Annotated in this window: 49 protein-coding genes, 3 tRNA genes, 1 other RNA gene and 3 pseudogenes (1 of these 56 running past the window's edge); 9 read left to right on the top strand and 47 right to left on the bottom strand. The window is 39.9% G+C overall.

Going from position 1 to position 57,671, the window contains the following annotated elements; all coding sequences use genetic code 11:
• Positions 1 to 95: 95 nt before the first annotated feature.
• The 4 genes from HT699_RS09220 to HT699_RS09235 form a co-directional block, all read right to left on the bottom strand.
• Complete coding sequence (locus tag HT699_RS09220) at positions 96 to 2,399, bottom strand: DNA translocase FtsK (RefSeq protein ID WP_138706114.1); 2,304 nt, start codon at positions 2,397 to 2,399, stop codon at positions 96 to 98.
• Positions 2,400 to 2,487: 88 nt separating this feature from the next.
• Positions 2,488 to 4,440 carry a fructose-specific PTS transporter subunit EIIC gene (locus HT699_RS09225; protein ID WP_138702272.1) on the bottom strand — a complete coding sequence of 651 codons (1,953 nt, stop codon included), beginning with the start codon at positions 4,438 to 4,440 and terminating at the stop codon, positions 2,488 to 2,490.
• Entirely contained in the window at positions 4,437 to 5,348 is a 912-nt protein-coding gene (gene pfkB / locus HT699_RS09230; RefSeq protein WP_138702271.1) for a 1-phosphofructokinase, read from the bottom strand. The genes HT699_RS09225 and pfkB overlap by 4 nt, the downstream gene beginning before the upstream one ends.
• A complete protein-coding gene (locus HT699_RS09235; RefSeq protein ID WP_138702270.1) occupies positions 5,345 to 6,085 on the bottom strand; it encodes a DeoR/GlpR family DNA-binding transcription regulator in 741 nt (246 codons plus the stop codon). Before HT699_RS09235 ends, pfkB begins: the two co-directional genes overlap by 4 nt.
• A gap of 161 nt (positions 6,086 to 6,246) precedes the next feature.
• Between HT699_RS09235 and HT699_RS09240 the strand changes: the two genes are divergently transcribed.
• From HT699_RS09240 to HT699_RS09255, 4 genes are all read left to right on the top strand, one after another.
• Positions 6,247 to 6,334, top strand: a tRNA-Ser gene (locus HT699_RS09240).
• A 355-nt stretch (positions 6,335 to 6,689) separates the two neighbouring features.
• Positions 6,690 to 7,154, top strand: coding sequence for a TM2 domain-containing protein (locus HT699_RS09245; protein ID WP_023936165.1), 465 nt, complete (start codon positions 6,690 to 6,692; stop codon positions 7,152 to 7,154).
• 54 nt (positions 7,155 to 7,208) lie between these two features.
• Positions 7,209 to 7,679: a hypothetical protein gene (locus HT699_RS09250; RefSeq protein ID WP_023936167.1), complete on the top strand. Its 471-nt coding sequence runs from the start codon at positions 7,209 to 7,211 to the stop codon at positions 7,677 to 7,679.
• A 26-nt stretch (positions 7,680 to 7,705) separates the two neighbouring features.
• Positions 7,706 to 8,482 (top strand): DUF1828 domain-containing protein, encoded by a 777-nt coding sequence (locus HT699_RS09255; protein WP_050222948.1) that lies wholly within the window; start codon positions 7,706 to 7,708, stop codon positions 8,480 to 8,482.
• Positions 8,483 to 8,673: 191 nt separating this feature from the next.
• On the opposite strand, the gene ssrA is transcribed toward HT699_RS09255, so the two are convergent.
• Positions 8,674 to 9,021, bottom strand: a transfer-messenger RNA (tmRNA) gene (gene ssrA, locus HT699_RS09260).
• A 646-nt stretch (positions 9,022 to 9,667) separates the two neighbouring features.
• Positions 9,668 to 10,777, bottom strand: coding sequence for a cell elongation protein CozE (cozE, locus tag HT699_RS09265; RefSeq protein ID WP_138706116.1), 1,110 nt, complete (start codon positions 10,775 to 10,777; stop codon positions 9,668 to 9,670).
• Between the two features lie 102 nt (positions 10,778 to 10,879).
• On the opposite strand from cozE, the gene pbp3 reads away from it, so the two are divergent.
• The gene (gene pbp3 / locus HT699_RS09270) at positions 10,880 to 12,121 is read left to right on the top strand and encodes a D-alanyl-D-alanine carboxypeptidase PBP3 (protein WP_138706117.1); all 1,242 of its coding nucleotides are present in this window, start codon (positions 10,880 to 10,882) and stop codon (positions 12,119 to 12,121) included.
• Between the two features lie 226 nt (positions 12,122 to 12,347).
• On the opposite strand, the gene sufB is transcribed toward pbp3, so the two are convergent.
• The 23 genes and pseudogenes from sufB to parE all read right to left on the bottom strand — a co-directional run bounded on the left by sufB (position 12,348) and on the right by parE (position 36,463).
• On the bottom strand, positions 12,348 to 13,760 hold the full coding sequence (gene sufB, locus HT699_RS09275) for a Fe-S cluster assembly protein SufB (protein ID WP_000797052.1): 1,413 nt from the start codon (positions 13,758 to 13,760) through the stop codon (positions 12,348 to 12,350).
• A 57-nt stretch (positions 13,761 to 13,817) separates the two neighbouring features.
• Positions 13,818 to 14,258: a Fe-S cluster assembly sulfur transfer protein SufU gene (gene sufU, locus HT699_RS09280; protein WP_001218476.1), complete on the bottom strand. Its 441-nt coding sequence runs from the start codon at positions 14,256 to 14,258 to the stop codon at positions 13,818 to 13,820.
• The gene (locus HT699_RS09285; RefSeq protein ID WP_172934304.1) at positions 14,245 to 15,471 is read right to left on the bottom strand and encodes a cysteine desulfurase; all 1,227 of its coding nucleotides are present in this window, start codon (positions 15,469 to 15,471) and stop codon (positions 14,245 to 14,247) included. Before HT699_RS09285 ends, sufU begins: the two co-directional genes overlap by 14 nt.
• A gap of 10 nt (positions 15,472 to 15,481) precedes the next feature.
• Entirely contained in the window at positions 15,482 to 16,744 is a 1,263-nt protein-coding gene (gene sufD / locus HT699_RS09290) for a Fe-S cluster assembly protein SufD (protein ID WP_172934305.1), read from the bottom strand.
• 27 nt (positions 16,745 to 16,771) lie between these two features.
• Entirely contained in the window at positions 16,772 to 17,542 is a 771-nt protein-coding gene (gene sufC / locus HT699_RS09295) for a Fe-S cluster assembly ATPase SufC (RefSeq protein ID WP_000114489.1), read from the bottom strand.
• Between the two features lie 264 nt (positions 17,543 to 17,806).
• Positions 17,807 to 18,001 (bottom strand): DUF3272 domain-containing protein, encoded by a 195-nt coding sequence (locus HT699_RS09300; protein ID WP_001041547.1) that lies wholly within the window; start codon positions 17,999 to 18,001, stop codon positions 17,807 to 17,809.
• A 27-nt stretch (positions 18,002 to 18,028) separates the two neighbouring features.
• Positions 18,029 to 19,684, bottom strand: a complete 1,656-nt coding sequence (gene dnaX / locus HT699_RS09305) for a DNA polymerase III subunit gamma/tau (RefSeq protein WP_000283809.1) — start codon at positions 19,682 to 19,684, stop codon at positions 18,029 to 18,031.
• The gene (locus tag HT699_RS09310) at positions 19,684 to 20,181 is read right to left on the bottom strand and encodes a GAF domain-containing protein (protein WP_000920156.1); all 498 of its coding nucleotides are present in this window, start codon (positions 20,179 to 20,181) and stop codon (positions 19,684 to 19,686) included. The genes dnaX and HT699_RS09310 overlap by 1 nt, the downstream gene beginning before the upstream one ends.
• Positions 20,182 to 20,267: 86 nt before the next feature.
• Complete coding sequence (rpsA, locus tag HT699_RS09315; protein WP_001001629.1) at positions 20,268 to 21,470, bottom strand: 30S ribosomal protein S1; 1,203 nt, start codon at positions 21,468 to 21,470, stop codon at positions 20,268 to 20,270.
• Positions 21,471 to 21,632: 162 nt separating this feature from the next.
• Positions 21,633 to 21,704: transfer RNA gene (locus HT699_RS09320), tRNA-Gln, on the bottom strand.
• A 9-nt stretch (positions 21,705 to 21,713) separates the two neighbouring features.
• Positions 21,714 to 21,794: transfer RNA gene (locus HT699_RS09325), tRNA-Tyr, on the bottom strand.
• A 49-nt stretch (positions 21,795 to 21,843) separates the two neighbouring features.
• Positions 21,844 to 22,074, bottom strand: coding sequence for a DUF2969 domain-containing protein (locus HT699_RS09330; RefSeq protein WP_000037111.1), 231 nt, complete (start codon positions 22,072 to 22,074; stop codon positions 21,844 to 21,846).
• Positions 22,075 to 22,241: 167 nt separating this feature from the next.
• The gene (gene pcp, locus HT699_RS09335; RefSeq protein ID WP_000699369.1) at positions 22,242 to 22,886 is read right to left on the bottom strand and encodes a pyroglutamyl-peptidase I; all 645 of its coding nucleotides are present in this window, start codon (positions 22,884 to 22,886) and stop codon (positions 22,242 to 22,244) included.
• A 14-nt stretch (positions 22,887 to 22,900) separates the two neighbouring features.
• Positions 22,901 to 23,824 carry a DUF979 domain-containing protein gene (locus HT699_RS09340; protein WP_138702952.1) on the bottom strand — a complete coding sequence of 308 codons (924 nt, stop codon included), beginning with the start codon at positions 23,822 to 23,824 and terminating at the stop codon, positions 22,901 to 22,903.
• Positions 23,821 to 24,510, bottom strand: coding sequence for a DUF969 domain-containing protein (locus HT699_RS09345; RefSeq protein WP_057487179.1), 690 nt, complete (start codon positions 24,508 to 24,510; stop codon positions 23,821 to 23,823). The genes HT699_RS09340 and HT699_RS09345 overlap by 4 nt, the downstream gene beginning before the upstream one ends.
• Positions 24,511 to 24,574: 64 nt before the next feature.
• Positions 24,575 to 26,542 (bottom strand): annotated as a pseudogene (locus HT699_RS09350) (peptide ABC transporter substrate-binding protein).
• A 22-nt stretch (positions 26,543 to 26,564) separates the two neighbouring features.
• A complete protein-coding gene (locus HT699_RS09355) occupies positions 26,565 to 27,587 on the bottom strand; it encodes a branched-chain amino acid aminotransferase (protein ID WP_172934306.1) in 1,023 nt (340 codons plus the stop codon).
• Positions 27,588 to 27,721: 134 nt separating this feature from the next.
• Positions 27,722 to 30,193 (bottom strand): DNA topoisomerase IV subunit A, encoded by a 2,472-nt coding sequence (gene parC, locus HT699_RS09360; RefSeq protein WP_172934313.1) that lies wholly within the window; start codon positions 30,191 to 30,193, stop codon positions 27,722 to 27,724.
• 331 nt (positions 30,194 to 30,524) lie between these two features.
• Positions 30,525 to 31,343, bottom strand: a complete 819-nt coding sequence (locus tag HT699_RS09365) for an aminoglycoside 6-adenylyltransferase (RefSeq protein WP_172934307.1) — start codon at positions 31,341 to 31,343, stop codon at positions 30,525 to 30,527.
• Between the two features lie 16 nt (positions 31,344 to 31,359).
• Positions 31,360 to 31,687: pseudogene (locus HT699_RS09370) on the bottom strand (GNAT family N-acetyltransferase); the annotation flags it as partial.
• A 140-nt stretch (positions 31,688 to 31,827) separates the two neighbouring features.
• Positions 31,828 to 32,691 (bottom strand): DNA adenine methylase, encoded by an 864-nt coding sequence (locus HT699_RS09375; RefSeq protein WP_172934308.1) that lies wholly within the window; start codon positions 32,689 to 32,691, stop codon positions 31,828 to 31,830.
• A gap of 57 nt (positions 32,692 to 32,748) precedes the next feature.
• On the bottom strand, positions 32,749 to 34,479 hold the full coding sequence (locus tag HT699_RS09380) for an AAA family ATPase (RefSeq protein ID WP_240149893.1): 1,731 nt from the start codon (positions 34,477 to 34,479) through the stop codon (positions 32,749 to 32,751).
• A gap of 40 nt (positions 34,480 to 34,519) precedes the next feature.
• Entirely contained in the window at positions 34,520 to 36,463 is a 1,944-nt protein-coding gene (gene parE, locus HT699_RS09385; RefSeq protein WP_172921671.1) for a DNA topoisomerase IV subunit B, read from the bottom strand.
• A gap of 135 nt (positions 36,464 to 36,598) precedes the next feature.
• Between parE and plsY the strand changes: the two genes are divergently transcribed.
• Complete coding sequence (gene plsY, locus HT699_RS09390) at positions 36,599 to 37,240, top strand: glycerol-3-phosphate 1-O-acyltransferase PlsY (protein ID WP_172921672.1); 642 nt, start codon at positions 36,599 to 36,601, stop codon at positions 37,238 to 37,240.
• A 37-nt stretch (positions 37,241 to 37,277) separates the two neighbouring features.
• Here plsY and HT699_RS09395 read toward each other — a convergent pair whose 3' ends face one another.
• The 9 genes from HT699_RS09395 to HT699_RS09435 form a co-directional block, all read right to left on the bottom strand.
• The gene (locus HT699_RS09395; protein WP_172921673.1) at positions 37,278 to 38,234 is read right to left on the bottom strand and encodes an ABC transporter permease; all 957 of its coding nucleotides are present in this window, start codon (positions 38,232 to 38,234) and stop codon (positions 37,278 to 37,280) included.
• 2 nt (positions 38,235 to 38,236) lie between these two features.
• The gene (locus HT699_RS09400) at positions 38,237 to 39,295 is read right to left on the bottom strand and encodes an ABC transporter permease (protein WP_023940959.1); all 1,059 of its coding nucleotides are present in this window, start codon (positions 39,293 to 39,295) and stop codon (positions 38,237 to 38,239) included.
• Positions 39,288 to 40,823: an ABC transporter ATP-binding protein gene (locus tag HT699_RS09405; RefSeq protein ID WP_172921674.1), complete on the bottom strand. Its 1,536-nt coding sequence runs from the start codon at positions 40,821 to 40,823 to the stop codon at positions 39,288 to 39,290. The genes HT699_RS09400 and HT699_RS09405 overlap by 8 nt, the downstream gene beginning before the upstream one ends.
• A 143-nt stretch (positions 40,824 to 40,966) precedes the next feature.
• On the bottom strand, positions 40,967 to 42,019 hold the full coding sequence (locus HT699_RS09410) for a BMP family protein (protein WP_001036123.1): 1,053 nt from the start codon (positions 42,017 to 42,019) through the stop codon (positions 40,967 to 40,969).
• 89 nt (positions 42,020 to 42,108) lie between these two features.
• Positions 42,109 to 42,498, bottom strand: coding sequence for a cytidine deaminase (locus HT699_RS09415; protein WP_000246089.1), 390 nt, complete (start codon positions 42,496 to 42,498; stop codon positions 42,109 to 42,111).
• Positions 42,485 to 43,147 carry a deoxyribose-phosphate aldolase gene (gene deoC, locus HT699_RS09420; protein ID WP_023932823.1) on the bottom strand — a complete coding sequence of 221 codons (663 nt, stop codon included), beginning with the start codon at positions 43,145 to 43,147 and terminating at the stop codon, positions 42,485 to 42,487. The genes HT699_RS09415 and deoC overlap by 14 nt, the downstream gene beginning before the upstream one ends.
• Before the next feature lie 19 nt (positions 43,148 to 43,166).
• Positions 43,167 to 44,444 carry a pyrimidine-nucleoside phosphorylase gene (locus tag HT699_RS09425; RefSeq protein ID WP_138706124.1) on the bottom strand — a complete coding sequence of 426 codons (1,278 nt, stop codon included), beginning with the start codon at positions 44,442 to 44,444 and terminating at the stop codon, positions 43,167 to 43,169.
• Entirely contained in the window at positions 44,441 to 45,031 is a 591-nt protein-coding gene (locus HT699_RS09430; protein ID WP_078934288.1) for a class I SAM-dependent methyltransferase, read from the bottom strand. Before HT699_RS09430 ends, HT699_RS09425 begins: the two co-directional genes overlap by 4 nt.
• A 208-nt stretch (positions 45,032 to 45,239) precedes the next feature.
• The gene (locus tag HT699_RS09435; RefSeq protein WP_023932819.1) at positions 45,240 to 45,644 is read right to left on the bottom strand and encodes a hypothetical protein; all 405 of its coding nucleotides are present in this window, start codon (positions 45,642 to 45,644) and stop codon (positions 45,240 to 45,242) included.
• A gap of 199 nt (positions 45,645 to 45,843) precedes the next feature.
• Between HT699_RS09435 and coaA the strand changes: the two genes are divergently transcribed.
• From coaA to HT699_RS09450, 3 genes are all read left to right on the top strand, one after another.
• Positions 45,844 to 46,764, top strand: a complete 921-nt coding sequence (gene coaA / locus HT699_RS09440) for a type I pantothenate kinase (protein WP_120007871.1) — start codon at positions 45,844 to 45,846, stop codon at positions 46,762 to 46,764.
• Positions 46,765 to 46,831: 67 nt separating this feature from the next.
• A complete protein-coding gene (gene rpsT / locus HT699_RS09445) occupies positions 46,832 to 47,068 on the top strand; it encodes a 30S ribosomal protein S20 (protein ID WP_001274000.1) in 237 nt (78 codons plus the stop codon).
• Between the two features lie 52 nt (positions 47,069 to 47,120).
• Complete coding sequence (locus tag HT699_RS09450; protein WP_000684199.1) at positions 47,121 to 47,633, top strand: DNA topology modulation protein; 513 nt, start codon at positions 47,121 to 47,123, stop codon at positions 47,631 to 47,633.
• Positions 47,634 to 47,727: 94 nt separating this feature from the next.
• On the opposite strand, the gene deoD is transcribed toward HT699_RS09450, so the two are convergent.
• From deoD to HT699_RS09495, 9 genes and pseudogenes are all read right to left on the bottom strand, one after another.
• Positions 47,728 to 48,438, bottom strand: a complete 711-nt coding sequence (deoD, locus tag HT699_RS09455) for a purine-nucleoside phosphorylase (RefSeq protein WP_172921677.1) — start codon at positions 48,436 to 48,438, stop codon at positions 47,728 to 47,730.
• A 918-nt stretch (positions 48,439 to 49,356) separates the two neighbouring features.
• The gene (locus HT699_RS12065; RefSeq protein ID WP_172934309.1) at positions 49,357 to 52,104 is read right to left on the bottom strand and encodes a thiol-activated cytolysin C-terminal domain-containing protein; all 2,748 of its coding nucleotides are present in this window, start codon (positions 52,102 to 52,104) and stop codon (positions 49,357 to 49,359) included.
• A 303-nt stretch (positions 52,105 to 52,407) separates the two neighbouring features.
• On the bottom strand, positions 52,408 to 53,217 hold the full coding sequence (locus HT699_RS09465) for a purine-nucleoside phosphorylase (protein ID WP_172934310.1): 810 nt from the start codon (positions 53,215 to 53,217) through the stop codon (positions 52,408 to 52,410).
• Positions 53,214 to 53,761, bottom strand: a pseudogene (locus tag HT699_RS09470) (DUF1697 domain-containing protein). The gene HT699_RS09465 and the pseudogene HT699_RS09470 overlap by 4 nt, the downstream one beginning before the upstream one ends.
• Before the next feature lies 1 nt (position 53,762).
• On the bottom strand, positions 53,763 to 54,974 hold the full coding sequence (locus HT699_RS09475; RefSeq protein WP_050261467.1) for a phosphopentomutase: 1,212 nt from the start codon (positions 54,972 to 54,974) through the stop codon (positions 53,763 to 53,765).
• A 13-nt stretch (positions 54,975 to 54,987) separates the two neighbouring features.
• Complete coding sequence (rpiA, locus tag HT699_RS09480) at positions 54,988 to 55,671, bottom strand: ribose-5-phosphate isomerase RpiA (RefSeq protein WP_000429303.1); 684 nt, start codon at positions 55,669 to 55,671, stop codon at positions 54,988 to 54,990.
• 281 nt (positions 55,672 to 55,952) lie between these two features.
• Entirely contained in the window at positions 55,953 to 56,825 is an 873-nt protein-coding gene (locus tag HT699_RS09485) for an NAD(P)H-hydrate dehydratase (protein WP_172934311.1), read from the bottom strand.
• A gap of 58 nt (positions 56,826 to 56,883) precedes the next feature.
• Positions 56,884 to 57,657 carry an HAD hydrolase family protein gene (locus HT699_RS09490; RefSeq protein ID WP_050261468.1) on the bottom strand — a complete coding sequence of 258 codons (774 nt, stop codon included), beginning with the start codon at positions 57,655 to 57,657 and terminating at the stop codon, positions 56,884 to 56,886.
• A gap of 4 nt (positions 57,658 to 57,661) precedes the next feature.
• Positions 57,662 to 57,671, bottom strand: the 3' portion of a protein-coding gene (locus tag HT699_RS09495; RefSeq protein WP_172934312.1) for a bifunctional methylenetetrahydrofolate dehydrogenase/methenyltetrahydrofolate cyclohydrolase. The gene runs 848 nt beyond the window's last position; the window shows 10 of its 858 coding nt (coding positions 849–858); the start codon falls outside the window, past its right edge; its stop codon occupies positions 57,662 to 57,664.

Genomic DNA, 57,671 nt, shown 5'->3' on the forward strand with positions numbered 1-57,671 from the left:
GAAGCTGACGTGGTTTGAAGAGATTTTCGAAGAGTATAAAAGTAATCAATAGCCAATAAAATAGCTCCCTCCAAACTTGGAAAGAAGCTATTTTTTTATTGTTCCAATACTTTTCTTGGTTTGGTACCTTCAGCTGGACCGATGACACCTGCCATCTCCAGTTCTTCCATGAGGCGGGTCGCACGGTTAAATCCAACTGATAAGCGACGCTGAATCATAGATGCGCTGGCTTTCTGGGTTTCGATTACCAAAGCCTTGGCTTCTTCAAAAAGCAGATCACCACCAGATTCACCATCTGAAAATTCACCGTCGTTTTCAGAAACCTCACCTGGATCAAAACTATCATCGTAGTCCGCATCTGCCTGAGCCTTGATGAAGTTCACAATGCGCTCAACATCGTCATCCGAGATAAAGGAGCCTTGGAGACGAACTGGATGATTTTCATCAATCGGTTTAAAGAGCATGTCTCCTCGACCAAGAAGTTTTTCTGCTCCATTTTCATCCAAGATCGTACGGGAGTCTGTCCCTGATGATACCGCAAAAGCCACTCGAGATGGGACATTGGCCTTGATCAGACCAGAGATGACATCAACGGATGGACGCTGGGTTGCAAGAATCATGTGGATACCTGCAGCCCGCGCCTTCTGTCCTAGACGGATGATAGCATCTTCCACTTCCTTGCTTGCTACCATCATGAGGTCAGCCAACTCATCCACAATCACAACAATAAGTGGTAGTGGAATCTGCTTGTACTCAGACTGAGCATTAAACTCTTCTACCTTGGCATTAAAGCCTGCAATATTACGAACTCCCACCTTGGCAAAGAGTTCATAGCGGTTTTCCATCTCATCCACAACCTTTTGCAGGGCCTTGCTGGCCTTGCGTGGATTGGTCACGACTGGAATCAAGAGGTGGGGAATATCATTGTAAACAGACAACTCAACCATCTTGGGATCCACCATCATAAACTTGACCTGGTCGGGTCTTGCTTTCATCAGAATGCTAGCAATAATGCCGTTAACTGCTACTGACTTCCCTGAACCCGTTGAACCTGCGACGAGCAAGTGGGGCATTTTAGAAAGGTCAAAAGCTCTTGCGGTGCCATTAACCGCCTTTCCTAGAGGAATTTCCAAGAGATTTTCTGCTTTCGTTTGAGATTGTTCCCATAGTTCGCGGAAAGAAACTGTCGCAATCTCAGAGTTAGGTACCTCAATTCCCACTAAAGATTTCCCTGGGATAGGTGCTTCGATTCGGACATCCTTGGCCGCCAAGGCTAGAGCGAGGTCATCTGCTAGATTGGAAATGCGGTTGACCCTTACACCCACTGCAGGCTTGACTTCATACTTGGTCACTGATGGCCCAATTTCAGCCCGTTCAACCGTTACCTTGATACCAAAGCTAGCAAAGGTTTCTTCTAGGATTTTGATGTTTTCTCGGACGATTTTCTTCTCTTTAGACTGGTCCTTTGGTTTATCTGGGGCAAAGAGTTGTAAGCTTGGAAGTTTGTATTCAAGAGCCTCCCTGGCTGAAAAATCGACCTGAACATCTTCGTCATCAGAGCCATCTTCCTGCTCAGGGAATTCAAGTTCGGCTTGAGGCAGGATGATTTCTGGTTCCACCCACTCTTCTTCAGGTATAGGTGGAACGTCAAGTACAACATCTGCTGTCAGAATTTCACCCGTTTCCATATCAACAGGAGGCAAATCGAGTAAGGCTTTTTCGGTCTCTTCTTGTTCTAATCTAGCCTCTTTCTCATCCTTTTGGCGAGCTTTTTCTTCTTGTTTGACAAAGCGTTCCTCTTTTCGACGCTCATGCCCTTCCCACCATTTGGCAAAGCCTCTACTGAAAAATTCAGCAATATCATAAACAGACCAAGGACTGACTAGGAGGGCACCCACTAAAATCAAGATAGAACCAATAAAGTAAGTGCCGATATTTGAAAAGAGAAAGGCGGTTGGAATATAAAGAGCGACACCAATCAAGCCTCCACCAGCAAAACTGGTCGTTCGAAAACCAGTCAAATCCGTCACAACCTGAGCCATGGTTCCTTTTAGAACGGACTTATCCAAACCATATTTCCAAACCAAGTAGGCCTCAAAAATCAGGAGCAAGCCTGCAAATATGATGAAAAAGCCAGATAAGAGTCCTTCCTGTTTTCGTATCCACTTGAAAAAGAAGAGATAGAACAAGAGGCCAAATATTGCTAGATAAGCTAGGCTCCCCACCAGCAAGCGAATTAAATTGTAAAGGGTTATACCTGCAGCCCCTAATTTAAAAGCTGCGAAAATCAATAAAATCGCGATTCCCAACGAAATCAACATTCGTTGGATCGCTTCTTTTCTCTCGAGTTCTGCTTTAGACGGTCTCCGTCTTGTTTTACTTGTATTCTTGTTTGCCATTCTTCTATTATACCATATTTCACAGGCATTTCGAAAAGAGAAAAAGACTGCACCAAACGGTCCAATCTTTTCATTTTATATCTATTTTTTATGCTTGGGGTTTGCGTAGGTAACCATAAACCACACCACTTACGATTGCCCCTACCAAGACAGCAACGAGGTAAAGGAGAGCATTTGAAGTAAGGGCGATAACGAAGATTCCTCCGTGCGGCGCCATGAGTTTGATACCAGTAAGACCAACGAGGCCACCTGCTACTGCTGAACCAAGGATGAAGCTTGGAATCGCACGAGCTGGGTCAGCGGCACCAAATGGAATCGCTCCCTCAGTGATAAAGGATAAGCCCATGATGATGTTTGTCAAACCAGAGTTACGTTCTTCCTTAGTAAATTTATCTTTGAAAAGAAGAGTTGCGACAAAGATGGCAAGTGGTGGCACCATTCCTCCAGCCATAACTGCTGCCATAGCCACAGAACCACCTGAAGAAACAGTTGCTGCAAGCGTACCTGTACCAAAGACATAAGCCGCTTTGTTAACTGGTCCACCCATGTCAACAGCCATCATTCCACCAAGGACGATACCAAGAAGGACAGCTGAACCTCCTCCAAGACCGCCTAGGAAATCATTCATAGCAGTGTTGATTGCTGCCATTGGGATGTTAACAGCTAGCATGACAAATCCTGTCAAGATTGTTCCAAGAAGTGGCAAGAGAAGAATTGATTTAGCACCTTCGAGTGAACGAGGAACTTTAACGTATTTCTTGATGGCAAGAACCAAGGCACCTGCGATAAATCCACCCACAAGGGCACCTAGGAAACCAGATGAGACACCTGCAAGAGTTGAAGTTGCTTCACCACCTGCGGCATAAGGAATTTTACCAAAGGCAAAACCTTCTTTGGCAATAGCACCAGCCACGAAACCTGCTACCAAACCCGGTTTTTCAGCAATAGAGTAGGCAACATAACCCGCAAAGACTGGAAGCATCAAACCAAAGGCAGCTCCACCAATTTTCATGAACATAGAAGCTAACTCATGGTAAGAACCAAGATTGCCAAGGTTTTCATTTGGAACACCCAAAGCACCGTCAATCAAGAAGGCAAGGGCAATCATGATACCACCACCGATAACGAATGGCAACATTTGAGAGACACCACTCATCAAGTGTTTGTAGAAGGCACCACCAAGGCTTTGTTTTTCGTTAGAGGCTGTTGCGGCTTTGGCACCATTAGCGGCACGGTAGACTTCCGCATCTCCTGAAATAGCCAAGTTGATCAATTCTTCTGTCTTACGGATACCGTCAGCAACTGGACGATTGATCAATGGTTTTCCATCAAATCGATCCATTTCAACGGCCTTGTCTGCTGCAATGATAACAGCTTTAGCCTTACGGATGTCTTCCGCAGTTAGTTGGTTGCCAACACCGCTAGCACCGTTTGTTTCGACCTTAATGCCAACACCCATTTCAGCAGCCACTTTTTGAAGGGCTTCTTGGGCCATGTAAGTGTGGGCAATACCTGTCGTACAAGCTGTAACAGCCACGATAAAGTCACCAGAGTCATTGGCAGGTGCTTGAACAGGCTCTTCAGTTTTTTCTGAAGCTTGGTCAAAGAGTTCAATGACTTGGTCAGCTGATGTTACTTGACGAAGTTTATCAGCAAAACCGTCTTTCATCAAGTATTGAGACAATTCTGCCAAGGCTGCCAAGTGAGTGTCATTGGCACCTTCTGGAGCCGCAATCATGAAGAAGAGGTCTGTTGGTTGTCCGTCCAAGCTCTCATAATCAACACCCTTATTTGACTTAGCAAAAAGAACAGTCGCTTCTTTGACAGCAGCGTTTTTGCTGTGAGGCATTGCGATTCCATCACCCAAACCAGTAGAAGTCAAAGCTTCACGCGCCAAAATTCCTTCTTTAAAGGTTTCAAAATCTGTCACATAACCGTGGTCTGTCAAACTTTTAATCATCTCCTCGATGACAGCTGTTTTTTCAGTTGCCTGCAAATCCAGCAACATGACATCTTTTCTCAATAGGTCTTGAATTTTCATCTTTTTTCTACCTCAACTTTTTCATATGTTTCTTTAATAAATTCTGCTGTTGCCAAGTCATCTGAGAAGGTGGTTGCCGTTCCGCAAGCCACTCCCCATTTGAAGGCTTCTACTGCGTCTTTTGATTTGACAAATTCACCTGTGAATCCAGCAACCATAGAATCACCAGCTCCAACTGAATTTTTGACTGTTCCTTTGATTGGTTTAGCGAAGTAAGCTCCCTCAGATGTGACAAGAAGGGCACCATCACCAGCCATAGAGATAATAACATTTTGAGCACCCTTATCCAGTAACTCACGAGCGTATTTCTCAATTTCATCTAAACTTTCGAGTTTAACCCCAAAAATCGCTCCAAGTTCATGATTGTTTGGTTTTACAAGAAGAGGCTGGTAGTCCAAACTATCAATTAAGGTCTGTCCTTCAAAGTCACAGACCACTTGCGCACCAGTCTGGCGCGTCAAGGAAATCAAATCCTTATAGATAACATTGCCTAGATTTTTAGCACTCGAACCCGCAAAGACAACTGTATCTTCTGCTGTCAAACTAGATAAAATAGCTTTCAATTCTTCTAGCTTAACCGGTTCAACAGTTGGACCCGTTCCGTTGATTTCTGTTTCTTGGTCTGCTTTGATTTTAACATTGATACGAGTATCTTCTGCCACTTGGACAAAACGTGTCTCGATTTCTTCATCAGCCAAAGTATCTGTGATAAATTTACCAGTAAAGCCACCGATAAATCCAGTCGCTGTATTTGGAATATCCAAGCGTTTCAAGACACGACTGACATTGATTCCTTTCCCACCAGCAAACTTATCATCACTGTCCATACGATTGACACTACCGACTTGGACTTGGTCCAAACGAACGATATAGTCAATGGATGGATTGAGTGTGACTGTATAAATCATACTTCTATTACCTCCGTTTTCTCCTTAATAGCCTGCAAGAGCTCATGCCCTTGGCTTGTGATAACAATAGCTCGCTTGAGTGGTGCTACCTTGGCAAAGCAAGTTTGTCCAATTTTAGATGAATCCACCAAGACATAGGTCTGTTTGGCATTCTCTAAAATAGCACGCTTCACAGCCCCCTCCTCCATATCAGGAGTCGTATAATAGCCATCGTCCACACCATTCATCCCAATAAAGGCACGGTCAAAGTGCAATTGGTTAATCTGGTTGAGAGCAACGCCCCCGATACTAGCATCCGTCGCTGTCTTGACGCTTCCTCCAACTATGACAGTTGGAATCTGCTTTTCAACCAACTGAGCGGCATGGTGAATGGAGTTGGTCACAACTGTAACATTCTTATTGACCAATTCATGAATCAAAAAAGCAGTTGTTGTTCCAGCATCGATAAAGATGACATCTTTTTCTTTAATGAGAGAGGCTGCCTTCTGAGCCAGCAACTTCTTTTCTTGAAGGTTTTTGACAGATTTTTCTTGAATGGTTTCTTCTTCTTGCAAGGAATGGGGCAATTCTGCTCCACCATGCACGCGACGAAGCTTGTTTTCCGCTTCCAACTCATCCAAGTCTCTTCGAACCGTTGATTCTGACGTTTCTAGCAAACTAACTAATTTTTCAAGAGAAACTACATGATGTTGATTTAACTCCTCTAAAATCAGTTGCTTACGCTCTGTTTTTAACACTGAATCACCTCCTGTTATCGTTTACACCATTCATTCTATCATACTTTTTTTCAAAGTCAAGCATCTTTTATCATTTTCCTTCAAATTCTATCATTTTTCTTATTTACAGAATTTTTATTGCAAGATAAGGACCTTTATGGTAGACTATTTAAGTAAGTATTGGAAGATTACTCAAGAGGCTTAAGAGGCCGTGTTGGAAACGCGGTAGGCGTGTAATAGCGTGCGTGGGTTCGAATCCCATGTCTTCCGTGGAAAAACAGATCTAATACATGATACCCTAAAACTTTGTATTTCTATCTTAGTTTTTGGGTATTTTGTAATTTCTTTACAATCTCCACATCGTTTCAATATACAAGTTCTAGAGAGAGTATGAATTCTTTCCACTCCCTTCTTATCTCATACTATTTTACAAACAGTAAAAGACAAAATCTCAAATACTTCAAGTTTAATTAATCCAGTTTCTTAAACTCTTACTTTTTAACTAAACCATAAAAGATTTTCTTTTCGTTCTTTTTTTGATATACTTTACTTATAAAAACAGATAAATTAAATATCAAAACTTATTATGAAATTCTATAGAGTGTAAAATGAAGGGAAGAACAAAATGTCAAAAGTTGTTAAAGTTACAGGAGCAGAGGTTGTAATCTCACATAATGAAGAGTACTTAAAAATAAATCCATCTGAATTAAATTTTGTTCCAAAATTAGGTGACGAAGTTGAAATTCATAAAGTAGATGGTGAGATTATTATCATGAAAGTTGAAGATAAAAAAGACGACAAAATTAATATTAACATTGTCAATGAAAACAACGCTGTGCAAAATCAGTCACAAGTTGTTCACACTCAAGAAATCGCTACGGGTGTACATTATGTTAATAAGTGGGTTTATGTTATTCTTGCTTTATTCTTAGGCGGATTGGGTATACATCATTTTTACGCAGGATATAACGGAAAAGGTTTCCTTTTTCTGATTTTATCTTTAACAGGAATACCTGCTATTATTGCACTTTTCCAAGGCATCATAGCTCTCTTTAAGAAACCAGATGCATACGGAAGGATCGCTGTCTGATCTACATTTCAGATTTCCACTCTCTAGAATGTAGATAAAGTAGAAAGGAAAGATATGAAAGAGTTACTTCTGACAGATAGTGAAGCTAAAGCTCTCATAAAAATAATTAAAGCAATTGCTAATAAACACAATCGAACTCTTACGAATCGCAGTTCAGGTACTATTGACCTTGTTGGCAAGCATGATACTAGATTTATTTTGAACTACTTCTACAGCACTACAAGCAAAGTTTTTCATCTAAGGGAAACTCAACACAACTATACTCTCTTACGAATCAATCTAAATAATAAATTCCATAAGAACGCAAACGGCGAGAAAGTTTGGGGCAATCGAGTTAACATCTTCTCTGAAGAAGAGTATTATCAAAAAGGGGATGAAACAACTCATTACAAAGCCTATCCACTACCTTATGAAGATATTCTTAACACTGATGACTTCCTGAATATGCTTGATAATTTGCTTGACTATACCAATGTGAACAATCCTGAAAATATAGCAATTAATATACAAGAGGATTTGTTATAATCACCCTATAAAGAAAGGAGAATATCATGAATGCTACTGATATCAAAAATACCTATCTAAATTACATAAAAGAAAACGCTGTTTTTAACGATGTGACTGATACTCATACTGAAGTGATTACTCCTTTTATAGACCCATTAGGTGAAGCTATTGGTTTCTCAATAAAAAGCAATGGAAAACATTTGACAGTTACAGATGATGGTTATACTATCTGGAATTTATCCATTAATAATATTGATGTTACAAAAAAAGGGCGACGTCAAGACATCTTTAACTCACTTCTCCACTTTAATGGATTTGATTTACACGATGGAGCAATCGAACGAACGACTGGTAAAGAACATCTAGGACAAGTCATACATGATATGACACAATTGCTGATGAATGTTTATGACTTTATTCAGCTAACACCTAACAATATTAAATCTCAATTTTTAGACGATGTTAAATCTTACTTCATGAAAAATGAGCATTACACAGTCTTTCCAGCTTTCTCAATTGCAGGTAAATCTCGTTTAGAACACCGCTTTAATTTTGTGTTTATGAGTAAAGGTATTTCAAAAATAGCCAGAGTTCACAATAACATAACCAAACAACAAGTTGATACTATCTTAGCTAGTTGGTTAGATACATCTGAATACCGTAGAAAAGAATATGGAGATACAGAACAGTTGTATATCATTGTAAGCGATGAAGGGTATAATAATATCAAAGATGACCATCAAATCGCTCTACAAGAGTATGGTATTAACATTTTGAACTTCTCAGATAAAGAACAATTAGAGGTCCAATTAGGGAAGTAACTACAAAAAATCCTATATTTACTAAAGCATGCAGAGGAATACTCGAATCGGAGAACGCTTTACGAAGTACATAGATTTCTAGGATACAACAAAATGTTGTATTCTTTTTTTGCAAAAGAATACCAAAGAATAAAATAAAAAACGTTGTAAAAACAACGTTTTAGAAAGATTTACAAAACAATGTAAATTATCAATGGAGCCGGTGGGAGTCGAACCCACGTCCAAACACCTGCCAACATATTTGTCTACAACCATAGGTTATGTATTAGTTTAACAGTCCCTCGACACATAACTCAAGCCTAGAAACTGCGAGTCTATCAATCTCTTATCAAGCCGCTAGACAAGACTCAATCGTATCTCGCTAATAATAAGACCTGTCATTGAACACGAGCAATCCAAATCGGGTCACGCCTGCTGGTTTTTAGGCAGCTAGAGCGTAAGAAGTGTTATTTTTTGCAGTTATATTTAACTGAGCGTTTACGTCGCCACACGAGTCGCAAAATATGCCTCATAATGCCTGTCGAATCCGTAACGACCCCAAAAGACAGTAAAACCATTATACCTTATCTAACACAAAAATGCAAAAAGGAAATCACATACCTAAAAAAGATACTATTCGAGAAATTTAGCAAACTGGGATACTAACTACAACTTTCTCAGTGCATAACTTTACGATTATGAATAGAACTTACGAAATCCAATTAACACATACCTAAGATGAAGCTATCTGTTTTGAAGAAATTCACGAAGAGAATTATTCTAAAATACTTTCAGATGAGAATTTTCCTACTCTCTTTGTTTCAATTCATTTGAGTTTAAAAACAATAAAATCAATCCTTATATTATTCGGACTACTTTTCACTTATTGCACCAAAATATAGTAAAATGAAATAAGAATAGGACGAATAGATCAGGACAGTCAAACCGATTTCTAACAATGTTTTAGAATTAGAGGTGTACTATTCTAGTTTCAATCTACTATAAATAAGTTTCATTCGAACTTTAATAGACTATGAAAACTAGTGGAACTTACCCTGACACGGAATTCCACTGGTTTTTTCGATTTTTACCAGATTAACTTCTACTATTTTTAGCTGTGAAAATTAGTTTAGGACTTTAACTTATTTTCAATCTTCTAATCTAAAGGCCACTTCTAGTAAAGAAAAATCAGGGTTCTCCTGACTTTTACTTAGCTAATTCTCTTTCTCGTTCTTTCATTATTTTATGATTTTCATACAAACGGGATAAGAACTTAGAAATTTCTTTTAAGATAGAATAGGTTGGCACTGCGACAATCATTCCAACTACACCATAGATATTGCTTGACAACAAAAGTAAAACTAAAATCGTGATTGGATGAACCTTCATAACACTTCCTACGATTCGAGGATATAAGATATTGCCATCTACCTGCTGAACAACAAGCATATAAATCACTGCAATCAGCATTCTATGGGGATCAGTGAATATATTTGCAATAATCATAGGAATCAAACCAATACTTGGCCCCACATAAGGAATTAAATTGGCTACACCAGAAAAAATAGCAAAAACTAAAGCATATTTTAAACCAATAATACTATAGCCAATATAAGCTAAACAACCTATAATGATTGCGTCAATCGAAACTCCACTAATATAGCGAGCAATCGTCGCATTCAAATTCTTTAAGAGGCCTGCAATATGCAAACGATCCCTCTTTAGAATCGTTCTTTCAAGCATGGGCAAGAATTTATGTCCATCTAGTAAGAAATAAACCAAAAAAACTGGAGTCATAATCAAAATCAAAACAGTACTGATAAGAGCTGACAAGACGCTCCCCACACTATTTGATACGCTATTTAGGATCTTTTGAAGAATATCAACATAGGATAAGTTTAACTGCTGAATTGTAGCTTCTACATCCAAATTCTGGAGCGCAGGATAATTAGATAAGTCTATGAGTAAGTCTTGTACTCGACTATAAATAGTTTGACTAGATATAATCAAGCTAGATAACTGATTAATCAAAATAGGTAAGAGATAGACAACACCTATGAGCATTCCCCAGACCAAAGCACACAAGGTAATTAAAATACCAAGTAAACGATTGAGTTTACAGACTTTATTTAAGAAAGTAACAATAGGGTTTGTCAAATAATAAAGAAAGCCCCCTAATAAAAATGGAATCATAATTGTATTAAGCACGCTAACAAAAGGGTTAATCAAAGACCCCATCTGTCTCCATAGGTAAAAGATGATGGTTAAGAGTAAAATTTCTGTGGTCCAAAAAAATAATTTATTTCTACGAAACATGAGTTACCTCCCTCACTCTATTTTACCATATTTTCAAAAAGCTTAACGGATGAATTATTAAAGCAAGAATATTTTTTTTCTTTATGATAGAATAAGACTACTATGAAAAAAATATTTTTAACTTTATTAACTGTCTCCCTTTTAGGAGGTGCTTCTACTGTTGCTGCTCAAGATTTTACCATTGCTGCAAAACATGCCATTGCTGTTGAGGCAAATACTGGTAAAATTCTCTATGAGAAGGATGCGACTCAACCAGTCGAAATTGCTTCTATAACAAAACTGCTTACCGTTTATCTGGTCTATGAGGCTCTAGAAAATGGAAGTATCACACTATCCACCCCAGTAGATATTTCTGATTATCCTTATCAATTGACGACAAACTCTGAAGCCAGTAATGTTCCTATGGAGGCCCGTAATTATACTGTCGAAGAGTTGCTTGAAGCAACTCTGGTATCTAGTGCCAACAGCGCCGCTATTGCCCTAGCTGAGAAAATTGCTGGCTCAGAAAAAAACTTCGTTGATATGATGCGAGCAAAACTCTTGGAATGGGGAATCAAAGATGCCACTGTTGTCAATACAACTGGTCTGAACAACGAGACTCTAGGAGATAATATTTACCCAGGATCTAATAAAGATGATGAAAATAAACTCAGTGCTTATGATGTTGCCATCGTTGCCCGCAACCTCATCAAAAAATACCCACAAGTCTTAGAAATCACCAAAAAACCTTCTTCTACTTTTGCTGGGATGACAATCACTTCAACCAACTACATGTTAGAAGGTATGCCTGCTTACCGTGGTGGTTTTGATGGACTGAAAACAGGAACAACAGATAAGGCTGGAGAGTCTTTTGTTGGTACTACTGTCGAAAAAGGCATGAGAGTCATCACAGTTGTTTTAAATGCAGACCATCAAGACAATAATCCCTACGCTCGATTTACAGCTACATCTTCCCTAATGGATTATATTTCTTCTACATTTACACTTCGCAAAATCGTTCAGCAAGGCGATGCCTATCAAGATAGCAAAGCCCCTGTACAAGATGGAAAAGAAGATACGGTCACTGCAGTGGCCCCAGAGGATATCTATCTAATTGAACGTGTTGGGGGTCAATCTTCCCAATCTGTTCAATTCACACCTAATTCTAAAGCAATCCCAGCACCACTTGAAGCTGGAACAGTGGTTGGCCATTTTACTTACGAAGACAAGGATTTGATTGGTCAAGGTTACATTACCACAGAACGTCCTAGTTTCGAAATGGTTGCAGACAAGAAAATTGAAAAAGCCTTCTTCTTAAAAGTTTGGTGGAATCAGTTTATCCGATTTGTTAATGAGAAATTATAAAAAAATCGCGATTTAAACCGCGATTTTTTTTATTACAAATTCATCTTCAAAGTTCTTGATTTTGAGTAGATCTAATGCTCAATGAAAATCAAAGAGTAAACTAGGAAGCTAGCCGTAGGTTGCTCAAAGCACCGCTTTGAGGTTGTAGATAAAGCTGACGTGGTTTACACTTTGATTTTCGAATAGTATCAAAGTCCTTGATTTTGAGTATATCTAAAATCAAATTTTACCCAACTGACCCTTCCATCTCATAGCTAATCAAGCGGTTCAGCTCAACAGCATACTCCATTGGAAGCTCTTTTGTGAAGGGCTCCACAAATCCCATAACAATCATTTCTGTCGCTTCTGATTCTGACAATCCACGACTCATGAGGTAATACAATTGTTCTTCTGAAATCTTAGAAACCTTAGCTTCGTGTTCCAAAGCAACTTGCGAGTTGTGGATTTCATTAAATGGAATAGTATCTGATGCCGACAAGTCATCCATGATAATGGTATCACATTCAATGTGAGAAACAGATTTCTTAGAGTTCTTGTTAAAGGTTACTTGACCACGGTAGTCAACCTTTCCTCCGCCTTTAGCGATGGATTTAGACACGATAGACGAACTGGTATGTGGAGCATTGTGAATCATCTTGGCACCAGTGTCCTGGTGTTGCCCTGCATTAGCAAAGGCAATAGAAAGCATAGTACCACGCGCCCCTTCTCCATCTAGGCAAACAGATGGGTATTTCATGGTTGTTTTGGCACCCAAGTTTCCATCAATCCACTCAACAGTCGCATCTTTCAAGGCTTTGGCACGTTTCGTTACCAAGTTATAGACGTTGTCAGACCAGTTTTGAATGGTTGTATAACGCATATAAGCTCCTTTTAAGGAAAAGATTTCTACAATGGCAGCATGCAAGCTGTTACTTGAATATGTTGGCGCTGTACAACCTTCAACGTAGTGGACACTTGCTCCCTCATCAACGATAATCAAGGTACGTTCAAACTGACCTGTATTTTCGTTGTTGATACGGAAGTAAGTTTGAAGTGGAATATCCACTTTGACCCCTTTTGGTACATAGATAAAGGTTCCACCTGACCATACTGCCGAATTGAGGGCAGCCAACTTATTATCTGTTGGTGGTACCAACTTAGCAAAGTATTGTTTAAACAAATCTGGGTATTCCTTGAGAGCAGAATCCGTATCTGTAAAGATAATACCTAACTTCTCAAATTCTTCCTTCATGTTATGGTAAACTACTTCGGACTCATACTGGGCAGAAGCTCCAGCAAGATAAGCACGTTCAGCTTCTGGAATCCCAATACGTTCAAAGGTTTCTTTAATTTTTTCAGGAACCTCATCCCAGGAACGAGCTGGTTTATCAGATGGTTTTTGGTAGTAGATCAAGTCATCAAAATCAATCTCTGACAAGTCTGCTCCCCAAGTTTGCATGGGCATTTTTTTGAAGGTTTCATAAGACTTCAAACGGAATTCTAACATCCACTCAGGTTCTCCCTTGGCAGCTGATAGTTCACGAATGACATCCTCATTCAATCCTTTTCCTGTCGATAGGACAGGCTCTACATCATCATGGAAACCAAATTTATATTCACCAAGATCAATTGGTTTTGGTTCTACTCTTTCTTCAGCCATAATATCCTTTCTTTCATTCTTCATTTCTACTGATTCATAAGACAAAAGAAGATCGTCTTATTTGTTATCTTGATTTTCAATTGTTTTCTTAAGGGCATTCCAAGCTAGGGTTGCACACTTGATTCGTTGAGGGAATTTAGCAACACCTGACAAGAAGGCTGCGTCTCCAAGACTATCTTGTCTGTCATCTTTTTGCCCTTGAACCATTTCAGAAAAAATGGTCGCAAGTTCTAAAATTTCTTGTTTGGTTTTTCCTAAAACTGCATCTGTCATCATGCTGGCAGAGGCAGTTGAGATGGTACAACCTGAGTTTAGAAAAGCGATATCTTCCAAACGGTCCTCTGCATCAAACTTGACAGAGAGATTGATGACATCTCCACAGGTCGGATTGTTGAGACTGATTTGCTCAGCGTCTTCTAACTTCCCTTGGTGATGTGGATTTTTCGAATGGTCTGCTACCACTGCCATATAAAGGCTATCTAGTTTAGAAAGTGCCATTGAAAAACTCCTTTGTCTTTTGTAAGGCATCGACTAGCTTATCGCAATCTGCCTTGGTATTGTAGATATAAAAACTTGCACGTGCTGTTGCTGGAACATCCAAATACTGGAGCAAGGGTTGCGCACAGTGGTGACCCGCACGAACTGCCACACCTTCATAATCCAAAGCCGTTGCAAGGTCGTGAGGATGAAGGTCGCCTAGGTTAAAAGCAATGACACCTGAACGTTGAGCCAAGTCCTGTGAACCATAAATAGTCAGTCCTTCAATCTCCTGCAGTTTTGGATAGACGTATGCGATCAATTCCTGTTCATGGGCTTCAATGGCATCCATACCAATCGTTTCCAGATAATCAACTGCAGCAGCAAGTCCGATTGCACCAGCCATATTTGGAGTTCCAGCCTCAAATTTCCAAGGCAATTCCTTCCAACTAGCAGATTGCTCATAGACGAAATCAATCATCTCACCGCCAAATTCAACTGGTGACATTTGTTCCAGATACTTTTCTTTACCGTAAAGAACACCGATACCAGTTGGACCCGCCATCTTGTGACCTGAAAAGGCAAAGAAGTCCACATCCAAGTCCCGGACATCGATCTTCATATGAGGCGTAGATTGAGCTCCATCCACCACCATGATAGCTCCAACTTGATGGGCCAATTGAGTGATTTCCTTGATCGGATTGACCACACCAAGAACATTGGAGGCATGAGCTAGGGAAACAAATTTAACCTTATCAGTCAATTTAGCTCGCAAATCCTCCATATCCAAGACACCGTCCTTGAGATAAACATAGACCAGCTCAGCCCCAGTCTTACGACAGGCTTCCTGCCAAGGAATGATATTGGAATGGTGTTCCATGACAGAAATCAAAACTTGATCTCCCTCAATCAGAATCTCCTCAGCAAAGCGAGCTACCCAGTTGAGACTGGTTGTCGTTCCTCTAGTAAAGAGAACCTCCTTTGTAGACCCTGCATTGATAAACTTAGCAATGGTTTCACGAGCGGCTTCATAGGAAGCTGTTGCCCGTTCTGCCAAGGTATGAACACCGCGATGAACATTAGCATTGTCCTGCTCATAGTAGCGGTTGATTGTTTCCAGAACTGCTAGTGGTTTCTGTGTCGTCGCAGCATTGTCCAGATAGACCAACGGTTCATCGTTGACAATCTGGTCTAAAATTGGAAAATCCTTGCGAATCGCTTCTACATCTAACATCGGCTTCCCCTTAGCGTTTTGACAATTTTTCTTCGATAGTCGCAATCATTTCATCACGAACTTCCTTGACTGGAATCTCAACGATAACGGATCCAAGGAAACCACGAACAACCAAACGCTCTGCAGTTGCCTTATCCAAGCCACGGCTCATGAGGTAGTACATATCTTCTGGATCTACCTGACCGATAGAAGCCGCGTGTCCTGCAGTTACGTCATTTTCATCAATCAAAAGAATTGGATTAGCATCTGAACGCGCTTGGTCTGAAAGCATGAGAACACGACTTTCTTGTTGCGCATCTGCTCCCTTAGCACCCTTGATGATGTGACCGATACCATTGAAAGTCAAAGTTGCTTTTTCAAGGATAACCCCATGTTGGAGGATATTTCCGATTGAGTTGCAGCCATAGTTAGTTACTCGGGTATCAATCCCTTGTACCTGACGACCACTTGAAAGAGCTACAACTTTCAGGTCAGCATGGCTACCGTTACCAAGCAAGTCACTATCAAAGTCTGCAACGACACTTCCTTCGTTCATGACACCGATTGCCCAGTCAATACTTGCATCGTTGCCTAATTTACCACGACGGCTAATATAGGCAGTAACGTTTTCACCTAGACGGTCGATAGCCGCAAACTTGACTTGAGCACCAGAACGTGCAATGACTTCTACTGTGATATTAGCAGTTGCTTTGGCACTTCCTTCACCGCGTGACTCTAAACGCTCCAGATAACTAATCTTAGAATTTTTACCAGCGATAATCATAATATGCTTGTTAAACGGCACATCGCTATCGCTGTCTTGATAGAAAATTCCTTCGATTGGTTCTTTAATCTCAACATTATCAGGAATGTAGAGAACAGCACCACTATTGAAATAAGCTGTATGGTAGGCTGCCAACTTATCATCGTCATACTTGACAGATGACATGAAGAATTCTTCGATCAGCTCTGGAATTTCTTCTAAAGCTGAATGGAAGTCTGTAAAGACGACACCCTGTTGAGCCAACTCAACTGGAATTTGCTCAAAAACAGTTTGCGTTCCTACTTGCACCAACTTCAAGTGGTTATCTAAAGCTGTGAAATCTGGAACATTTACTGATGGCTCGCTTTCTGTAATCGTTCCATCACCCAGATTCCAACGGTGGAATTTGACACGCTCAATAACTGGTAATTCTAAACTCTCAATCTTATCAAAAGCTTTTTGACGGAGGTCAGCCAACCAGCTTGGTTCAGCGTGCATTTCTGAAAAAAGTTTAATATTTTCTTTAGTCATTTACTTCTCCTAAAAGATACGAGGGAATTACAATTCTTCCTTGTAGTCGTAGCCAAGTTCTTCAGCTAGTTTTGCGTATCCTTCACGCTCCAAACGCGCAGCCAATTCTGGACCACCAGAAAGGACAACACGCCCTTCCATCATCACGTGTACCACATCAGGTGTGATGTAGTTCAAAAGACGTTGGTAGTGAGTGATGATCATAGCACCAAAGCCTTCACCACGCATAGCATTCACACCTTTAGAAACAACTTTAAGGGCATCAATATCAAGACCTGAGTCAATCTCATCCAAAAGAGCAAAAGTTGGTTCCAGCATCAAGAGTTGAAGAATTTCATTACGTTTTTTCTCACCACCAGAGAAACCTTCGTTGAGGTAACGCTCTGCCATTTCTTCTTTCATGTTGAGCAATTCCATTTTTTCATCTAGCTTAGTAATAAACTCACGAACTGAAATCTTCTCATCATCTTCTTTACCAGCATTCATAGCGGCACGAAGAAACTCAGCGTTAGTAATACCAGGAATTTCTGATGGGTATTGCATAGCAAGGAAAAGTCCCATACGCGCACGCTCATCCACTTCCAACTCAAGGATGTTTACGCCATCAAACAAAACTTCACCTTTAGTTACTTCATAGTTTGGATTTCCCATGATAGCGGCAGAAAGAGTCGATTTACCTGTACCATTTGGTCCCATGATAGCGGCAATTTCTCCTGTTTTCAGGGTCAGGTTCACCCCTTTTAAAATTTCTTTTCCTTCAATCTCAACGTGAAGATCTTTGATTTCTAATACTGACATGATAGTTCCTTTCTTTTTCAAGACCTTTACAGTGCTTACTAGAAACATACTTGATTTCCCTAGAAAGTACGGTAATACTCAATGAAAATCAAAGAGCAAACTAGGAGGCTAGCCGCAGGTTGCTCAAAGCACCGCTTTGAGGTTGCAGATAAAGCTGACGTGGTTTGAAGAGATTTTCGAAGAGTATAAAAGGTCTATAAATATACTTTTATAGTATAACAAAAAAAAGCCTAAAAGGCTTTGATTTTGTCTGGAAGCTGAGGGCTAGTCTTTCCTATTAAAATGCTGATCGATGACATCAACGATTTTGCCCATCACATAACTGACTCGGAAATTTCTGAAGAGTAAAATTGCCCAAAAGGCTGCCATAATATAGCGACCAGTCATCCAAGCTTCATTGAAAAAATAGGTCTCAGCAGCTGTAAACAGCGCCATAATAATAAATTGTTGTTTATTCATAAACTTATTGTATCATGAAATCTTTCTTTAGTCTTCCTCTACCTTCACTTTATCAGCCAAAAATTCAAATCCTTCTGGAATCAGACTTTCTTCTGCTTCTTTTTCAGTTTGAGAAGATTTGGCTTTAGCTGAAAAGGCTGCGCGAACTTCTTTCCATTCCTCCATGGAAATGGCTAAAATCTCAGGTGAAAAACCTGCTGCCTGACTGAGAATGTTGCCAAACATAGTGTTGAGATTGTCTCGTTTCATGGTTTGACCAGCATTGAAGTTAGATTCAAAAGCAAGAATGGCATGGTGTTCATTGGCTGCAACCGGTTGAGAACCAACTAGTAGAGCCTTATCAGGACCTCCAAGACTTTCAATCACCTCTCCCCAGGCATTCTGCAAGCGAATCAGATTTTGACGTGCTAAATCAGGATTTTCGACAGCCTCTTGTAAGATAGATTGAACTTTATTGCGATCCACACGATAGACTGTCTTGCCTGTTGCTGGGCGACTAGGAGTTGGACTAGTTGGCTTGGGCACAGTTCCCACATTGGCGAGTTCTTGTTTGAGACGTGTCACTTCCTGTCTCAGTGCAGAAATTTCATGTTCAACTGCACCAGAAAGAGCTAGTTCAGGATTAATCTCCGCTAAACGAATAGTCATCATCTCAGCATAAATCTTGGGCTGCAAACTAGACTTAATATCTGCTAAACTCACTGTCGCTAAGCGAATCATTTCAAACAGATTTTCTTGAGGAAGTGCCAAATTTTCTACAAAGACTGGACTATGATGAGTATTTTCTCCCCCTGTTTGAACAATTAACAAGTCTCTTAAATAGTGCAAAAGATCGGTCACAAAACGAGTCATGCTCTTACCATTGTCAAAGAGAAGATTTAAGCAAGCTAATGCTTTGGGAACATCCTGCTGGGACAAGGCAGCCACATAATCATCTAAGGCTGATAGGCTAATAGTGCCAGTAATTTCTTCAGAGATGGCAGTCGTCAGCTCATTTCCCTGTGTCAAACTCAGGGCTTGATCCAAAATAGACAAGGCGTCTCGCATTCCACCTTCAGCCCGTCTGGCAATGATTTCCACAGCCTCTGGCTCAGAACTGATATTTTCTTTTTCTAAGATATAGCGGATATGTTCCTTAATATCCTGTGTTTTAATCGATTTAAATTCAAAACGTTGGACACGGGATAGAATAGTGGCAGGAATCTTGTGCAATTCAGTAGTAGCCAAAATAAAGACCACATTCTGTGTTGGCTCTTCCAACGTCTTTAGAAGGGCATTAAAAGCCCCTGTAGACAGCATGTGAACCTCATCTATGATGTAAACCTTATAACGAGCAAGGCTAGGCGCATAGGTAGATTTATCACGAATTTCGCGAATTTCATCCACCCCATTATTAGAGGCTGCATCCATTTCAATGACATCTTCTAAACTACCGTCCGTCACTGCCTGACAAATATAGCAGTTATTACAAGGTTCACCACCCACTTGATTGGGACAGTTCATAGCTTTGGCAAAAATCTTAGCTACACTGGTTTTTCCCGTTCCACGTGGACCAGAAAAAAGATAGGCATGACTTATTTTCTCTTGTTCTACTGCTTGTTTAAGAGTCTTAGCCACAACTTCTTGACCAACCAACTGGGAGAAGTTTTGACTTCTATATTTTCGATAAAGTGCTTGATACATTAAGATTTTTCCCCAAACATTGTAAAGTCCCATGCTGTCTTTTCAAGCAAAATAGCGACAAATTGTTCCAAATAATCTCGATCCATTGCATCGTAATCCTCAATCTCTGAAGAATCCAGATCCAGAACTCCAAGTAGTTGGCCATTCTTTATCATCGGCACCACAATTTCACTTTTAGCTAGACTATCACAAGAAATATAGTTGGGATAGGTCCTTACATCACCAACCAGGACTGTTTCCTGCAACTCAGCAGCTTCACCACATACGCCCTTGCCTAGTGCAATACGGATACAGGAAACACCTCCTTGGAAGGGACCTAAAACCAATTCCTTTCCATCGAACAAATAAAAACCTGCAAATACGGTATTAGGAAAACGTGATTTTATGAGAGCACTGGCGTTGGAAAGATTAGCCAAAACATTGGTTTCGCCTTCCAATAGGAAGGACAATTCTTCATTTAACATTTGATAACGTGATTGTTTTTCTGATTTTAACATAGAACTATTATATCAAAAAAGGAGCAGAGACAAAAGAAAAAATCCCTTGTTTAGTAAACAAAGGATTTTGTGAATTTTCAATTTGATTAAAGTTCGATATCACCAAACAAATCAGCCATTGAAAATCCTGTTTGTGTTTCTGGAAGTTCGAAATCACGCTTCTCTTGACGTCTTGGACGACGTGGACGAGCAGCACGTTTTTCTTCTTTTTGTCCTTCTTCTTGAGCTGGACGTTCTTCAAGAGCTTTAATAGAAAGTGATACACGCTCTGCATCTGCGTTAACTTCAAGAACTTTAACTTGAACTTCTTGACCAACTTTAAGAGCTTCTTTTGGATTTTCAATACGTTTGTGTGAAATTTGTGATACGTGAACAAGTCCATCGATACCTGGCAATACTTCAACAAATGCACCGAAGTCAGTCAAACGTTTAACTGTTCCTTCTACTACATCACCTTTAGCCAATTTTTGCTCAACACCATCCCATGGTCCTGGTACTGTTGCTTTAAGTGAAAGTGATACACGTCCTTCTTCTTCGTTAAGATCAAGGATTTTCACTTCAATTTCTTCACCAACAGTTACAACTGATTTTGGTGAAACGTTACGTTCATGTGACAATTCAGTCAAGTGAACCAATCCGTCAACACCACCAAGGTCGATGAAAGCACCGAAACTTGTGATACGAGCAACTTTACCAGTTACAACATCACCAACAGCAAATTTACCAAATACTTCAGCGCGAGCTGCTGCTGTAGCTGCTTCAACAACTTCACGACGTGAAAGGATGAAGCGGTTTTCTTTAGCATCAACTTCTTTGATTTTAGCGTCAAATTCTTGACCTACAAAACGCTCAGTGTTACGTACGAAACGAGTATCCAACATTGAAGCTGGGATAAATCCACGAACACCTTCAAATTCTACTGAAAGTCCACCTTTAACGGCACGAGTTCCTTTAACAGTAACAACTTCTTCTTCGCGACCAACAAGTTTGTCCCATGCTTTGCGAGCTTCAAGGCGTTTTTTAGATACAAGGTATGTAACTGTATCAGTATCTTTACCAACTACTTGACGAAGTACAAGAACATCCAATACTTCTCCTACTTTAACAAAGTCATTGATATCTGCATCGCGATCGTTTGTCAATTCGCGAAGAGTCAAGACACCTTCAACACCAGTTCCAGAGATTGCAACGTTAGCTTGAGTCGCATCAACTGTCAATACTTCAGCACTAACAACATCACCAGTCTCAACTTGGCTAACGCTATTTAGCAAATCTTCAAATTCGTTCATCTAAAAAATCCTCCAACAATCAAGTTTTTTCTTAAACTTGACATACTTATAATTTTTTTCCTAAGCACTCGCAAGGACATGTTCATATCGTTCACGTCTTTCAATTATAAAAATAAAATACCCTAAGATATTTTGCTTTTTATCTTGATTATTACCTAAGAACTGGGGTAGCTGGATTCGAACCAACGCATGAGGGAGTCAAAGTCCCTTGCCTTACCGCTTGGCTATACCCCATTGATGAAATGGAGAGAGAGGGATTCGAACCCCCGAACCCGAAGGAGCGGATTTACAGTCCGCCGCGTTTAGCCTCTTCGCTATCTCTCCTACAATCAACATGGACTATTATATCATGAAAATTTCAAAAAAACAAGACTTATTTTGCTAAATTATAATTTTCAATCAAAATTTCCACAGCTTTTTCCAATTTTTTATAAAAACTATCGACATTCCCATTCTTTATGATGGCAAATTGTCCCTCTAATTCGGCAATTTCTCCGATAACTTTTTTACCAATGATCAAGGTATAGCCTTCAAAACTGTCTTTTCCTACATTAACTTTGGCATCTGCTACTTGAATTTCGATTTTTTTATCTTTCTTACTCATTTCATACCTCTCTTCACTTTTTCTATTGTACAAGAAAATCCTAAAACTAGCAAGAAAAAACTCTATATCAGGCTTGTCTGATATAGAGTTTTATGTAAACAACCTCAATCGATTTAGCATAGCTAATAGTTAGTAAACAAGCATAATTGACTATCCTTTTTAGGTTATCAGTGAGTCTCACCACCTACTAACTGCAAATCCTTATCTTTGTAGTCTACAATAGCTTCAATAGCTACCTCTATGCCTCTTACAATATCGCATAGACTCATTCCTGCAGTATTCGGCTTATTTACTACTTGTTCCATCATATATGGAATATGCATGAAACCTGCTCTCATATTAGGGAATTTTTTATCCACTAAATAAAGAGCTTGGTACATCAAATGATTGCAAACAAAGGTTCCTGCACTATTGGACACAACTGCTGGAAGTCCCTGTTTTTTAATAGCTTGTACCATCGCTTTGATAGGTAAACTACTAAAATAGGCCGATGCTCCATCAATACGAATCGGTGTATCAATTGGTTGATTGCCTTCGTTATCAGGTATGCGAGCATCATCTTGATTAATAGCCACTCGTTCAGGTGTTAAGCCGGTCCTGCCGCCTGCTTGTCCAATACAAAGTACAGCATCTGGTTGATATCGTAATATTTCTGCCTCTAAAACTTCTGACGACTTATAAAAAACCGTTGGAATTTCTACCCAGCGAACTTCGGCCCCATTAATCTCAGATGGTAATAATTTTACAGCCTCCAAAGCTGGATTAATCTTTTCACCTCCAAAAGGATTAAAACCTGTAACCAATATTTTCATTTTATTTTCCTTTACTAAAATGCGAGAAAGTACATTAAGAATATGTGAATAACAATCATTACTAGAGCAACACCTGCTTGAGCCTTTATAACGCCATTCTGATCTTTCATATCCATCAATGCTGCTGGTAGAGCGTTAAAATTAGCAGCCATTGGGGTCAATAAGGTCCCACAATAACCTGCTGTCATGGCAAGAGCACCAGCCACAATTGGATTAGCTCCTAGAGTAAATACAAAGGGAACTCCAACACCTGCTGTAATAACGGTGAATGCTGCAAAAGCATTTCCCATAATCATTGTGAATAGAACCATTCCAAGAACATAGGCCAAAACTCCTATAAAGCGACTATCTGAAGGAACAATACCGCTAATCAGATGAGAGATAACATCACCAACACCTGCTACAGTAAAAATAGCCCCCAAAGCCCCTAATAATTGAGGAACAATCCCACTTGTTGAAACTTGCTGAGTCATTCGATTATTTTCTGATAACAGACTCTTAGGGTGACTATTGGTAATCACAAGAACAGAAATTGTAGCAAACAAGGCGGCAAGGCTAATCGAAATCTTGCTAAATTCTGGAATCATTTGCGCTAAGACCAACGCAAGTATTGCCATCAGCATAACTGGAATAAAAATTTTATTTTTCAACCTGTTAGATTCAATATTGGCTTTCATTTCATCTAAGGATGGCAAGGTTCCGATACGGACTTGCTTAAACAATGTTAACAGCGATAATAGGATTACAATAATACCAATACTCATATTTGGCATATAGGAACCACCTATAAACGTAATAGCCAATAGAGTCCAAAATCCAGATGTCCCAAGTCTAACTGGGTTTGTTTTATCTTTATAACTACAATAGGCTGTATGGAGAAATTGACAACCAATCACAATATAGGTCAACTCTAATAGTTGCTTTGCCAACTCTGTCATTTTTGTTCTCCTCCCCTAGTCTTTTCTGATGTCAATTTTTTATCAAATAAATAATTGTAAATCCCCACTACAATAAGTGTTATAACAGCAACAATAATAGATGCAGAAGCAATCCCTGCATAATTGCTTTCATAGCCTAACTGATCTAATGTTCCCCCTATCAAGAGGACTCCCCCAGCACCTACAAACGTATTTTGAGCAAAGAAATTTCCAAAATTTTCATTTGCAGCCGCACGCGCTTTTATTGCCTCATCTTCAACCTCTGTTAACTTTCTACCTAATTGAGACTCTGCTGCTGCTTCTCCCATAGGTTGAACCAAAGGTCTGACAAACTGAGGGTGTCCTCCTAGACGAATTGAAAAGAAACCAGCTAACTCTCGAATAAAGAAATAAACTGTATAGAAGTTTCCAACTGTCAGACCTTTAATCTTTCGAATCAAATCAATTGATCGTTGCTTGAGTCCAAAGGTTTCTGACAGCCCCACAAGAGGCAAGGTAACCATAAAAATCGTGAGCACTCGCTGATTGCTAAATTCTTTTCCCAAAATCTCCAAAAATTCAACAAGAGAAACACCTGAAACTAAAGCTGTAACCAAACCAGCTAAGACTACTGTTGCAATTGTATCAAACTTTAAAATAAAACCCACAACAATGATTGCTATTCCTATTAGCTTAATCCACTCCATATCAAACTCCTTTATATCTAAAATGACAGTATTTTTAAAATTTTATCAAGAGCAATACCATTCCTTATTTAATATGCTTTTCTAGTTCTTTTTGGTATTTGCTATTGGATTCCAATTTTTCTTTTTGCCATTTTTTAAGAGCTTCGTCATATTCTTTTGTTGTAACAATATCTTTTTGCAATTTCATTCCTTTAAAGATATATGGATCCCCCTTAATACCAACTTGTGAGTATGGTTTTGAGAATGGTACTACGTTACTTACAACTGGAGAACCACCAGATGAAGCTGTTGGCATCAATAATGAACTACCTGTCAACCAAGCTTGAGCTTTGGCATATTTTTCATATCTCTTCTCTAGGTCAGTGGTCTCAGAAACAGCATCTTCTAACAATTTCTTATATTGATCCAAACCAAGTTTAGCTACAACATCCTTATCTTTTCCTTTTGTAATACCAAGGTGTTTCATGGCAGAACCAGATTTTGGATCCATAATATTCAAGTAAGACGCTGGATCTTGATAGCTTGGAGCCCATCCTGTACTGTTCAAATCATAATCTTTTTGAGAAGGAACACGCGCTTGTGATGTAATCGTTTCTTTTTCATTATCTGTCATTTGAAGTACATCGATGACAACATTTTCAGCACCAAGAGTTGATTCAATAGACTGTTTGAAAGAGTTGCTTTGTTGCACGGCGATAGTATCTGTTTGTTCAACCGGGACATCCAAGTGAATTGGGAAGGTTACCCCTTTAGATTCCAAGTCTTTCTTAGCTTTTTCGAAAGCAGCTTTAGCCTTGTCAGGGTTATAGATAGAATCCTTACCGTCAACTAGCTCAACACCTTTCCATTGGTCCCCATAGTTCACCAACTCTGCTTGAGCGATTTGACCAAAGTTCTTACCACCTGCTTGTACGAAGTTATCTGGAACAAGGCTGTTACGAATAATCTTGTCCGCACCATCTTCACCGTTTAGCTGGGCAGCATAAGAATGACGGTTGAAGGCAAAGTTGATAGCCTGACGGAAGTCCTTATTAAGCATCGCTTCTTTTGTAGAAGTCTTTTGCTCTTCGCTTGTTTTCGCAGTTTTATTGTATGACTGACGATTTACGTTAAAAGTAAAGTAATAACTGCTTGAGTCCTGTGGGCTATAAGTGATTTTATCTCCGTATTCTTCCAAAGTTGAAGCAAAGTTTGAACTACTTGGGAAGAGACGGGCTGTCGTATAAGCACCAGAGGAGAAGCTACGGATCAAAGACTCCTAATCTGAACCATCGTAGTAGGTCAATTTAATCTTCTCAATTTTAACATTTTCTTTATCCCAGTAATTTGGATTTTTTTCATATTCAATCAAAGATTTAGAAGTCAATGTTTTTAAGAAATAAGGGCCATTGTAGAGAATACCTGCTGGGCTAACCTCTCCGTAATTCTTTCCAGATGCCTTTAAAAACTCTTCATTTACAGGTAACATCGTCGCTGTTGTAACTTTTGAATTCCAGAAACTTTCTGGCGCATTCAATGTATACTCAACTGTGTAGTCATCCAAAGCTTTAACACCAACTGTAGAGAAATCATTGGTTTCACCAGTCATGTAGGCGTCCAAGCCCTTGATGGAATTTTGGATGAGAGAGACACCGTCTGACTTACCATCAGCCACGTGTTTTAGTCCTGTCACAAAGTCATGGGCTGTTACTTCTGCATATTCTTCACCCTCAGAAGTGTACCATTTCACTCCCTTACGAAGTTTATAGGTATAAGTCAATCCATCTTTTGAGACAGACCAATCCTCAGCCAAGGAAGGAATAACATTACCATATTTATCATTTTCCATCAAACCATCAACGACATTCCCGATAATATCTGTTGTGGATGTACGCGTTGCTATGCTGTAGTCCAAGGATGCTGGATCCACTGCATAAACATAAGAAAATGTTGTCGGAGCATCTGCTTCTTTATCAGCTTTTCCACAGGCTGCTAAAAGAGCTGTTGTGCTTAGGATAAGTCCTGTTGTTAAAATCCACTTTTTTGATTTCATAAAAATCTCCTTTAATATATTTTTAATCTACTTTCACAATCCAACCTTCTGGCGCTGGAATATCACCAAACTGAATTCCTGTCAGTTCATCATAGAGTTTACGCGTCACAGGACCTACTTCTGTTTCACTATAGAATACATGAAAATCATCACCGTGCTGAATACCTCCAATTGGAGAAATAACCGCTGCTGTACCACAGGCACCTGCCTCTACAAAACGGTCAAGATTATCAATTGGAACATCACCCTCAATAGGAGTTAATCCCAAGCGATGTTCTGCCAAATAAAGCAAGGAATACTTGGTAATAGATGGCAAGATAGATGGACTCAATGGTGTTACAAATTCATTATCAGCTGTAATTCCAAAGAAATTAGCTGATCCGACTTCTTCAATCTTTGTATGAGTTGATGGGTCCAGATAGATAACATCTGAGAAATGGCGTGACTTGGCCATTTTTCCTGGTAAGAGACTTGCAGCATAGTTTCCACCAACCTTAGCCGCACCTGTACCATTTGGAGCTGCACGGTCGTATTCATCCTGAATCAAGAAGTTGGTTGGGACCAAACCACCCTTAAAGTAATTTCCAACTGGCATAGCAAAGATGGTGAAAATGTACTCTTCTGCCGGTTTTACCCCGATAATATCTCCGACACCAATCAAAAGAGGGCGAAGATAGAGGGTTCCACCTGTTCCGTATGGTGGTACGTATTCTTCATTCGCACGGACAACTGCTTTACAAGCTTCTACAAACATGTCTGTCGGAACTTGTGGCATCAAGAGACGGTCACATGTCCGTTGCAGGCGTTTGGCATTTTCATCAGGACGGAACAGTTGAATACTGCCATCCTTAGTACGATAAGCTTTCAAACCTTCAAATGCTTGTTGTCCATAGTGGAGACTTGGAGAAGACTCTGAAATATGCAAAGTTGCATCCTCTGTAAGCTCTCCTTGATTCCATTGTCCATTTTTAAAATGAGCAATATAGCGATAAGGTAATTTCATATAGGAGAAACCAAGGTTTTCCCAATCAATCGTTACTGTCATATTCCACTCCTTATTCTAAAAACCTATTTCTTATATTCTACACTTTTTTTCTAAAATAGCAAGTATATTTTGTAATTTTCAGAAAATTTCTTCAATAAAAAGAACCAGCTCTTAGAACTGATTCTTCATTTCACTTATTTAGCTTCAGTAAATACTTCTTTAAGATAAGCGTCAAAAACTTCTTCATCTGAAATCGTGTCAGAAATGAAGCTTCCATTGCTAGTGCGTTCTGACAAGTTCAAGTCTTGCAATCGGCTTTCATAGATTGTTCCTTTATTAGATTGGATAAGCAAAGTTTGATCGTTCCCGTCCACTTCCGTACTGAAGAGATCACCAACAAAGCCTTGTTCTGCAACCGCTCCTGCAAAGAAGACACGGTGCGGTTTGTTTTTCAACTCACGCAAAACTTGTAAACCACGTTTGGCACGGCTGGTTGCTGGAATTTCCTCAATAGAAACACGTTTCAAGCTTCCACGCTGAGTCAAGAGATAGAAGGATGAGGTATTACAGATAAAGGCCGATTGGAGGACATCATCTTCTTTCAGGTTCATAGCCTTGACACCTGCAGCCTTGGCACCAACAACCGGAACATCTTCGATATTGAAACGCAGAGCATAACCGTTTTGGCTAATCAAGAGAACATCATCCAGTTTAATCGGAGCTACTGCCACAATCTGGTCTGTCTCGTCTTTGAGCTTAGCATACTTGACAGACTTAGACTTGTAGGTCCGCCATGGAGTGAATTCTTTGCGTTCTACACGCTTGATTTGACCGAAACGAGTCGCCGCAAAGTAAGTTGTCGCATCATCAAACTGATCCACAACTTCAACATAAAGGATTTCTTCATTCGTTTCAAAATTGGTAATAGTTTGGCTCAAATGCTCGCCGATATCCTTCCAACGAATATCTGCTAATTCATGGATTGGTCTGTAGATGACATTTCCAAGAGTCGTGAACATCAAGAGATGCTGGGTGGTCTTGGCAGATTGAACAAAGATTAAACGGTCATCATCACGTTTGCCAATTTCTTCCAAGGTGGAAGCCGCAAAGGAACGTGGACTGGTACGCTTGATGTAACCTGCCTTGGTCACGCTGACGTAGGTATCTTCCTCAGCGATAAGACTAGCTGTATCAATCTCAATTGCTTTCGCAGTGTCTTCTAAAGAACTCAAACGAGGAGTTGCAAATTTCTTCTTGACCTCACGAAGTTCTTTCTTCATGAGATTGTACATAGTCCTTTCATCACCAATAATAGCCGCCAGCATAGCAATCTTCTCACGAAGCTCTGCTTCTTCTTCCTGCAAGACAACCACATCGGTATTGGTCAAACGGTACAGTTGCAAAGTTACGATAGCCTCAGCCTGTTCTTCCGTAAAATCATAGCTAACTTTGAGGTTTTCCTTGGCGTCCGCCTTATTCTCAGAAGCACGGATAAGAGCAATGACTTCATCCAAAATCGAAATCACACGAATCAAACCTTCGACGATATGGAGACGTTTCTCAGCCTTTTCTTTGTCAAAGCGTGAACGCGCCAAAATCACTTCTCGACGGTGAGCGATGTAGCTAGACAAGATTGGAACAATCCCAACCTGACGAGGTGTGAAATTGTCAATCGCCACCATATTAAAGTTGTAGTTGATTTGTAGGTCGGTGTACTTAAATAAGTAGTTGAGAACAAGCTCAGTATTAGCGTCTTTCTTAAGTTCGATAGCGATACGAAGACCATCACGGTCAGACTCATCACGAACCTCAGCAATCCCAGCTACCTTGTTATTAACACGAACATCATCGATTTTCTTGACTAGATTGGCCTTATTGATTTCATAAGGAATCTCAGTAATAACGATTTGTTCCTTACCACCTTTTAGCTTTTCAATTTCAGTCTTGGAACGAACAACCACGCGCCCTTTCCCAGTCTCATAAGCTTTCTTGATTTCATCACGACCCTGAATAATAGCCCCTGTAGGGAAGTCTGGTCCAGGCAAGAATTCCATGAGTTTATCAATCTTTGCAGTTGGGTGGTCAATCATGTAAACTGCAGCATCTATGACCTCAGCTAAATTATGGGGAGGAATGTCTGTGGCATAACCAGCCGAAATCCCAGTCGAACCATTGACCAAGAGGTTTGGAAAGGCTGCTGGCAAGACCGTTGGTTCTTTCTCCGTATCGTCAAAGTTCCATGCAAAAGGAACTGTATTTTTCTCGATATCCTGAAGAAGGTAGCCTGCAATTTCAGACAAACGTGCCTCAGTATAACGCATAGCCGCAGGAGGATCTCCGTCCATAGAACCGTTATTACCGTGCATTTCAACTAGAATCTCACGATTTTTCCAGTTCTGTGACATACGAACCATGGCATCATAGATAGAAGAATCCCCGTGTGGGTGGAAATTCCCCATGATGTTCCCGACTGACTTGGCCGACTTACGGTAGCTCTTGTCAAAAGTATTGCTATCCTTATTCATAGAATAAAGAATACGGCGCTGAACCGGCTTCAAGCCATCACGAATATCTGGCAAAGCCCGGTCTTGAATAATGTACTTGGAGTAGCGACCAAAGCGCTCTCCCATGATGTCCTCCAGGGACATGTTTTGAATGTTAGACATAAGATACAAAGCCCATAAAATACCAAGTGAAAATAGAAAATTCTTGAAGTAAGCAAGCTCACCAGAGAATTTATCTTTTTCACGCATCATTTAGGGCGTGTTCAACTCCTTTCAAAGAATATAGAGTAGGTTTTTACAGAAAAAGTGTTCAGTTAAGATATAAAGGGACGATTCGGCTTGCCGAAAATTTCTATAGAAAAATAGGAAATAGATGCAAGAATTCAACGAACCCAAGGCGATTTCTCTTTTTTCCTAAGTCTCAGTCCCGTGTTCAGTTACTATAAGTAACCAAACGACCCTTTCTGTAGTTTAAAATACGTTGCTTAATTATTTAGCGATTAGGAAGTCTCTCCTCAGCATATCTCATCATCTTCTCAGCTACTTCCTTATCGTAATCAAATCCCATCTTTTGAGCAAGGGATTGAGCTTCTTGGTGGAAAAGTTGCATCGTAGCAAACAATGACTGAGTAAGTTTCTCTACACTTGAAAAATCAAGGAGAGCAGAGATTTCCTTCTCTTTCTCTGTAGGTAAATACTTGAAAAGATACTTGTAGTTCTTGCCAATATCGACTGTTCCCCTATCACTTGCAACCTGCCAAGCCAAAATTTTCAAGAATTCTTGTTGACAAATGCCGTAGAGATGGTCCGTCGCATAGATGACTTGATGGCGACAAATTCCTTTGACTACGTAAGCTGATACCCACCAAAATTCATTACAGGAATTTTTAAAATCTGTCTCAGTAGCTGGATGTATCCAGAAACGCTGAGGACTGGGAGAATAGGACTCAAATAAGCCCTTCTTATCTTCTAAAACTATGAATTCCGCTTCGCTATCTACCCACTCCTTGATATGCTCTTTAGGGCAGAGGGTTAAATCAATCCGATTGCCATCTTCAAAGAGCATGAGATAAAGACGACGGTGACCAAGCAGGACATGCTGCTCGATAATGCGTTTGCCAAACTGGTCTAGCCAAGAAAGGGCACTCTTCAAATTATCTAAATCATCCACGACATAGACCACGTCATAGTCTTGAAATTCATCTTTTGGGGCCTTTGGGTTTGTCCGTGAACCAGACATGGCGACAGCCTCGACTTTTAGACTTTTTGCGGTTTGTAAAATTAAATCAAACATCTCGGTTTCAGTTCTCATGGGAATACCTGCCTTTTTAGTAAAAACTCTTGATTCTGTATAGGACATGTCTATAAAGCGGACTGTCTGCTGGAACTTTTTCATTATCAAATTCTTTGACAAATTCCATGCCTACCTTTTGCATGACTTTTTGCGAAGGGAGATTGAGTAAGGATGTAAAGGAGTAAACTTCTGACAAGCCAGCTTGCTGGAAAGCGAAGTCTAGACAGGTTTGGGCAACCTCTGTCGCATAACCACTATTCCAAAACTCTTTTCGCAAACGCCAGCCGATTTCTACAGCTTCTTTTCCAGCAATCCGAATGGTGCAGACCTACCAAGCCGATAAACTCCTGATTGTCTAAGTCACTCAGGGACAAACTTTTTACTTCATTTACTTTTTTCATTTTTCTTTTTGAATATTTTTGTGCCAGTCTCTCCCATGAGACAGGCAAACTGACTTTTTTTCTGTCAGTCACTTTTTTGAAAATAAATCGCTGGCAAGTTTTTAGTCAACAATTTTTAATTTATTTCTTGATTGTGAAAAATGCAGATTATCTGAATAAAATATTCTTTCAATACCTTTATTAGGAGTACTAACTGAATAGTTTAAATAATATAGTTCAGAACGATATTCTTCGTACATCTTTTCTATACTTTTATGAATATCATAAGTTAATATCCATTTTTTATCTTTCATATAATCCTTGATTGTTTTTGATAACCTAGAATGATCATCATGGTTATAAAAATTTGTATATAAACCTGGTCCTTTAGTATAATAAGGTGGATCAAAAAAAGTAAATGAATTTTTTGTTTTAGAAATTGACCTTTTAATAAACTGCTCAGCATCCATATTAAAAAGTTTAATCTGTTTTTTATGCTTAGATATTTCAAGAATTTTGTTTATTATATCTGATTTACTGAATCGACAATCTAGTTTGTATTTTCCATTCTGATTTTTACCACCAATAACCCCAGCTTTTATAATACCAGATCTATTTGTTCTATTAAGAAATAAAGTTGAAAAACCCAGAAGTAGTAAATCAGAAACATTTTTTTTATTATCTTGAATTGATTTCTGAATTTTCCACTCATCTATTGTTATGTCAGTATTTTCTATTTTATCAATCAACTCTTCAGTCAAATAAAGAACAGAGTACCAAAATGCATAGATAGATTTATCATAATCATTTACAATAATCTTTTCTACATCTCCAAGTAGCAAAAGTTTCATAGCAACTCCCGCTCCTCCCATATAAGGCTCAATATAAGTATGGCAATTATTTTCTTTAATCAATTCTTTAACGAATTCATAAACCTGAGTTTTCCCCCCAGGGTATCTTAATGGCGTATAGGTCTTACCTGACATATCATCACCTCATCTCTTATTGATAAAATTATACCCCTTTTTTAAGTAACTTCCAAATTATAATCTAGGAAGTTTAACATTATCAGCTACATAGTTAAACGCTTTTTCAAATTGTACCTGAAATTCTTGAACTTTTTCAGGATTATTTTTTGCCCAATATTTGACTGGATTATTGTTGTACTTCCAATGAACTTTTTCTTTATTAAACCATTTTTTCCACACTTTTCTTTCAGCTATATTCTTAAACTCTCCATTAACTTGTTTATATTCCGATTCATAAGTTCCATTCTTAATTGATTGAATAACTTGGTAAATTGGATTATTCATAAAAACACTATGATTATAATTCTTTGCTGTTTTCCAATAATCTGAGTTATTATCATCAAGAATATCAAAAATAAATTCCTCTGGATTACATTGAAGGTCATTAGTAGGCAAAGTAATAAAATTTCTATAATCGTTTATATTTGCTTCAACATCTCCATCTAAGCAAACTATCGAATTCTTAGAAAATTCTGTTACTTTAGATTTATACAAGTGTATATAATTGGTACATGATAAAGTTGTATTTGACATGAAGTGTAATGAATTTTTAATTGAATGGTTATTACTATTCTTCAAAGAATGTATTAAGCCTTCAAAAACATATTGAGCCTCAGCATCTTCAAAATAAATCTTGATACTATCAGTAATTTTCTGTTCATTAGCTTGTGCCAACAACATATTTTTAAAATCAATTAAATATTTCATCTCTGATAACGTAGTTGTTGAATTGTCTTCAGAACTAATATCGGAAGAAAATAGTTTTATATCATGATTAGTACGTTGGTTCGATATTTTCAGTTTTTCACAATGTTCCAATAAAGTCAACGAATGTGAAGTGGCAAAAATTTGCACGTCAAAACTTCTTGCTTTTTGAAAGAGTATATCTAATAATTTATTCTGAGCGGCTGGATATAATGTCGCATCTATTTCATCAATAAGTAATATCCCACCCTTGTAATCATTAGGAAAATCATTTTTTAATTTCTTAAATGAATACAAAGCTAATAAAATTTGCCCAATATTATCTTCCCCTGATGAAATCATTTCAATAGTCATCTCTTCATCAATAAATGATGCTGTTTTCTTATTATTCAGATTTGTTTCAGTTGCAGTAAGATTGTCTGTATATTTTTTTAAAAGTATTGACTGATAAAGATTATGTATTTCTTTCTTATCCTGCGATGATAAATTGATTTGCAAGTCACTCATTTTAGTGGATCTGACTAACGGTGTTAATCTTTCCAGGCCTAAATAAATTACTGGATGGACATAATTGGATGATTTCCCGTCTTTTCTCCTAGTAACTAGACGAGGAAGTTTTTTGTTATGGTTCGTACTCTCAATTTTAAAACTATCTTTATTGCTCAATGTAACTTTAGCATGTTCTATATTTCTAACATCATTTGGAGATAATTTAAAATGCTCTGCAGATGTGGACTCAAAATCATCCCCAAAATAAGTTAGTAATTTTTTATATTGCACAACTTTAGGGTCATTTTCTGAAAGTCTCTTTATATCTTTTTTATTAAGTTTTTTTACATCTCCAGAAATAAAAGGAATAACATTATTGTGATAAGAGAAACCTTGGGCAATCATTCCTAATATAGTTGATTTCCCTGTACCATTCTTCCCTGAAATAATATTTACATATTTTGACGGCTTGAACGATACTTTTTTAATTACTCTAAAATCTTTAATTTCTAATTCTTCAATGTACATTTTATTATTTTTCGATGATACCATTTTTAAAAACTCTTTCTTTTAAATATAATTACACAATATTTTAAAACACTGTCGCTTCTTCCAGCGTAAACTTGACATTGTCCTCAATCCACTTACGGCGTGGTTCGACCTTGTCTCCCATGAGGACATTGACACGACGTTCTGCGCGTGCTAGGTCTTCGATGGTGACACGTATGAGGGTACGGGTTTCTGGATTCATGGTTGTTTCCCAGAGCTGGTCCGCATTCATCTCACCGAGACCTTTATAGCGTTGGAGGGTAGCACCTTTACCGAACTGCTTGCGGAGTTCTTCAAGTTCTCCGTCTGTCCATGCGTAGGCTACTTCTTCTTTCTTGCCTTTGCCTTTGGACATCTTGTAAAGAGGCGGAAGGGCGATATAAACGTGTCCTGCCTCAACTAGGGGACGCATGTAACGATAGAAAAATGTCAAGAGCAAGGTCTGGATATGGGCACCATCGGTGTCCGCATCGGTCATGATAATGATCTTGTCATAGTTGGCATCTTCAATAGAGAAGTCTGCTCCAACACCCGCACCGATGGTATAAATCATGGTATTGATTTCTTCATTTTTGAGAATATCCGCCATCTTGGCCTTGGCTGTATTGATAACCTTACCACGAAGAGGTAGAATAGCCTGGAACTTGCGGTCACGACCTTGTTTGGCAGAGCCACCGGCAGAGTCCCCCTCGACTAGATAGAGTTCATTTTTTGCAGGATTCTTGGACTGGGCTGGCGTTAATTTCCCAGACAAGAGGCCCTTGTCTTTTTTATTTTTCTTACCATTACGGCTCTCATCACGCGCCTTACGTGCTGCTTCACGAGCATCACGCGCCTTGATAGCTTTGCGAATAAGATTTGAAGCTAGTTCTCCATTTTCCATTAGGAAGAAGGTCAACTTATCCGCCACAATTCCATCCACAACTGGGCGAGCTAGTGGGCTTCCTAGTTTGTCCTTGGTCTGTCCCTCAAACTGGAGGTGTTCTTCCGGAACCAAGATAGAAAGAACGGCAGCAAGTCCCTCACGGTAGTCTGAACCTTCAAGGTTTTTATCTTTTTCCTTGAGAAGCCCAGTCTTACGCGCGTAGTCGTTCATAACCTTGGTAATGGCAGACTTGAGTCCTGTCTCGTGCGTACCACCATCTTTGGTGCGCACGTTATTGACAAAGGATAGAATGTTATCTGAAAATCCGTCATTATACTGAAGAGCTACTTCCACTTGGAAACCATTATCTTCCCCCTCAAAGTAAAGAACTGGTGTCAAGGTTTCCTTGTCTTCGTTCAGATAAGAAACAAAGTCTTGTACTCCATTCTCATAGTGGAATTCAATCGCTTCGTCTGTTCGTTTATCAGTCAGAGACAAGGTCACATTTTTCAAGAGAAAGGCTGATTCATTAAGACGTTCTGAAATAGTATTGTACTTGAAGTCTATCGTAGAAAAGATCGTCGCATCAGGCATAAACGTAACCTTGGTACCTGTTTTAGACTTGGGCACTGTACCGATTTTCTTCAGAGTCGTGACAGGTTTTCCACCATTTTCAAAACGTTGCTTGTAAACTGCGCCATCACGGGTAATTTCAACTTCTAACCAACTAGAAAGGGCATTAACAACGGAAGAACCCACCCCGTGAAGTCCACCTGATGTCTTGTAGCCTCCTTGACCGAATTTCCCTCCTGCGTGGAGAATGGTAAAGATAACCTCAACAGTTGGAATTCCCATAGCATGCATACCTGTCGGCATCCCACGTCCGTGGTCTTGAACCGTTAAACTGCCATCTTTATTGATGGTGACATCAATACGGTCACCAAATCCAGACAAGGCCTCATCGACAGCATTATCGACGATTTCCCAGACTAGGTGGTGGAGACCAGCACCATCGGTCGATCCGATATACATCCCTGGACGTTTTCGGACCGCATCCAACCCTTCTAGCACCTGAATGGCATCATCATTATAATTGTTAATATTGATTTCCTTTTTTGACACAAGGAACCTCCTATTCGTTCATCTTTACTATTCTACAGGTTTTCCAAGGATTTTGCAAAATTTTTCTTTCTCCGATGTGACAATTTCAGAAGAGATTCTCTGCCTTTCTTCTCTATTTCATGATATAATAGTAGTATGATTACAATAGTTTTATTAATCCTAGCCTATCTGCTGGGTTCGATTCCGTCTGGTCTCTGGATTGGACAAGTATTCTTTCAAATCAATCTGCGTGAACATGGTTCTGGAAATACCGGAACGACCAATACCTTCCGCATTTTAGGCAAGAAAGCTGGTATGGCAACCTTTGTAATTGACTTTTTCAAAGGAACCCTAGCAACACTTCTTCCGATTATGTTTCATCTGCAAGGCATTTCGCCTCTCATCTTTGGACTTTTAGCTGTTATTGGCCATACCTTCCCTATCTTTGCAGGATTTAAGGGGGGCAAGGCTGTCGCAACCAGTGCTGGAGTGGTTTTCGGATTTGCTCCTGTCTTCTGTCTCTACCTTGCAGTTGTTTTCTTTGGAACCCTCTATCTTGGTAGTATGATTTCACTATCTAGTGTCACTGCATCTATCGCAGCTGTCGTCGGAGTTCTACTCTTTCCACTTTTTGATTTTATCCTGAGTCACTATGATACTCTCTTCATCGCTATTATCCTAGCACTTGCTAGTTTGATTATCATTCGGCATAAGGATAATATCACACGTATCAAAAATAAAACTGAAAATCTTGTCCCTTGGGGACTGAACTTAACCCATCAAAATTCTAAAAAATAAACGCCAGTTTGAACAGAACTGACGTTTTTTTGTATGCTTATTTTGATTTGATATAGTTGATACCATCTGCTTTTGGTGCAATTGCTTTTCCAAAGAAGGCTGCCAAGACAAGAATTGTCAAGACATAAGGTGCGATTTGAAGATAAACTGTTGGCACTCCTTGTAGGAATGGCAATTGAGAACCGATAACAGCCAAACTTTGTGAAAGTCCAAAGAAAAGACTAGATAGCATGGCTCCGATTGGATTCCATTTTCCGAAAATCATCGCAGCAAGGGCGATAAATCCAGGTCCAACAATAGTTGTCACTGAGAAGTTAACTGAGATGGATTGAGCATAAATCGCTCCGCCAATTCCACCTAGGAAACCTGAAATAATAACCCCTAAATATCTCATCTTGTAGACATTGATTCCCAAAGTGTCCGCTGCTTGAGGGTGTTCACCGACAGAGCGGAGACGAAGACCAAAGCGAGTCTTAAAGAGAATAAACCAAGCAAGGAATGAGAAGGCAATCGCCAGATAACCAAGTAGGCTAGTTGACTTGAAGAAGATATCACCGATAACTGGGATATTGGCCAAGACTGGGAAATCAAAGCGTCCAAAAGTCTGACTTAGGTTGTCGGTTTGTCCTTTGTTATAAAGAACTTTAACCAAGAAAACAGCCAAGGCTGGCGCCATCAAGTTCAATACCGTACCGCTGACAACATGGTCTGCACGGAAATGAACCGTCGCTGCTGCGTGGATGATGGAGAAGAGACCTCCAACCAATCCTGCTACAAGCAAGGATAGCCATGGAGTTGCTGCTCCAAATTGTTCTGCAAATTCAAGGTTAAAGACAACTCCAGAAAAGGCACCCATAACCATAATTCCTTCAAGGCCGACGTTTACCACACCACCACGTTCAGAGAAAACACCACCAATACTTGTAAAGATGAGGGGTGCTGAGTAAATCAGCATAGAAGACACCAAGAGGGTGAGCAAGGTTGTAATAGACATCTTTACTTACCTCCTTTAACTTGTTTTTTCGGTTTGACAAAGCGTTCGATAAGGTAATGAACACTGACAAAGAAGATAATAGACGCTGTTACAATGCTGACAAGCTCAGACGGTACCTGCGCCGCATTCATACCAGGGGCTCCAACTTGGAGAACACCAAATAGGAAGGCTGCAAAGAGAATACCAATTGGTGAGTTGGCTGCAAGCAGACTAACTGCCATCCCGTTAAATCCAACAGCCAATGACGCCCCCTGAACATAGACGTTCTGGAAGGTTCCAAGTCCTTCAACAGCTCCACCAAGACCTGCCAAAGCACCTGAAATAATCATTGATAGGATAATAGTCCGTTTTGCAGAAATACCAGCATATTCTGAAGCATGTGGATTAAGACCAACCGCACGGATTTCAAAACCAAGAGTTGTTTTCTTGAGCATAAACCAAATAACTGCAACGGCAATGATAGCAAAGAAAATACCAATATTCATCCGCGAGTTACCAGTCAACTCAGCCAACCAAGGTGTCTGGTAGGTTGCATTAGCCCCAACACGAATGGTCGAATCTGTACTTTGCATGAAGTCTTTAGGGAAAGCATGGATAAAGGCATTCCCTACATACAAGACAATGTAGTTCATCATGATGGTTACGATAACCTCTGACGTCCCTAGATAGGCTCTCAAAATACCTGGAATCGCGCCGACAATTCCTCCAGCAATCAAGGCAATCACGATAGTTGCTAGAATCATCAATGGACGAGGCATATCTGGATGCGACAGGGCAAACCAACCACTGAGAATCCAACCAGCCAAAGCCTGACCAGGAAGCCCGACGTTAAAGAAACCTGCACGACTGGCAACAGCAAAACCAAGACCAATCAAGACCAAAGGCCCCATGGCACGGAAGATTTCTCCAATTCCACGCAAACTACCAAAGGCTGTATGGAACAATTCTTCGTAGCCCCAAATAGCATCATAACCGAAGATCCACATAACAATGGCTCCGAGTAAAATTCCTAGGAATACAGAAATCAAGGGAACCGAAATTTGTTGTAATTTTTTAGACATCACTCTTCTCCTTTCCCAAGCTTCCACCAGCCATCAAGACACCAAGTTCTTGTTTATTGGTTGTTTCTGGTGATACAATACCTTGAATCTTCCCATCGTGGATAACGGCAATACGGTCTGAGACGTTTAAAATCTCATCCAATTCAAAGCTGACAACAAGGACAGCCTTGCCATTATCACGCTCTTCAATCAAGCGTTTGTGGATATATTCAATGGCACCGACATCCAAACCACGAGTTGGCTGGCTGACGATAAGGAGATCAGGATCTCGATCAATTTCACGAGCAATAATTGCTTTTTGTTGATTTCCTCCTGAGAGTGCAGCTGCAGGCACAATTTCGCTGGCAGCACGAACATCAAATTCTTCCATTAGCTTTTTAGCATAAGAAGTAATATTTGAATAGTTCAAAATTCCATTTTTACTATGTGGTTCTTTGTAGTAGGTTTGAAGGGCAATATTTTCAGAAATCATCATTTCCAAAATCAAACCATCACGGTGACGGTCTTCTGGAACGTGTCCCACGCTTAGTTCTGTAATTTGTCGTGGGTGTAAGCCTACAATTGAATTTCCTTTTAGCTCGATGCTTCCAGATTCAACCTTGCGAAGACCTGTAATGGCTTGAATCAGTTCAGACTGACCATTTCCATCAATCCCCGCAATACCAACAATCTCTCCAGCACGAACATCCAAGGACAGATTTTTAACAGCTGGGACACCGCGGTTTTCATTGACCACCAAGTCTTTAATAGACAAGACCACTTCTTTTGGTTGAGCGGCTTGCTTCTCTGTTTTAAAGGAAACAGAACGTCCTACCATCATTTCTGCCAAATCAGCATTAGTAGCCCCTGCAATTTTGACGGTTTCAATTGATTTCCCACGACGGATAACCGTAACGCGGTCAGAAACTGCGCGAATTTCGTCCAACTTGTGGGTAATCAAGATAATTGATTTTCCTTCTTTGACAAGATTTTTCATAATAGCCATCAACTCCTCAATTTCTGATGGAGTCAAAACAGCCGTTGGTTCGTCAAAAATAAGAATATCAGCTCCCCGATAAAGGGTTTTTAAAATTTCTACACGTTGTTGGGCTCCAACTGAGATGTCTGCCACCTTGGCAGAAGGGTCCACAGCTAAGCCATAACGTTCAGAAAGAGCCTTGATTTCTTTGCTAGCTCCAGCGATATCTAGTACACCATTTTTAGTCAATTCACTTCCTAAAATAATGTTTTCAGCCACCGTGAAAGCCTCTACCAACATAAAGTGCTGGTGAACCATTCCGATTCCCAAGCCAGCTGCTTTAGATGGGGAGTCGAGGTTGACAACTTGACCGTTGACCGCGATTTCACCACTAGTTGGTTCAAGAAGTCCTGCTAACATGTTCATGAGCGTGGACTTTCCAGCCCCATTTTCTCCTAAAAGTGCATGAATTTCACCCTTTCGTAGGTGCAGGTTGATGTTGTCGTTGGCAACAAATTCGCCAAACACCTTGGTAATATCACGCATCTCTATGACATTTTCGTGTGCCATGTGCTCTTCCTTTCAGAGTCTTATTTTATTTCAATAAAACTTGCTAGTTTGTCTAGTAGCAAGCTTTACTGAGACAAAATGACTTTGTCTCAACTCTTAAAAAAGCGACCGAGGGCCGCTTCCTAAGAAATGACTTCCATCCATTATTTTGCAGGAACTTTTACGCTTCCATCAAGGATTTTAGCTTTAGCATCTTCGACAGCTTTTTTACCTTCTTCTGAAAGGTTTGTTACTACCAAGTCAACCCCTTTATCCTTCAATGAGTAAACGATTACTTGACCACCAGGGAATTCACCTTTTTCTGCTTTGTTAGAAATATCTTTTACAGTTGTACCAACTTGTTTCAAAGTAGATACAAGAACAAAGTTTGATTCTTTACCATCTTTAGAAGTGTATTTACCTTCTGCTTCTTGGTCACGGTCAACACCGATAACCCAAACTTTTTCATTTTCAGGACGGCTTTCGTTAAGTGATTTTGCTTCTGCAAAGACACCAGCACCTGTACCACCAGCTACTTGGTAAACAATATCTGCACCGGCTGCGTATTGTGCGGCTGCAATTGTTTTACCTTTAGCAGCATCACCAAATGAACCAGCGTAGTCAACTTGTACTTTGATAGATGGGTCTACTGACGCAACACCAGCCTTGAATCCTGCTTCAAAACGAGAGATAACTTCTGACTCCTGCCCACCTACAAAACCAACTTGTTTTGTTTTAGTTGTTTTTGCTGCAGCTACACCTGCAAGGTAACCTGACTCATTATCAGCGAAAGTTACGCTCGCAACATTCTTTTGATCTTTAATCACATCATCAATCAAGACATAGTTCAAGTCAGAATGTTCTTTAGCTGCTTCTTCAACCGCATTGTGAAGGGCAAAACCAACACCGAAGATTAGGTTGTAACTTCCAGCCGCTTGTTGCAAGTTGTTAGCGTAGTCAGCTTCACTTGTTGATTGGAAGTAAGTGAAACCGTTATCTTTTGAAAGATTGTGTTCTTTACCCCAAGCCTGCAAACCTTCCCAAGCTGATTGGTTGAATGATTTGTCATCAACACCACCAGTATCAGTGACGATTGCTGCTTTTGTCTTCACATCAGAAGATGAATCTGCCTTACGAGAAGAGCGGTTACCACATGCAGCAAGTCCAACTGCTGCCACTGCTACTAGGCCAAGACCTAGCCATTGTTTCTTGTTCATTACTGAACCTCCTAAATAAGATGTGCAACGATGTTGCAAGTATGGATTGGTTGGCCGCAAGGACCGTGCCACTCAGAGAGCGACTCAGACTAATTTAAGTCTGTAAAAGAGTATGGAAGTAATTCCCCGACCGTCATCTCGACCGTCGATTTATCTTTTGCGACTAAGGTCACTTTTAGATCTTGTTCAAAAAATTCGACCATTACTTGGCGACAAGCACCACATGGTGAAATCGGTTTTTCAGTTTGACCATAAACAATCAGCTCTGAAAATTCTCTTTGCCCTTCAGATACAGCCTTAAAAATGGCTGTTCTCTCACCGCAATTGGTCAAAGGATAGCTAGCATTTTCGATATTCACTCCCGTGTAAACACTTCCGTCTTTGGCTACTAAAACTGCTCCGATAGGAAAGTGAGAATAGGGGACATAGGCATGTTTGCTGGTTTCAATTGCCAGTTCAATCAACTCAGTAGTCGCCATCTGCCAATTCTCCTTTTAGAATGGCTACCCCAGCTGACGTTCCGATACGGGTCGCCCCTGCTTCTACAAAGGCTAGAGCATCTGCATAAGAACGAGCTCCACCAGCAGCCTTGACACCCATCTCAGTTCCAACTGTTTCACGCATTAGTTGAACATCTGCTATCGTAGCACCACCAGTTGAAAAGCCAGTAGATGTTTTGACAAAGTCAGCTCCAGCTTTTTGGGCTAATTGGCAAGCCACAACTTTTTCTTGGTCTGTCAGAAGGCACGCTTCAATAATGACTTTCACTAACTTGTCACCACTTACTTCCACGACTGCGCGAATATCTGACTCTACCAAGGCTAAATTGCCTGATTTGAGAGTCCCAACATTGATCACCATATCAATCTCATCTGCACCATTTTGGATAGCTTCTTTTGTCTCAAAAGCTTTCACAGTTGAAGTTGTTGCCCCCAAAGGGAAACCTACTACTGTGCAGACCTTGACATCTGTGCCTTCAAGCCCTTTTTTGGCATGTTCAACCCAGGTCGGATTAACGCAAACACTGGCAAAATCATACTCCCTAGCCTCAGACAACAAACAATCAATTTGATTTTCTGTTGCATCTTGTTTTAAAAGCGTATGATCGATATATTTATTTAATTTCATATTCGGATTCTCCTGCTGTTTATGAGATAATTTCTATAATTTCTCGTAAACTTTGCACCCTATCATTTATTTTAACATATTTTTGAAAATCTGTAACTAGCTGAGGAGAAATTTTTCCATTTGTGTATACTTTTGCAACAATTTCTCCCGTTTGAACAGAATCTCCAACCTTCTTTTCAAAAACAATTCCTGTTTCATAGTCCAAGGCATCAGACTTGACTGCACGGCCTGCCCCCAGTCTCATGGCATAAAGCCCAAATTCCATTGCTGGAAGAGCTGAAATGACACCCGTTTCCTGAGCAGGGATTTCCACCACATGGGACACATTTACAGGACGATAGAGGTCTTCTAAGTCTCCACCTTGGGCTTGGACCATTTCCTCAAACTTAGCCAGCGCTTGGCCATTTTCAAGATGTTGGCGAACTTCTTCAACTGTTTTATTTACATTTGCCAGACCAAGCATAATTTGAGCCAATTCACAAATAAAGTGGGTAATATCCTGACGTCCTTGACCTTGTAGAATCTCCAATGCTTCAAGGATTTCCAGACGATTTCCAATCGCACGCCCTAAAGGCTGGCTCATATCCGTAATCACCGCTACTGTCTTCCGGCCAACAGCCTTACCAAGTTCCACCATGGTTTGAGCCAACTCACGCGCCTCATCAACCGTCTTCATGAAGGCGCCCTCACCGACAGTTACGTCTAGCAAAATAGCATCCGCTCCTGCCGCGATTTTCTTGCTCATCACCGAACTCGCAATCAAAGGAATCGTGTCGACAGTTGCGGTCACATCACGGAGGGCGTAGAGAAGTTTATCTGCTTTAACCAGCTGGTCTGATTGCCCAATGACAGATACACCAATATCCTGAACCTGACGAATGAAATCTTCTTGACTGCGCTCGACTTGATAGCCCTTAATGGATTCCAATTTATCAATTGTCCCACCAGTATGGCCGAGACCACGACCACTCATTTTTGCTACAGGCACACCGAAGCTAGCAACAAGAGGAGCTAAAATCAAGGTTACCTTATCGCCGACACCACCAGTAGAATGCTTGTCAACCTTAACCCCATCAATAGCGGATAAATCAAACTCTTGACCAGTCTTGACCATCTTCATAGTCAAATCTGAGATTTCTCGTGTCGTCATTCCTTTGAAATAGACAGCCATAGCAAAGGCAGACATTTGATAATCAGGGACAGTTCCTGACACATAGCCTTCTACCAGCCATTCAATTTCACTTGAAGTCAATTCTTGACCGTCTCGTTTTTTTTGGATTAAATCAACTGCTCTCATTCTTTCACACTTCTAAGGATATAGTATCCCTTATCTTTTTTAAGGATTTCACAATTGCCAAACACATCTTCCATCTTAGACTTGGCACTTGGAGCCCCTTGCTTTTTCTGGATGACGATTGTTAAATCTCCACCAGTTTCCAAGAAATCTTTACTTTTCTCGATGATTTCATGAACGACTTTTTTTCCAGCACGAATAGGGGGATTGGAAATGATATGGTCAAATTGACCTTCAACTTGTTCATAAATGTTGGACTGGAAAATCGTCGCTTCTACTTTATTTCGTTCAGCATTTTGTCGCGCCAAATCCAAGGCACGATTATTGATATCGACCATGGTCGCCTGAACGCCGTAAACCTTGACTAAGGACAAACCCAAAGGTCCATAACCACAGCCAACATCAAGGACTGTCTCTCCTTGGTTGACCTCCAGACACTTGAGCAAGAGTTGACTTCCAAAGTCAATCATTTTCTTGCTAAAAACACCCGCATCCGTTAAAAAGGTCATTTTTTCTCCCAACAACTCCACTCTCAACTCATGAATGTCGTGAGCAGCGTCAGGATTTTCTGCATAGTACATTTTATTCATAACCCTATTCTATCATATTTTGGATCGAATTGTAAATCGTTTACATATCCAGAATAAAACAAAAAGATTGAAGGAAGGTGCGTTACAATAGCTCCCCTTCAATCTCTTTCAACTTTTATAAGCAACTTGTATTTCATCTAGGACTACAGCTATCATTGTCATGATAAAACAACAAATTTATTGTCTATAATCAAGCGCATTTTTATTACTATTGCTTAACCTTCAGATACTTAATTATCAACAAAATTCCCAACAAAATATTTAGATAAAAGCCCAATTGATACGTTTGTGTCAGGATTTCCAAACTTGTCCAAAGTCGTATCAAATCTTCTAGTGACATGCGGAAGAAATAACCCTCTGTCGCAATCCATAGAACTAAAAAGAAATAACTACCAGCAGCAAGCCATTTCGTCCACCGTTTTTTTAGGAAGAAAGCAATCAAAAGCGAACAGATAAAGACAGCTGTTACAATGGCATGTTCCATCAAAAAAGTAAAACCGTAATAGATTTCCACAAAGCGTCTACCATTATCCGCATTGACTCCTTTTATAAAAGGTAAGGCAAAACTTAAAATAAAACAGAGTTCCAATAGGTAACGTTTCAAGATTTTCATAGTACACCTCCTATAAGTTATAAACCCCAAAGCCCCCTTTATAGCTGATAAGTCAGTAGAAAGCAGCTCCTACTTCATCAATAAATTGTTCATCCTCTATCTACTTATATTATATACTATTGACTTACCACATTCAAGAAACCGCTTTATTTTTTTAACTTTTTATGGTATGATAGACAAAATATCTAGGGGAAAACAAATGACCAACGAATTTTTACATTTTGAAAAAATCAGCCGCCAAACTTGGCAATCTTTACATCGGAAGACAACACCTCCTTTGACAGAAGAGGAATTAGAATCCATCAAGAGTTTTAATGACCAGATTAGCTTGCAGGATGTTACCGATGTCTATCTCCCCCTAGCCCATCTCATCCAGATTTACAAGCGTACCAAGGATGATTTGGCCTTTTCAAAAGGGATTTTCCTTCAACGTGAAAGCAAATCCCAGCCTTTTATCATTGGGGTTTCTGGGAGTGTTGCCGTTGGAAAATCCACAACCAGTCGCCTACTTCAAATCCTACTGTCCCGTACACTTACAGATGCTACGGTTGAGTTGGTAACAACTGACGGCTTTCTCTATCCCAACCAGACCTTGATTGAACAAGGGATTCTAAATCGTAAGGGATTTCCTGAAAGCTATGATATGGAAGCTCTTCTCAACTTCTTGGACTGCATCAAAAATGGACAAGATGTGGATATTCCTGTCTATTCTCATGAAATCTACGACATCGTACCTGAGGAAAAGCAAAGTGTCAAAGCTGCTGATTTTGTGATTGTTGAAGGAATCAATGTCTTTCAAAATCCACAAAACGAACGTCTCTATATCACTGACTTCTTCGACTTTTCCATCTATGTTGATGCTGGAGTGGATGATATTGAGAGTTGGTATCTGGACCGTTTCTTGAAAATGCTGAGCCTAGCCCAAAACGACCCTGATAGCTACTATTATCGTTTTACTCAGATGCCGATTGGGGAAGTGGAGTCCTTTGCCCATCAGGTCTGGACCAGTATCAATCTCACAAATCTACAAAATTATATTGAACCAACCAGAAATCGTGCGGAAGTGATTCTTCATAAAAGCAAGAACCATGAAATCGATGAAATTTACTTAAAAAAGTAATTTTCCCTTGTCAAAACGTAAGTTTTCAGATATAATGGTATAGTTAGTAAATATGGAGGTAAGAACATTGGCAAACATTAAATCAGCTATCAAACGCGCTGAATTGAACGTTAAACAAAACGAAAAGAACTCAGCTCAAAAATCAGCTATGCGTACTGCTATCAAAGCTTTCGAAGCAAACCCATCTGAAGAACTTTTCCGTGCTGCTAGCTCAGCTATCGATAAAGCAGAAACTAAAGGTTTGATTCACAAAAACAAAGCAAGCCGCGATAAAGCTCGTCTTTCAGCTAAACTTGCTAAATAAGAAACAGTCCATAGAGGCTGTTTTTTTGTCTCCAAATAGGAAAAGGTAGAAAATGAAAATTGCAATTATCGGATATTCTGGTGCTGGTAAGTCAACGCTAGCTGAAAAGTTATCTCTCTACTACTCCATCCCAAAACTTCATATGGACACACTCCAATTTCAACCTGGTTGGCAAGACAGTGACCGTGATTGGATGTTAACCGAGATGAAAAATTTTCTCACCAAGCATGAAGCTTGGGTCATCGATGGTAATTATTCTTGGTGTTATTACGAAGAAAGAATGCAGGAAGCTAACCAGATCATCTTTTTAAACTTCTCTGCTTGGAATTGTTTGCTAAGAGCCTTTAAGCGCTATTTAAAATACAGAGGAAAAGTGAGAGAAAGCATGGCTAAGGGATGCCCCGAGCAATTCAACTGGGAATTTATTCGTTGGATTCTCTGGGATGGTCGAACAAAAAATGCTAAGGATAGATACCAATATTTAAACAATACTTACCCAGAAAAGATGCGTATTCTCCATTCTCAAGCAGAGATTGATTGTTTTTTGCAATCTCTTAAAAAATAGACGATAGAGCAACATTTCATTAAGGTCACAGTATGAACTGAATGACTAAAAAAGGAAGATTTTCATCCAGAAAGTCTTCCTTTTGTGTTCTCTTTTATTCAGCAATCAAGGTTTCTAGACCAACCTTCATCATATCTGTGAAGGTATTTTGGCGTTCTTCTGCAGTCGTGTCTTCGTCTGGATTGACCAAACTATCAGATATGGTCATGATAGCAAGCGCATCAACATGGTGCTGAGCAGCCAGATAGTAAAGAGCTGCTGCTTCCATTTCCACAGCCTTGACCCCCCATTTACCAAGCTCAATGTTCTTTTCAAAGTAGTTTGAATAAAAGACATCAGATGACAAAACGTTCCCAACGTGGGTTGTCATACCGAGATTTTTGGCAATATGATAAGCCTTATCAAGCAAATCAAAGCTAGCGATTTGTGGGAAATCATACTGTGGCCAGTCATTTCGGACGATGTTTGAGTTAGTTGCAGCCGCCTGCGCCAAAACTAATTCACGAACGTGAACATCTTCATTCAAAGAACCAGCAGTTCCCACACGGATCAATTTTTTCACACCGTAGTCAACAATTAACTCACGCGCATAAATCGAAATAGATGGCATCCCCATCCCAGTTCCCATGACTGATACACGGTGGCCCTTGTAAGTACCAGTGTAACCAAACATGTTACGCACTTCGTTAAAACAAACAGCATCTTCAAGGAAATTCTCCGCAATAAACTTAGCACGAAGAGGATCCCCAGGAAGAAGAATTTTTTCAGCAATTTCACCCTGCTGAGCAGCAATATGGATAGACATAATTAAGATATAAAGGGCTACAGAGAACAAAGTAAAAATAGGAAACTGACGAAGCATCTCAGATGCTAGACAGTTTATCTTTTTTACACAGTTCTCCGCCCGTATTCAGTTCAATGAATACAGTTAACCCATCCTTTCTTTATTCTAAAATTTATAATCAGAAAGATACCAAACCCGTTAAAAAGCAAAGGGAAAATAGGAGTTGGGTGCAGTGAGCGATGCTCGCTAGACCAACTATCTTTTTCCCACTGCTTTTAGGGTGGGTTCAATTCCTTTCTTTCTTAATTTTGATGATATTGAGAAGATTAGACCGGCTTCAATTCAAACCCGAACTCCCCTTCTCTTCTGAGTTTTTAGAAAAGTTTTCCGCTCGTGTTCAAATCAGAACACACGCTCTACCTTTCTTTTTTTGTATATTTAGGATAGCGACATAGAACAAAGTAAAAATAGAAAACTGACGACGCATCCCAGATGCTAGACAGTTTATCTTTTTTACACAGTTCTCCGCCCGTATTCAGTTCAATGAATACAGTTAACCCATCCTTTCTTTATTCTAAAATTTATAATCAGAAAGATACCAAACCCGTCAAAAAGCAAAGGGAAAATAGGAGTTGGGTGCAGTGAGCGATGCTCGCTAGACCAACTATCTTTTTCCCACTGCTTTTAGGGTGGGTTCAATTCCTTTCTTTCTTAATTTTGATGATATTGAGAAGATTAGACCGGATTCAATTCAAACCCGAACTCCCCTTCTCTTCTGAGTTTTTAGAAAAGTTTTCCGCTCGTGTTCAAATTAGAACACCTCACTATACCTTTCTGTTTAATTTTGTTCTTTCACAGAGAGCTACCTGAGTTCTATTCAAGCTCAGGTAGTTCTTCTATTATAGACTAAATCATCTCATTCTTGAATAGTAGGATTTTTTACAAGACATCGTCATCAGAAATCTTAGAATTTAATGTTGTTCCCCAATGGGTAATTTTACGGTGGGGTTGAGCTAAAATTGGTCTATTTTCATAGATTGTTTGCCATCTATTCCATAGTAGACCTGTCTTTTTCTCAATCTTAATTCGCAGATTCCTCATATTTTCTTTGATTGGGAAGTTGAGGACAAAACCTGCAGTCTGGTTGCGACCGTTTCCTTCCCAAGAACGACTACGAACAACTTGGTTTCCATCTTTATCTACTGTAACTTCTTCCCAAGTTATAGAGTAGCGGGCAATGTAAGCTCCACTATGTTGAATTGTCAATGTTTTTTCTTTGGCAGGAGTCTGACTGATTGGTTGAACTGGCTTAGAAACTTGTGTCGCTGTCTCACCATTCGTAGCGATAAAGCGGAAAACTTCTACTTCTGCAAGACTGAGGGCTTGATTGTTCTTACGTAATTGCACACGAACACGGCGTCCCAATTTCCCATTTAATTGAACATCCAAGCTCGTTCCGTCAAGTTTAGCAACATACTGTCTAGCAACTTCTTTCCCTTTTTCATCATATAAAATCACATCAAAGTCTGACAGACGTTTAGAAAGCTCTCCATCCCCACGGTTATGAAGGCGAACAAGTCCTACCTGTTCTGTACGACCTAAATCAACTTCCCACCAAGGCTGGTTTTCAAATTTTGTATGGGTAATTGATTGCTGGCTATAACTACTATTGGTATTGCCATCCAAGGCACGACTAGCATCTCCACCAAAATCAGTAGAACTTTGCTTAGCTTGTTTTTTCCAAGCGATATTCTCAGCACGATATACTTGGACTTCTGCAAGACTGAGGGCATTATAGCCTTCTAGCTCAATCCGAACATAGCGCGCTTTTTTATGGTTAATCGCAATTTGTGCTGACACATCTTTAAGAGATGTTATTCGTTTTCTCTCAATTTCTTTACCAAAACTATCTAAAAGAATGACATCAAAGTTTGCCAATCTATCCTGGGCAGTGTCTGTTCGGTTGTAAATATTGATTTGGCGAATGGTTTCTTCTTTAGCCAAATCTACTTGCCACCAAGGCTTAGATTGGAAGTTGGTATGAGTGACAGAATTGTGACCATAGTTACCATCAACTTTGCCATCCACAGCTCTTCTAGCATCTCCTTCGAAAGCTGTCGAACTTTGAGTAACCTGTTTCCCTAAGGTAATATTTTCCATTGGTTCCGCGCTTGGTTCACTAGAAGATTGGGGCAGAGCCTGTTTCTTAAAGAATCGCACTTTATCCAATTTCGGATCACGATAACCATGTTTATCCAAGGTAGTTCGTTTACCAATATTAAAGTTAGGAATATCATTCATTCGACTTTCAAAATAGCCACGAGAACGGTGTTTAAAGCGTGAATTACCTGTAAATGTAACAATATCACGATCGTTATGAATCAAGGGAGTCACAACATTATCATTATCAACCACATAATGCTTAATTTTTCCACTAACAGCTAATTTACGGCTTTCCAAACCAACATCCCAGAAATCATTCTCAGCATTCCAAACCGCTCTGGAAGTAATCACTTTAGGCGCACTGAAAGTCGTCACTTTTCGCAATACATGGTTATAAAAATCAGGATATTTTTGGTAAGCTTCAACCGCTGCAATCTGAGCTAGGTAGCCTCCAAGAGAATGGCCTGTCATATACAACTTGGTAATACTTGTATCCTTGGCTAATTCCCCAACAACCTTGCGGATATCATCCGCTTGCGCTGGTTTATTTCCTCCTAACAAAACAAAATCTGCACTTAAATCTTTCGCATCATTCCGTCTTGTTCCACGTATAGCCAACATGTGCACCGTTCCATCTTTGAGATAAGGAAGGTCGCTCTTGGTCTCAAATAAGAAAGCATCCAAGCCACTATCTGTATGGTAGGCTTTTTTCATCTTCCAGAAAGGAGCCAATTCATTGTGCATGAGTTTGTATTCTTGACGGTCAAGATAGAGACTAGGGAAAGGATTCTTATGATCTAAAATTTTCTCAATATAATCATCGTCTCGATAGGCTAACTCCATAAAGAGAAGAGAATCACGGTCTGTGACATACCATTCTTTCTTATTGTCGTCTTCCCCATCTGCCAAACCATCCCCATCACTGTCTGCTAGCAAGGGATGACTGTTATATCCTAGATAATCCTTACCATCTTTGTTGTACACATAAAGTTCATCTTTGTTTTTGATGCCATCTTGGTCATCATCCCCTTCCAAATCAAGAACTTTTTCACCGTAGAGAGATTCATCAATCAAATCATTTTCTAAATGCAATTCCCCTTTGGAAATCTTCACCAAATCTTCTGCTGTTAAAGAACGAGTATTTGTTGGTTTTTCTGTCACAACTTCCTCTTTAGTTTCTTCTACAGGAGCATGAATAGGTGAGTCTTGAGCCGGCTCTGTTATCTCTACTTTTGACTCTTCCCTTTTGTTTTCAAGAACTTCACTTGCTTCCGGAAGCGGTTGAGGAGCTAGTCTTGACTCCTCTGTAAGAGGAGTTTCTAGTTTTGGAGCAACATTTTCTGGCTCTCTCAATTCCTCCTTAGAATCTAGCACTCTTGTTGCCACTTCAGATGTTACATCTTGCTTTAGTTCATTGGCTGAAATTCCAGCTGGAGCTAGAAATGCGAAGCCGACTGCAACAGATACAACTCCGATACTTAATTTTTTTATGCCAAAACGCATAATTCGTTGACCAATTTTCATTATTTCTTATCTTTCTTTTCGTTTATTTATAAGCAGACTCAAACTAAATCTCCTTGTGCTATATATAGGACAGGGCTAAGAAATTCAGAAAGTAAATTCATTCTTATCTTTCCTTATCATCCTAGTCTGCTTGGCTAGGAAACTAATGCTAGCATCCTAGAATCTTATCTTTCACAATGCTAACTATCAGACTCTTTCAGGTACAAGAGTAGGAAGAAACCCATAGTCTACCTATGTTTCTTCTTTGTTCCGAATAGTCAACCATGAAAGGAAAGAGGCATTCCCCCTTTTAAATCTTTTTTCTTACAATTCTGCAAGAATCGCTTTAAGCAAGCCTTTAAAGTCACCTTTGACACGTTCGGTTACTTCTACAACTTCTTCGTGATTGAGTTCTTCTTGGAAACCAGCCGCAAAGTTAGTAATACATGAAATTCCTAGAACTTTCAAACCTGAATGGGCTGCTACAATAACTTCAGGAACCGTAGACATACCGACTGCATCAGCTCCCAGTGTCTTATAGGCACGAATTTCTGCTGGTGTTTCATAAGTTGGACCAGTTACACCGATATAGACACCTTCATCAAGCTTGATACCAAGTTTTTTAGCCACTTCATGGGCAGTAGCACGGTATTCTGGTGTGTAGGCCTTAGACATATCTGGGAAACGAGGACCAAAGTCATCCAAGTTTTCACCCATCAATGGATTTTGCCCCGTCATATTGATATGGTCTGAGATAGCCATCAAAGTACCAGGACCATATCCAATACCACCAGCTGCATTGGTTACAATGACACCTTCACATCCAAGAACTTTCATGACACGTACTGGGAAAGTCACCACTTCCAGAGGATTCCCTTCGTAGAAATGGAAGCGACCTTGAAGAGCCAAGACCTTGCGACCTGCCAGTTCACCATATACTAATTTACCAGCGTGACCAACTACTGTTGAACGGCCCCAGTTTGGAATCTCAGCATAGTCTACTGCAACTGGATTTTCGATTTCTTCTGCTAATTCTCCAAGTCCTGACCCAAGAATTAGACCGAACTCAGGCGTTTGGATTCCTTTATCTTTCAGGAAAGTAGCAGTTTCATGGATTTTGTTTAAAAATGTCATTGTGTGTCTCCTTTATTATTTTTTTAGCATTTGACCAATTTTGTCAAAGGTTTTAGCATTACGAATAGTAATATGGCGGTAGAAAGGCACCTTGAGCAAGTACTTGTGATAGGCAGTCTTAGAGTAGGATTCTTCAGAAAATCCCAAGTTTTCCAAAATGAACGACCTCATCTTTCAGCTCTAAACTCTCAACTGTCGTGATGACTTGCTCCACATCCAAAAGCTCAGTGTAAAAGAGGACATCTTTTCGTGCCAAGTCTTCATTCCACCAAACTGGTAGATTCTCCACTTCTGCTTCATAGCCTTCTTGATTCAGCAAAGAAAAGCTCTGAATAAATGGATAATGGACTGTAAAGAAAGCCTCTAACTTTTCAACCAATCGGACTTTTGGAACAGTCGAAGTAAAGAAAATGTTGCCACCGTTGATGTAGCTTTCAACCTTTTCCAGTCCCAAGTCTGTCAATTCTTGACGAAGCTCCGCCATGACGACCTTATTCTTGCCACCAACATTGATGCCTCTCACCAGCAGAGCATAGCGCGTCATCTTATACCAATTTATCTAAGAAACTTTCCCCGATCATAGCTGTTTCAACACCAAAGTTATCTGCAACAGTCGCTGAGATATCTGCAAAATGTCCAACTGGAATCAAACCATTTCCTTTAAAGGCAGGACTGTAAGCCAAAAGTGGAATATATTCGCGAGTGTGGTCTGTTCCTGCATAGGTTGGGTCATTTCCATGGTCAGCAGTAATCAAGAGAAGGTCGTTCTCTCGCATGGCTGCGATAATTTCAGGTAAGCGTTCATCAAACTCATGCAAGCAATCACGATAGCCGTAAGCATTACGACGGTGGCCGTAAAGGGCATCAAAGTCAACCAAGTTTGTGAATGAGAATCCTTTTTCAAATTCAGCAAGGCTCATGGTCTTCAATAGTGTATCTATTCCATGACTGTTTGACTTGTTGTGACCCATATCATGGTTGATACCAGCACCGTTAAAGATATCATTGATTTTACCAACAGCATAAGTATCGATACCAGCCTCATTCAATTTATCCAAAACAGTTGGGGCAAATGGAGATACAGCCAAGTCACGACGGTTTGCCGTACGAGTGAAGTTACCTGGTTCACCTACATAAGGGCGAGCAATGATACGACCTAGAAGGGCAGGGCGCTCAAGTGTAATTGAACGAGCGTATTCACAGATACGGTACAATTCGTCCAAAGGAATAATATCTTCGTGGGCAGCAATTTGCAAAACAGGATCAGCTGAAGTATAGATAATCAACTCTCCAGTTTCCATCTGACGTGGTCCAAAATCATCGATAACGGCTGTTCCTGAGTAAGGTTTGTTAGCTTCACGAATGACCTTACGTCCTGAGAATTCTTCGATTTTTGTCAAGATTTCTTCTGGGAATCCGTTCCAGAAAGTATCGAAAGGCTCAGTAATGTTGAGTCCCATGATTTCCCAGTGTCCAGTCATAGTATCCTTACCAAGAGATACTTCCTCTAATTTTGTTGCATATCCAGTTGGATTCCTTTCAGCTGCTACAGTCTTAAGAGGAGTTTCACGAGGAATATTTCCAAGACCTATTTTAGCCATGTTTGGGACATTCAAACCAACTGTTTTTGAAATGTGTCCCAGTGTGTCAGAAGCTCCATCTGGAACCCCTGCATTGACAAAGTTATTAGCATCTGGTGCTGCACCGATTCCTACAGAATCCAGTACCACCAAATGAATACGATTAAATTTAGACATCTTATGCCCCCTTCTATTTTCCTTTTTTTGAAGTTGAAATCTGAACTCCATCTCGTCCAGCAACGATTACCTTATCCACCATTTGGTTGAATAAACCATGCTCCACAACACCAACGACATGGTCCAATTCTTGTCCAAAAGCAATTGGATTTTCAATGACATCCAAGGCGAGGTCAATGATAAAATTCTGCATATCCGTCACAAAACGTTGGCCGTCTTTTTCACGGAAACTTGGTTTGTAGCCAGCTCGCTCAAAACGACGAAAGACTTGTTCTGCGCCATACTGAACCACTTCTACTGGCAATTTAAAAGCACCTAGTTTTTCGACCAGCTTGCTTTCATCCACCACCCAAATGTATTCTTTTGATGGTGTTGCGACCACCTTTTCCATGAGAAGGGCACCACCACCGCCTTTGATTCCGTTAAACTGACTATCCACTTCATCCGCGCCATCAACCGTCACATCGACAAAGTCTACTTGGTCAATAGACTTGAGCGGGATATTAAGGCCTTCTGCCTGTTTAGTGGTCACACTAGAAGTTGTTACAGCTGTAATCTGCAATCCTTCTTCCTTGATACGACGACCGATTTCTTCTACAAAATAATAGGCAGTCGAGCCTGTTCCAAGTCCAACGACCATTCCATCGCTCACGAACTCAGCAGCCTTGATACCTGCCATTTTCTTCAGATTTTCCACCGATTTACCTCCATCATTCTCAGTTCTTATTTTACTATGAAATCGCTTTTTATTCAAGTGAAAAGATCAAATTTACATTTTTCATCAATCTTTCTTTGAAAATATGCATTTTCTTTTTATCAAACGAATAAAAATGAGTTTATCTTTTATGTATTTGCTTTGTTCATCTCTTTCCAGTTCCAAAAACAAGACCTTAACTTTGATACGTCTAGTTTAGCATTAAAGCAGGCGCATTTCAAGAATCATAAATTAAGAGAAGGAAGTGGGTTTATCTATCTATTTTAAACAAGTTTATCTTTGCTTACCCTCTCTTGTTGACAAATAATTTTCATTACTTTAGGAATACAATTACTAATCTCCGTTGGCAAAACCACATACTGTTCTTGAGCTAGTTCTTGGGAAATAGCTGAATGAAGATGGGTCGCTACCGTCACACATTCGTAGAGACTGGCCTGTCGGAATTGGCCTGCAAATCCTGCAATCATTCCAGCGATAGTATCTCCCATTCCCCCAGTCGCCTGATAGGGACCACCAACCTGTAACTGGTAATAATCAGATTGGCTAGCTTGCCAAATACGAGTAGCCGGACCTTTCTCCACCAAAATTGTTCCTTGAGGAAATGAAGTCAGGGCACTAGCTGTTGCATCTTCCTTTTGCTTTTCAATAGCAATACCAGACAGCTTTTCCCATTCTTTTTGGTGGGGAGTTAGGATAAGCTGGTTAGACGGAAACGACAAACTTGTCCTAGCAAGAATGGTCAGGGCACCACCATCTACAATCAAAATCTGATTCTGTTTTAAGCTAGCAAAGACCTGTTTGACTAGATCTTCTCCAAAAGCATCGTCTCCTAAACCAGGTCCCAGCAAGACAACTTCTGCCTTCTCCAACTGCTCTTTTAACAATTGCTTGTCTTGAAGAGAAAATGCCATAGCCTCAGGTAAATGGCTGTGCAGAGCTGGAATATTTTCCCTGTCCGTTCCAACGGTCACCAATCCTGCACCGCTTTTTACAGCTGCCAAAGCAGCCATGATGATGGCACCTCCATAAGGATAAGTACCACCAAGCAGCAGTAGACGACCGTAGTCTCCTTTATGACTTGTACGAGAACGTTCAATAATAACTTTTTCTAGTAAAGTTTGATCAATCACTTTCATCCTTTTTTCCTCTCGCTTTTATTATACAACAAAAAGGAGGCGCAGACCTCCTTTTCTACTATTTTCCCTTAAATTCCGTAAAAGTTTGTAAGATTTTGTCTGCTACTGTCGGAGAAGGAGCTCCCTTTATCTTTAGCGTTTCATCTGCATATGGAGTAAGGCCAGCGAAATCTCCAATCTGGACAGAATAGAGAGACGTTTTAAACAGTTCAATATCGTTTTGGTCATTTCCAAAAGCAATGAAGTTCTCCCCACATAACTTTTCAACAGTTGTCGCCTTATGAGTATCCAAGGGGTTGACATAAAGACACTTTTCATGCGTATGATAAGACAGATGGGCTAGCTCCAGTCTTTCTAACTGACCAAGCAGATCATCAAGTAAATCCTCATGGTCACCCATATAAACGACTACCTTAATCGGAGTCCCTAAGTCCTCGAGTTTCTGATGACGAGCTACCTTTAGGGGATCCACACTGGAGAAAAATGGAATCTTCTCTAGAATCTGACCACTATAGTCAAAGCAATCATCTACAAAGAAAGGAAGATTATAGGTCTGGCAATAATCCACTAAAGCCTGATAAATCCTAGCATCGAGATTCATTTCATAGATAGCTTTTCCTAGATAATAGGCTACACCACCATTCAAACCTATGACCAAGCGCTGACTAAGCTCGGAACCTAATAAGCCTAAACAATCCCGATAAGAGCGTGCTGAGGCAAATACAACCTCATGTCCATAATCTTCAGCCTTTAAAAGAACCTGCCTAATCTCTTCATCTATGGTCATATAGTCAAAAGACAGCGTCCCATCCAAATCAAATACGAATTTCATTTTCCTAGTCCTTG

The organism is Streptococcus sp. 1055, from assembly GCF_013276815.1.
GTDB lineage: Bacteria > Bacillota > Bacilli > Lactobacillales > Streptococcaceae > Streptococcus > Streptococcus pseudopneumoniae.

Excerpts from the sequence above, each read along its gene's own strand:
- HT699_RS09345 (WP_057487179.1), bottom strand. The coding sequence starts at position 24,510 with ATGGAGTGGATTAAGCTAATAGGAATAGCAATCATTGTTGTGGGTTTT.
- rpsA (WP_001001629.1), bottom strand. The coding sequence starts at position 21,470 with ATGAACGAATTTGAAGATTTGCTAAATAGCGTTAGCCAAGTTGAGACT.
- pcp (WP_000699369.1), bottom strand. The coding sequence starts at position 22,886 with ATGAAAATATTGGTTACAGGTTTTAATCCTTTTGGAGGTGAAAAGATT.
- HT699_RS09490 (WP_050261468.1), bottom strand. The coding sequence starts at position 57,657 with ATGAAATTCGTATTTGATTTGGATGGGACGCTGTCTTTTGACTATATG.
- cozE (WP_138706116.1), bottom strand. The coding sequence starts at position 10,777 with ATGTTTCGTAGAAATAAATTATTTTTTTGGACCACAGAAATTTTACTC.
- dnaX (WP_000283809.1), bottom strand. The coding sequence starts at position 19,684 with ATGTATCAAGCACTTTATCGAAAATATAGAAGTCAAAACTTCTCCCAG.
- parC (WP_172934313.1), bottom strand. The coding sequence starts at position 30,193 with ATGTCTAACATTCAAAACATGTCCCTGGAGGACATCATGGGAGAGCGC.
- HT699_RS09465 (WP_172934310.1), bottom strand. The coding sequence starts at position 53,217 with ATGACATTTTTAAACAAAATCCATGAAACTGCTACTTTCCTGAAAGAT.
- HT699_RS09365 (WP_172934307.1), bottom strand. The coding sequence starts at position 31,343 with ATGAGAACTGAAACCGAGATGTTTGATTTAATTTTACAAACCGCAAAA.
- HT699_RS09475 (WP_050261467.1), bottom strand. The coding sequence starts at position 54,974 with ATGTCTAAATTTAATCGTATTCATTTGGTGGTACTGGATTCTGTAGGA.
- sufU (WP_001218476.1), bottom strand. The coding sequence starts at position 14,258 with ATGGCACTTTCTAAACTAGATAGCCTTTATATGGCAGTGGTAGCAGAC.
- HT699_RS09340 (WP_138702952.1), bottom strand. The coding sequence starts at position 23,824 with ATGACAGAGTTGGCAAAGCAACTATTAGAGTTGACCTATATTGTGATT.
- HT699_RS09380 (WP_240149893.1), bottom strand. The coding sequence starts at position 34,479 with ATGGTATCATCGAAAAATAATAAAATGTACATTGAAGAATTAGAAATT.
- coaA (WP_120007871.1), top strand. The coding sequence starts at position 45,844 with ATGACCAACGAATTTTTACATTTTGAAAAAATCAGCCGCCAAACTTGG.
- HT699_RS09375 (WP_172934308.1), bottom strand. The coding sequence starts at position 32,691 with ATGTCAGGTAAGACCTATACGCCATTAAGATACCCTGGGGGGAAAACT.
- HT699_RS09225 (WP_138702272.1), bottom strand. The coding sequence starts at position 4,440 with ATGAAAATTCAAGACCTATTGAGAAAAGATGTCATGTTGCTGGATTTG.
- HT699_RS09245 (WP_023936165.1), top strand. The coding sequence starts at position 6,690 with ATGTCAAAAGTTGTTAAAGTTACAGGAGCAGAGGTTGTAATCTCACAT.
- HT699_RS09300 (WP_001041547.1), bottom strand. The coding sequence starts at position 18,001 with ATGAATAAACAACAATTTATTATTATGGCGCTGTTTACAGCTGCTGAG.
- deoC (WP_023932823.1), bottom strand. The coding sequence starts at position 43,147 with ATGAAATTAAATAAATATATCGATCATACGCTTTTAAAACAAGATGCA.
- HT699_RS09415 (WP_000246089.1), bottom strand. The coding sequence starts at position 42,498 with ATGGCGACTACTGAGTTGATTGAACTGGCAATTGAAACCAGCAAACAT.
- HT699_RS09435 (WP_023932819.1), bottom strand. The coding sequence starts at position 45,644 with ATGAAAATCTTGAAACGTTACCTATTGGAACTCTGTTTTATTTTAAGT.
- HT699_RS09485 (WP_172934311.1), bottom strand. The coding sequence starts at position 56,825 with ATGAAAGTGATTGATCAAACTTTACTAGAAAAAGTTATTATTGAACGT.
- HT699_RS09355 (WP_172934306.1), bottom strand. The coding sequence starts at position 27,587 with ATGACAGTAACGATTGATTGGGAAAACCTTGGTTTCTCCTATATGAAA.
- HT699_RS09255 (WP_050222948.1), top strand. The coding sequence starts at position 7,706 with ATGAATGCTACTGATATCAAAAATACCTATCTAAATTACATAAAAGAA.
- HT699_RS09410 (WP_001036123.1), bottom strand. The coding sequence starts at position 42,019 with ATGAACAAGAAACAATGGCTAGGTCTTGGCCTAGTAGCAGTGGCAGCA.
- HT699_RS09425 (WP_138706124.1), bottom strand. The coding sequence starts at position 44,444 with ATGAGAGCAGTTGATTTAATCCAAAAAAAACGAGACGGTCAAGAATTG.
- HT699_RS09395 (WP_172921673.1), bottom strand. The coding sequence starts at position 38,234 with ATGTCTATTACAACCTTGCTCACCCTCTTGGTGTCTTCTATGCTGATT.
- deoD (WP_172921677.1), bottom strand. The coding sequence starts at position 48,438 with ATGTCTATCCATATTGCTGCTCAGCAGGGTGAAATTGCTGAAAAAATT.
- HT699_RS09285 (WP_172934304.1), bottom strand. The coding sequence starts at position 15,471 with ATGTTAGATGTAGAAGCGATTCGCAAGGATTTTCCAATTTTAGACCAG.
- sufD (WP_172934305.1), bottom strand. The coding sequence starts at position 16,744 with ATGACTAAAGAAAATATTAAACTTTTTTCAGAAATGCACGCTGAACCA.
- HT699_RS09430 (WP_078934288.1), bottom strand. The coding sequence starts at position 45,031 with ATGAATAAAATGTACTATGCAGAAAATCCTGACGCTGCTCACGACATT.
- HT699_RS09250 (WP_023936167.1), top strand. The coding sequence starts at position 7,209 with ATGAAAGAGTTACTTCTGACAGATAGTGAAGCTAAAGCTCTCATAAAA.
- HT699_RS12065 (WP_172934309.1), bottom strand. The coding sequence starts at position 52,104 with ATGAAAATTGGTCAACGAATTATGCGTTTTGGCATAAAAAAATTAAGT.
- sufB (WP_000797052.1), bottom strand. The coding sequence starts at position 13,760 with ATGGCTGAAGAAAGAGTAGAACCAAAACCAATTGATCTTGGTGAATAT.
- HT699_RS09405 (WP_172921674.1), bottom strand. The coding sequence starts at position 40,823 with ATGGCACACGAAAATGTCATAGAGATGCGTGATATTACCAAGGTGTTT.
- pbp3 (WP_138706117.1), top strand. The coding sequence starts at position 10,880 with ATGAAAAAAATATTTTTAACTTTATTAACTGTCTCCCTTTTAGGAGGT.
- pfkB (WP_138702271.1), bottom strand. The coding sequence starts at position 5,348 with ATGATTTATACAGTCACACTCAATCCATCCATTGACTATATCGTTCGT.
- plsY (WP_172921672.1), top strand. The coding sequence starts at position 36,599 with ATGATTACAATAGTTTTATTAATCCTAGCCTATCTGCTGGGTTCGATT.
- sufC (WP_000114489.1), bottom strand. The coding sequence starts at position 17,542 with ATGTCAGTATTAGAAATCAAAGATCTTCACGTTGAGATTGAAGGAAAA.
- HT699_RS09400 (WP_023940959.1), bottom strand. The coding sequence starts at position 39,295 with ATGTCTAAAAAATTACAACAAATTTCGGTTCCCTTGATTTCTGTATTC.
- HT699_RS09450 (WP_000684199.1), top strand. The coding sequence starts at position 47,121 with ATGAAAATTGCAATTATCGGATATTCTGGTGCTGGTAAGTCAACGCTA.
- HT699_RS09310 (WP_000920156.1), bottom strand. The coding sequence starts at position 20,181 with ATGTTAAAATCAGAAAAACAATCACGTTATCAAATGTTAAATGAAGAA.
- HT699_RS09330 (WP_000037111.1), bottom strand. The coding sequence starts at position 22,074 with ATGAGTAAGAAAGATAAAAAAATCGAAATTCAAGTAGCAGATGCCAAA.
- HT699_RS09220 (WP_138706114.1), bottom strand. The coding sequence starts at position 2,399 with ATGGCAAACAAGAATACAAGTAAAACAAGACGGAGACCGTCTAAAGCA.